The 57671-nt window shown below is 37.5% G+C and carries 52 protein-coding genes, 2 tRNA genes and 1 rRNA gene (1 of these 55 running past the window's edge); 15 read left to right on the top strand and 40 right to left on the bottom strand.

All coding sequences use genetic code 11. From position 1 onward, the window contains the following. The 7 genes from hemL to acs all read left to right on the top strand — a co-directional run. On the top strand, positions 1-285 hold the 3' end of the coding sequence (gene hemL / locus Q360_RS0114155; RefSeq protein WP_027077672.1) for a glutamate-1-semialdehyde 2,1-aminomutase. Its footprint begins 996 nt before the window's first position; the window shows 285 of its 1281 coding nt (coding positions 997-1281); its start codon lies off the left edge, out of view; the stop codon is at positions 283-285. Between the two features lie 238 nt (positions 286-523). Continuing rightward, on the top strand, positions 524-958 hold the full coding sequence (locus Q360_RS0114150) for a nucleoside deaminase (protein ID WP_027077671.1): 435 nt from the start codon (positions 524-526) through the stop codon (positions 956-958). Positions 959-1009: 51 nt separating this feature from the next. Continuing rightward, positions 1010-1201, top strand: a complete 192-nt coding sequence (locus Q360_RS26725; protein WP_316931532.1) for a DUF6500 family protein — start codon at positions 1010-1012, stop codon at positions 1199-1201. A gap of 82 nt (positions 1202-1283) precedes the next feature. Then, a complete protein-coding gene (locus Q360_RS23400; protein WP_051554739.1) occupies positions 1284-1715 on the top strand; it encodes a BLUF domain-containing protein in 432 nt (143 codons plus the stop codon). A gap of 247 nt (positions 1716-1962) precedes the next feature. Next, complete coding sequence (locus tag Q360_RS0114135; RefSeq protein WP_027077670.1) at positions 1963-2223, top strand: DUF4212 domain-containing protein; 261 nt, start codon at positions 1963-1965, stop codon at positions 2221-2223. A gap of 24 nt (positions 2224-2247) precedes the next feature. Continuing rightward, positions 2248-3963, top strand: a complete 1716-nt coding sequence (locus tag Q360_RS0114130) for a sodium:solute symporter family protein (protein ID WP_027077669.1) — start codon at positions 2248-2250, stop codon at positions 3961-3963. A gap of 150 nt (positions 3964-4113) precedes the next feature. After that, positions 4114-6021: an acetate--CoA ligase gene (gene acs / locus Q360_RS0114125; protein ID WP_027077668.1), complete on the top strand. Its 1908-nt coding sequence runs from the start codon at positions 4114-4116 to the stop codon at positions 6019-6021. 4 nt (positions 6022-6025) lie between these two features. On the opposite strand, the gene Q360_RS0114120 is transcribed toward acs, so the two are convergent. The 18 genes from Q360_RS0114120 to Q360_RS27215 form a co-directional block, all read right to left on the bottom strand. Continuing rightward, the gene (locus Q360_RS0114120; RefSeq protein ID WP_027077667.1) at positions 6026-6685 is read right to left on the bottom strand and encodes a 3'-5' exonuclease; all 660 of its coding nucleotides are present in this window, start codon (positions 6683-6685) and stop codon (positions 6026-6028) included. A 1-nt stretch (position 6686) separates the two neighbouring features. Further along, positions 6687-8606, bottom strand: coding sequence for a DUF294 nucleotidyltransferase-like domain-containing protein (locus Q360_RS0114115; RefSeq protein WP_027077666.1), 1920 nt, complete (start codon positions 8604-8606; stop codon positions 6687-6689). A gap of 330 nt (positions 8607-8936) precedes the next feature. Next, positions 8937-9077 carry a hypothetical protein gene (locus Q360_RS26355; RefSeq protein ID WP_211251596.1) on the bottom strand — a complete coding sequence of 47 codons (141 nt, stop codon included), beginning with the start codon at positions 9075-9077 and terminating at the stop codon, positions 8937-8939. A 768-nt stretch (positions 9078-9845) separates the two neighbouring features. After that, positions 9846-10022: a hypothetical protein gene (locus Q360_RS25890; protein ID WP_156950126.1), complete on the bottom strand. Its 177-nt coding sequence runs from the start codon at positions 10020-10022 to the stop codon at positions 9846-9848. A 388-nt stretch (positions 10023-10410) separates the two neighbouring features. After that, on the bottom strand, positions 10411-10719 hold the full coding sequence (locus Q360_RS27245) for a zinc-dependent metalloprotease (RefSeq protein ID WP_316931530.1): 309 nt from the start codon (positions 10717-10719) through the stop codon (positions 10411-10413). A 74-nt stretch (positions 10720-10793) separates the two neighbouring features. Then, positions 10794-11099 (bottom strand): zinc-dependent metalloprotease, encoded by a 306-nt coding sequence (locus Q360_RS27240; RefSeq protein ID WP_027077664.1) that lies wholly within the window; start codon positions 11097-11099, stop codon positions 10794-10796. Between the two features lie 43 nt (positions 11100-11142). Continuing rightward, the gene (locus Q360_RS27235; RefSeq protein ID WP_027077663.1) at positions 11143-11442 is read right to left on the bottom strand and encodes a zinc-dependent metalloprotease; all 300 of its coding nucleotides are present in this window, start codon (positions 11440-11442) and stop codon (positions 11143-11145) included. Between the two features lie 36 nt (positions 11443-11478). Beyond that, on the bottom strand, positions 11479-11646 hold the full coding sequence (locus tag Q360_RS27230) for a hypothetical protein (RefSeq protein ID WP_316931528.1): 168 nt from the start codon (positions 11644-11646) through the stop codon (positions 11479-11481). Between the two features lie 138 nt (positions 11647-11784). Continuing rightward, positions 11785-12162 (bottom strand): DUF5117 domain-containing protein, encoded by a 378-nt coding sequence (locus tag Q360_RS27225; protein ID WP_027077662.1) that lies wholly within the window; start codon positions 12160-12162, stop codon positions 11785-11787. Between the two features lie 38 nt (positions 12163-12200). Continuing rightward, positions 12201-12542, bottom strand: a complete 342-nt coding sequence (locus Q360_RS27220; protein ID WP_316931527.1) for a DUF5118 domain-containing protein — start codon at positions 12540-12542, stop codon at positions 12201-12203. Positions 12543-12838: 296 nt separating this feature from the next. Further along, positions 12839-14269, bottom strand: coding sequence for an SLC13 family permease (locus Q360_RS0114050; RefSeq protein ID WP_027077660.1), 1431 nt, complete (start codon positions 14267-14269; stop codon positions 12839-12841). A 91-nt stretch (positions 14270-14360) separates the two neighbouring features. After that, positions 14361-15755 (bottom strand): c-type cytochrome domain-containing protein, encoded by a 1395-nt coding sequence (locus Q360_RS0114045; RefSeq protein ID WP_027077659.1) that lies wholly within the window; start codon positions 15753-15755, stop codon positions 14361-14363. Continuing rightward, on the bottom strand, positions 15756-16727 hold the full coding sequence (locus Q360_RS23390) for a sugar phosphate isomerase/epimerase family protein (RefSeq protein ID WP_084273453.1): 972 nt from the start codon (positions 16725-16727) through the stop codon (positions 15756-15758). It lies immediately after the preceding gene. Positions 16728-16754: 27 nt separating this feature from the next. Further along, positions 16755-18266 carry a DUF1501 domain-containing protein gene (locus tag Q360_RS0114035; protein WP_027077658.1) on the bottom strand — a complete coding sequence of 504 codons (1512 nt, stop codon included), beginning with the start codon at positions 18264-18266 and terminating at the stop codon, positions 16755-16757. Further along, positions 18263-20998 carry a PSD1 and planctomycete cytochrome C domain-containing protein gene (locus tag Q360_RS0114030; protein ID WP_027077657.1) on the bottom strand — a complete coding sequence of 912 codons (2736 nt, stop codon included), beginning with the start codon at positions 20996-20998 and terminating at the stop codon, positions 18263-18265. Before Q360_RS0114030 ends, Q360_RS0114035 begins: the two co-directional genes overlap by 4 nt. Positions 20999-21277: 279 nt before the next feature. After that, positions 21278-22969: a lysine--tRNA ligase gene (lysS, locus tag Q360_RS0114025; protein WP_027077656.1), complete on the bottom strand. Its 1692-nt coding sequence runs from the start codon at positions 22967-22969 to the stop codon at positions 21278-21280. An 87-nt stretch (positions 22970-23056) separates the two neighbouring features. Then, positions 23057-23617: a thiol reductase thioredoxin gene (locus tag Q360_RS23385; RefSeq protein ID WP_036196044.1), complete on the bottom strand. Its 561-nt coding sequence runs from the start codon at positions 23615-23617 to the stop codon at positions 23057-23059. Positions 23618-23725: 108 nt separating this feature from the next. Continuing rightward, positions 23726-24661, bottom strand: coding sequence for a helix-turn-helix domain-containing protein (locus Q360_RS27215; protein WP_051554738.1), 936 nt, complete (start codon positions 24659-24661; stop codon positions 23726-23728). 207 nt (positions 24662-24868) lie between these two features. Between Q360_RS27215 and Q360_RS25325 the strand changes: the two genes are divergently transcribed. Both Q360_RS25325 and lipB read left to right on the top strand, forming a co-directional pair. Then, entirely contained in the window at positions 24869-25024 is a 156-nt protein-coding gene (locus tag Q360_RS25325; RefSeq protein WP_084273452.1) for a YqaE/Pmp3 family membrane protein, read from the top strand. A gap of 95 nt (positions 25025-25119) precedes the next feature. Beyond that, on the top strand, positions 25120-25836 hold the full coding sequence (gene lipB / locus Q360_RS0114010) for a lipoyl(octanoyl) transferase LipB (RefSeq protein ID WP_027077654.1): 717 nt from the start codon (positions 25120-25122) through the stop codon (positions 25834-25836). Positions 25837-26012: 176 nt separating this feature from the next. Here the strand turns inward: lipB and Q360_RS24780 are convergent, their stop codons facing one another. From Q360_RS24780 to Q360_RS0113975, 6 genes are all read right to left on the bottom strand, one after another. Then, the gene (locus Q360_RS24780; protein ID WP_084273451.1) at positions 26013-26888 is read right to left on the bottom strand and encodes an ICP22 family protein; all 876 of its coding nucleotides are present in this window, start codon (positions 26886-26888) and stop codon (positions 26013-26015) included. A gap of 120 nt (positions 26889-27008) precedes the next feature. Beyond that, positions 27009-27728 (bottom strand): collagen-like protein, encoded by a 720-nt coding sequence (locus tag Q360_RS0113995; protein ID WP_027077651.1) that lies wholly within the window; start codon positions 27726-27728, stop codon positions 27009-27011. A gap of 87 nt (positions 27729-27815) precedes the next feature. Beyond that, complete coding sequence (locus Q360_RS0113990) at positions 27816-28652, bottom strand: hypothetical protein (RefSeq protein WP_027077650.1); 837 nt, start codon at positions 28650-28652, stop codon at positions 27816-27818. 118 nt (positions 28653-28770) lie between these two features. Continuing rightward, complete coding sequence (locus Q360_RS0113985) at positions 28771-29349, bottom strand: hypothetical protein (protein WP_027077649.1); 579 nt, start codon at positions 29347-29349, stop codon at positions 28771-28773. 27 nt (positions 29350-29376) lie between these two features. Further along, on the bottom strand, positions 29377-30024 hold the full coding sequence (locus tag Q360_RS0113980) for a hypothetical protein (RefSeq protein ID WP_027077648.1): 648 nt from the start codon (positions 30022-30024) through the stop codon (positions 29377-29379). Positions 30025-30054: 30 nt separating this feature from the next. After that, complete coding sequence (locus Q360_RS0113975) at positions 30055-30651, bottom strand: hypothetical protein (RefSeq protein ID WP_156950125.1); 597 nt, start codon at positions 30649-30651, stop codon at positions 30055-30057. Between the two features lie 110 nt (positions 30652-30761). Here Q360_RS0113975 and Q360_RS0113970 point away from each other — a divergent pair, with 110 nt between their 5' ends. Further along, positions 30762-31334: an RNA polymerase sigma factor gene (locus Q360_RS0113970; protein WP_027077646.1), complete on the top strand. Its 573-nt coding sequence runs from the start codon at positions 30762-30764 to the stop codon at positions 31332-31334. Beyond that, the gene (locus tag Q360_RS0113965) at positions 31334-32065 is read left to right on the top strand and encodes a tetratricopeptide repeat protein (RefSeq protein WP_027077645.1); all 732 of its coding nucleotides are present in this window, start codon (positions 31334-31336) and stop codon (positions 32063-32065) included. Before Q360_RS0113970 ends, Q360_RS0113965 begins: the two co-directional genes overlap by 1 nt. Here the strand turns inward: Q360_RS0113965 and Q360_RS23370 are convergent. The 16 genes from Q360_RS23370 to Q360_RS0113895 form a co-directional block, all read right to left on the bottom strand. Further along, entirely contained in the window at positions 32045-34846 is a 2802-nt protein-coding gene (locus tag Q360_RS23370) for a CHAT domain-containing protein (RefSeq protein WP_051554737.1), read from the bottom strand. The two genes, Q360_RS0113965 and Q360_RS23370, sit on opposite strands and share 21 nt — an antisense overlap. A gap of 183 nt (positions 34847-35029) precedes the next feature. Then, complete coding sequence (locus Q360_RS0113955; protein WP_156950123.1) at positions 35030-35623, bottom strand: hypothetical protein; 594 nt, start codon at positions 35621-35623, stop codon at positions 35030-35032. Positions 35624-36030: 407 nt separating this feature from the next. Continuing rightward, positions 36031-36597, bottom strand: a complete 567-nt coding sequence (locus tag Q360_RS0113950) for a hypothetical protein (RefSeq protein ID WP_027077643.1) — start codon at positions 36595-36597, stop codon at positions 36031-36033. Positions 36598-36843: 246 nt separating this feature from the next. Beyond that, positions 36844-37560, bottom strand: a complete 717-nt coding sequence (locus Q360_RS0113945; protein ID WP_027077642.1) for a hypothetical protein — start codon at positions 37558-37560, stop codon at positions 36844-36846. A 27-nt stretch (positions 37561-37587) separates the two neighbouring features. After that, positions 37588-38028 carry a hypothetical protein gene (locus tag Q360_RS0113940; protein WP_036196021.1) on the bottom strand — a complete coding sequence of 147 codons (441 nt, stop codon included), beginning with the start codon at positions 38026-38028 and terminating at the stop codon, positions 37588-37590. Positions 38029-38040: 12 nt separating this feature from the next. Further along, the gene (locus Q360_RS24770) at positions 38041-39831 is read right to left on the bottom strand and encodes an OmpA family protein (RefSeq protein WP_051554736.1); all 1791 of its coding nucleotides are present in this window, start codon (positions 39829-39831) and stop codon (positions 38041-38043) included. A gap of 2 nt (positions 39832-39833) precedes the next feature. Next, the gene (locus Q360_RS0113930) at positions 39834-41873 is read right to left on the bottom strand and encodes a hypothetical protein (protein WP_027077640.1); all 2040 of its coding nucleotides are present in this window, start codon (positions 41871-41873) and stop codon (positions 39834-39836) included. Between the two features lie 38 nt (positions 41874-41911). Beyond that, positions 41912-42520 (bottom strand): hypothetical protein, encoded by a 609-nt coding sequence (locus tag Q360_RS0113925; protein WP_156950122.1) that lies wholly within the window; start codon positions 42518-42520, stop codon positions 41912-41914. Between the two features lie 10 nt (positions 42521-42530). Next, positions 42531-43346: a DUF4412 domain-containing protein gene (locus Q360_RS0113920; RefSeq protein WP_084273450.1), complete on the bottom strand. Its 816-nt coding sequence runs from the start codon at positions 43344-43346 to the stop codon at positions 42531-42533. A 296-nt stretch (positions 43347-43642) separates the two neighbouring features. Then, entirely contained in the window at positions 43643-46594 is a 2952-nt protein-coding gene (locus Q360_RS24765; RefSeq protein ID WP_027077637.1) for an ATP-binding protein, read from the bottom strand. Positions 46595-46851: 257 nt separating this feature from the next. Beyond that, a complete protein-coding gene (locus Q360_RS27485) occupies positions 46852-47001 on the bottom strand; it encodes a TapB family protein (RefSeq protein WP_394331956.1) in 150 nt (49 codons plus the stop codon). A 176-nt stretch (positions 47002-47177) separates the two neighbouring features. Continuing rightward, complete coding sequence (locus tag Q360_RS24760) at positions 47178-47420, bottom strand: TapB family protein (RefSeq protein ID WP_027077636.1); 243 nt, start codon at positions 47418-47420, stop codon at positions 47178-47180. Between the two features lie 225 nt (positions 47421-47645). Further along, positions 47646-47831, bottom strand: coding sequence for an OmpA family protein (locus tag Q360_RS24755; protein WP_051554735.1), 186 nt, complete (start codon positions 47829-47831; stop codon positions 47646-47648). 44 nt (positions 47832-47875) lie between these two features. After that, a complete protein-coding gene (locus tag Q360_RS23350) occupies positions 47876-48634 on the bottom strand; it encodes a hypothetical protein (RefSeq protein ID WP_051554734.1) in 759 nt (252 codons plus the stop codon). A 761-nt stretch (positions 48635-49395) separates the two neighbouring features. Continuing rightward, positions 49396-51858 carry an NHL repeat-containing protein gene (locus Q360_RS0113900; protein WP_027077635.1) on the bottom strand — a complete coding sequence of 821 codons (2463 nt, stop codon included), beginning with the start codon at positions 51856-51858 and terminating at the stop codon, positions 49396-49398. A gap of 155 nt (positions 51859-52013) precedes the next feature. Then, positions 52014-52610 (bottom strand): ribonuclease HII, encoded by a 597-nt coding sequence (locus Q360_RS0113895; RefSeq protein WP_027077634.1) that lies wholly within the window; start codon positions 52608-52610, stop codon positions 52014-52016. A 321-nt stretch (positions 52611-52931) separates the two neighbouring features. Here Q360_RS0113895 and Q360_RS0113890 point away from each other — a divergent pair, with 321 nt between their 5' ends. The 4 genes from Q360_RS0113890 (at position 52932) to Q360_RS0113875 (ending at position 57404) form a co-directional block, all read left to right on the top strand. Beyond that, positions 52932-54923, top strand: a complete 1992-nt coding sequence (locus tag Q360_RS0113890) for a putative porin (protein ID WP_027077633.1) — start codon at positions 52932-52934, stop codon at positions 54921-54923. 510 nt (positions 54924-55433) lie between these two features. Further along, a 16S ribosomal RNA gene (locus Q360_RS0113885) occupies positions 55434-56960 on the top strand. A 164-nt stretch (positions 56961-57124) separates the two neighbouring features. Then, a tRNA-Ile gene (locus tag Q360_RS0113880) sits at positions 57125-57198 on the top strand. Between the two features lie 132 nt (positions 57199-57330). Continuing rightward, positions 57331-57404, top strand: a tRNA-Ala gene (locus Q360_RS0113875). Positions 57405-57671 lie beyond the last annotated feature (267 nt).

Raw genomic sequence — 57671 nt, 5'->3', positions numbered from 1 at the left:
TTTTTACACGAAGGTATTGGTAAAGCCTTGGAGAAAAAAGGAGTCCCGCATCAAATTAATCGTTTTGGTAGTATGATTTCAGTGCACTTTACGGACGAACCTGTAGTAGATTTTGCATCTTCCGTAAAGGGAAATAACGAACGTTTCAATACCTATTTCCACGGGATGCTAAATCAAGGAATATACCTGCCTCCATCTGCTTTTGAAAGCTATTTTCTTAATGATGCATTAAGCTATGCTGATTTAGAAGAGACCATTGCCGCTGTTGAGAAGGTGACGTTCTAGAATATAGTATCATTTGTAACTCTCAGTAAGGCTTTATATCATAAAATTAAAAGTGAAGATTACATAGTGTAATGGTTATATTTTAAATAGCTACGATTACACTTTGTCATGAGACTAACCACTATATCAGCCGTTCAAATACTCGAAATAGTGTTGATTTTAGTCCATGTATTAGCCGGTTATAGCAGGAACATAGGTTGTATTTTGGAAAGCTAAAATTTCATTAAAGAATAAATAAATGCATGAAAGTTATTTAAGAAGAGCTATTAATAAAGCCAAGGAAGGAAGAGTTTCAAAAGAGGGAGGTTCATTTGGCGCATTAATAGTTAGGGACAACGAAGTTATCTGCGAGGTACATAACTTAGTTAGGGGAAGAGATGACTTAACCCAACATGCGGAGCTGCTCGCCATTCAGGTAGCATGCAGTCAAATAGGTAGGGATAACCTTAAAGATTGTATCTTGTATACAAGTTGTGAACCTTGTATGATGTGCCTTGGAGCATGTCATTGGGCAAAATTCAAAGAAATCTTCTATGGTGCATCCGCTGAGGACGCTCAAAAATTTGGCTTCACTTATTCCAAATCATTTTTTAATATAGATTCCAAATTGCGTCATACCGAGTTTAGAATGACCCAATTGCTCCGAGACGAGGCTTTGGATGTCTGGAAATAGGTGAAGGGGGTACCTTAAAATACAAGGATGAATAAAGAGATATGAGAAAGAATTATCGAAGTTTGTGACCGTAAAATTTCATCAAAAGGCGAAAATGTATGGCTGTCATGCTACGCTTTTTTTAAGAATAAAAATGATAATCCTGAACTTTTAATGGAGGTTGCCAACTGGTGGATTATGGAAAATAAGCTAGACCATTTTGAGAAAGCGATTAAGATTAAAGAACTGATAAAGTTCAAATAAAGATTATTTTAGAATTTGAGAATTAATGATTTACTAAATTTATCATGAAGGCATCTTTATATTGTTATATTTACTTACGTATATGTTTAACCTTGTCTACAGGTCTTTAGCGAGCCCAACTACAGAGCAACCAGACGTAGAAGACATATTAAAACGCGCAAGGCGGTTTAATATTGATAACGAGATTACAGGGTGTTTGGTGTATCATAAAGGCTTATTTATACAGTATTTAGAAGGAAATAAAAACATCGTATTAGAATTGTACAGTCGGATTGAGAAGGACGTTCGCCATACAGAGGTGACACTTCTATCTAGTGGCTATATTTATTCACGGGAGTTTGATAATTGGAGCATGGGATATCAGAATATCATTATAGCTAAGAATCAATTTAAATATCTTGACTTCATGGTACATCCGTTAATAGATATTCCAGATATACCCGTTGTTCCTAATCTTACATCCAAAAGATTTTGGGTAGCTGTAAAAAAAATAATTAATGGTAATGATTCTTAATCTCTAAGTTTAAATAAAAAAATTAGTCTTTAGCCTAAGGAAAGGTATGACCACTTCTTGTTTGTAAAGCCTCAGTTGACAAGAACTTATTTTCTCATCTTAATGTAAATATTGGAATAGCTTTTACAATCGTAATTTTAAGAGTATTTTTAAATAATTTACAAACCAATAACCAATAACCAATAACCAATAACCAATAACCAATAACCAATAACCAATAACCAATATCCAATAACCAATAACCAATATGTCAGAAAAACAAAAAAAGGCTTCGGCCTACTGGAAAGAGAATGTTAGGTATCTCTTTATTCTTCTAGCTATTTGGTTCGGGGTCTCCTATGGTGCGGGAATCATGTTTAAGGATGCGTTGAATACGATTAGTTTAGGAGGTTTTAAACTTGGTTTTTGGTTCGCACAACAGGGAAGCATTTATGTATTTGTCATCTTAATTTTTGTCTACGTTCGATTAATGAACAAATTGGATAAAAAATACGGCTACGACGAATAACAACCAACCATTAAAACCAATACTATGAATGATGTTCAGATTTGGACCTACGTCCTTGTCGCTTTAACATTTAGTCTTTATATCGGAATCGCAATTTGGTCCCGTGCGGGTTCTACCAAAGAATTCTATGTTGCCGGTGGCGGCGTTTCCCCTTTAGCGAATGCCATGGCTACGGCAGCAGATTGGATGTCGGCCGCCTCCTTTATTTCCATGGCAGGTATCATTTCCTTTGCAGGATATGACGGTTCTGTTTATTTAATGGGATGGACCGGTGGGTATGTGCTGCTTGCTTTGTTGCTCGCCCCTTACCTACGAAAGTTTGGAAAATTTACGGTACCCGATTTTATAGGGGATCGTTATTATTCCAATTCTGCTAGGATGGTGGCTGTTTTTTGTGCGCTTTTAGTCTCCTTTACTTATGTGGCGGGACAAATGCGTGGTGTGGGTGTGGTTTTCTCTAGGTTCTTGGAAGTTGATATTAATACCGGCGTTATTATAGGGATGGTTATTGTTTTGTTTTATGCAGTTTTAGGAGGGATGAAAGGCATTACCTATACCCAAGTTGCCCAATATTGTGTATTGATATTTGCTTTTATGGTGCCTGCGATTTTTATATCGATACAAATGACGGGTAATCCTATACCACAATTAGGAATGGGTGGTACCGTGAATGATGGTTCTGGAATGTATTTGTTGGAAAAACTTAACGGACTTTCAACAGAACTTGGTTTTTCAGAATATACATCAGGCTCTAAAAGTTTGGTAGATGTGTTTGCCATTACCTTGGCCCTTATGGTGGGTACCGCTGGTTTGCCCCATGTGATTGTCCGTTTTTTTACGGTTAAGAAGGTAAAAGATGCGCGTAAATCTGCAGGGATGGCCTTGCTGTTAATAGCTGTGTTATACACTACGGCACCAGCGGTGGCAGTATTTGCTAGAACCAACATGATTGAGACGGTTAGCAATAAAGAATATGATACCATGCCTGATTGGTTTAAAAACTGGGAAGGAACCGGGTTATTAGCTTTTGATGATAAAAACAAAGACGGTAAGATTCAGTATGTTGCTGACGTCAGCAAGAACGAACTTACGGTTGATCCTGATATTATGGTATTGGCAAATCCTGAAATAGCAAATTTGCCGGCATGGGTGATAGCACTAGTGGCTGCTGGTAGTTTGGCCGCTGCTTTGTCTACGGCAGCAGGATTGTTATTAGTGATATCGGCATCCGTGTCGCATGATTTAGTGAAGAAAATCTTTGTTCCAAATATCTCCGAAAAAGGAGAGTTATGGGCTGCCCGTGGTGCGGCTACCGTAGGAGTTGTTATCGCAGGCTATTTTGGTATAAACCCTCCCGGTTTCGTAGCTGCCGTGGTGGCGCTTGCCTTTGGTTTGGCGGCCGCATCATTTTTCCCAGCTATTGTTTTGGGAATTTTCTATAAAAAAATGAATAAAGAGGGTGCTGTTTCTGGCATGGTGGTGGGTATTCTATTGATGCTTTTTTATATGTTGAAATTCAAATTTGGTATTTTTGACGGAGGAAAAGAAGCGGTTTCTGGCCTGCAAGAATATTGGTGGTTTGGTATTTCGCCAGAAGGATTTGGTTCTATAGCCATGGTAGTCAATTTTATAGTTGCCTTGGTTGTAAACAAGTTTACTCCAGAACCACCTTTAGAAGTGCAAGAGATTGTAGAAAATATTAGAATACCTAGTGGCGCTGGCGATGCTTCGTCTCATTAGTGATTCCTGATGGGTAACTGGTCGAAAAGAAAGGTTTTTCGTTTAGAAATTCGATTCTTTTGTAATTATATTTGAAATAATCATTTGACTTTTGATAGCAATCTAAAAATCAGTGTGTCGTATTGAACGTTAATTAAAAACCGGACTTACATGAGCAATTACCATATCAAACATTTTGAGGAGTACTATCAAGTATATCGTAAATCAGTTAGAAACCCTGAAAGTTTTTGGGATGAGATAGCTGAAGAACATTTTGTATGGCGCAAGAAATGGGACAAGGTATTGGATTGGGATTTTTCTAAGCCCGAAATAAAATGGTTCGAGGGTGCTAAATTAAATATTACGGAAAACTGTATAGACAGGCATTTAAATATACGAGGAGATAAAACGGCCATCCTTTTCGAGCCAAATAACCCAGATGAAGACGCTCAACATATTACATACAATGAGCTAAAGGAGCGCGTTTGTAAAATGGCGAATGTACTTAGTGATAAGGGGATTAAGAAGGGAGACCGAGTTGTGATTTATTTACCCATGATACCAGAATTGGCTATCTCGCTTTTGGCCTGTGCAAGAATCGGTGCCGTGCATTCTGTAGTTTTTGCTGGCTTTTCTTCTACTGCGGTTGCTACTAGAGTCAACGATTGTGGTGCGAAAATGGTTATTACCTCCGATGGTTCTTACCGAGGTAAGAAAATAATAGATTTAAAAGGTATTGTAGACGATGCTATGGATGCTTGTCCGGATGTCGAAAACGTGCTCGTAGTTAAGCGGACAAATTCGGATCTCTATATGAAAGAAGGTAGGGACGAATGGATGGCGCCTTTAATGGAAGAAGCTTATGCTGATTACCCTCCGGAGGTTATGGATGCCGAAGACCCACTTTTTATCTTATATACGTCCGGTTCTACGGGTAAACCTAAGGGAATGGTGCATACCACAGCAGGGTATATGGTGTATACTGCTTATACCTTCAAAAATGTTTTTCAGTATCATGAAAATGATATTTACTGGTGTACTGCAGATATAGGATGGATAACGGGTCATTCCTATATTGTTTACGGACCCCTAGCAAATGGAGCAACTACCGTCATGTTCGAGGGTGTTCCTTCTTATCCCGATTTTGGTCGTTTTTGGGATGTAGTTCAAAAGCATAAGGTCACCCAGTTTTATACCGCTCCAACTGCTATTAGAGCCTTGGCTAAGGAAAATCTTGATTTTGTAACAAACCATGACCTTTCTAGCCTAAAAGTATTAGGTACTGTAGGGGAGCCCATAAACGAAGAGGCCTGGCATTGGTATAATGACCATGTAGGTGACAAAAAATGTCCAATCGTAGATACGTGGTGGCAGACGGAGACAGGCGGAATCTTAATTTCTCCTATACCCTTTTCAACCCCAACAAAACCAACCTATGCTACATTGCCTTTACCCGGAATACAACCTGCGTTAATGGACGAGAATGGTAAAGAAATCACAGGGAATCAGGTAGATGGCAGGTTATGTATCAAATTCCCATGGCCCGCTATGGCTCGCACTATTTGGGGAAACCATCAGCGCTATAAAGAAACGTATTTCTCAGCTTTTAAGGATATGTATTTTACTGGTGATGGTGCTCTTAGGGATGAGGTGGGTTATTACCGTATTACGGGTCGCGTAGATGATGTTATCATCGTTTCCGGTCATAATTTGGGTACAGCACCTATTGAGGATGCCATTAATGAACACCCTGCGGTGGCAGAATCTGCTATTGTAGGTTTTCCTCATGATATCAAAGGGAATGCGCTATATGGTTATGTGATTTTAAAGGAAACAGGCGAGTCCCGTGACCGAGACAACTTAAAGAAAGAAATTAACCAAGTAATTACAGAGCATATTGGGCCTATTGCCAAGTTGGATAAAATTCAATTTGTTCCTGGACTTCCTAAAACAAGAAGTGGAAAAATTATGCGACGGATTTTAAGAAAAATAGCGTCAAAGGATACCAGTAATCTTGGGGATACTTCTACATTATTGAATCCAGAAGTAGTACAGCAGATTATAGATGAAGCTTTGTAATGAATTAGTAAAAATTAAAAAGCCCGTCACGCTTCAACAAATCGTTGAGTGTGGTGGGCTTTAGTTTTTCTAAAATATGTAGAAATGCTATTGCAGTTATATAGGCATCGCCTAGGGCTGTGTGGCGGTCTTTTTTAGAAATGTCATAGATTTTAGCCAAATCGTCTAAGGTGATATGGGATTCTAACTCCTCTTTTTTTAGTTTAGTTACCGTTTTAAAGTATAAGCTAGCCGTATCGAGGGATTTGTTTTTAAGCTTGGGTAGGCCGTTTCGTTTGAGTGCATTATTAATCATAGCAACATCATAAACCGTATGGTGCGCCACTAAAACACTATTTTTAAGGGTTTCAAGAATTCTTTTTAAGGCTTGTAGTTCGGTGATTCTTTTCGTTGAACCTCGCTTTAATATTCCATGAATCTTAACCGTTTCGGCGTTGTAGTGTTCTTGTTCAACAAAAAGCTCAAAAGCCTGTTTAGGTGGTATTGTTTGCTGTTGAAGGACCAAGGCGCCGATACTTAAAATTCGGTCTTCTTTTACATTAAACCCTGTCGTTTCTGTATCCAAGACCACAAATTTGTTGTCTTGAACCAAATTGGGTAATCCGTTGTCAAACGAATCTGCGTATTTGTTCCAAAAGTCGGGATAGGTCTTTTTTTTAAACATATCAGCGTACAATAGCGGTCATAAAACGTACGGATAGTACTTCCTGAATATCCTTGACAGATGAAAAGGTTCGCTTTAGTTTCATACGTTCTTCCTTATTTAGTTGTTCTAAGGAAATAAAACGACCAGAATCGTTGTGTAATAAACCTTGGCGCGTTCTGAATTTCAATAGTGCTTTACTTGAGTAGGAGCAAGCAAGGTATAATTCAGCATTGTTAGGTTCCAAAAGGGCTAGTTTTTCGTAGCGTTGCCACGTGTTGTTTATTCCTTTTATGTGATGGGATAGAATTAGTACTCTAGCAGCGTCTATCAAGGGCATTAAGGCCCGACGTTTCAAATCAAAAAAGTCTTTATGAAGGCCGTCTTGTTCCACTAAAAATTTTCTAAAGAAGCCAGATGGTGAAGGATTCTGTAAGGCTCCACTGGCCAAATGGGTCAAGAAAATGGGATAGCTTTCTACGGTTTTAAATATATGGGATGCTAATTCATCAGTAAGTTCTTTGCTGCCATAGGCTAGGTTGTAATCAAAGAAAATGGAGGATAAAAGCACCTCGTCTGGCCCAGGATTAGTAATCCATTTAGTGGTAGTCTCTTTAAATTCATCAACACTCAAACACCATTTAGGATTGGAGGCCATCATATCCGCAGGGCAATAAGCATATCCTATTTCGTGGAGGCCATTTGTAATTAATTTTGCTAACCGTAAAAAGTACGTACGCGTTTCTTCTAAGTTATTTTCTGTAACCGTTGCAAATACCAAGGCATTGTCTTGATCGGTATGCAGTAGCTGCTCACTTCTTCCTTGGCTTCCCATGGCCAACCAGGCGAATTCAACAGGAGGAGGGGTGTCCATCTGTTTTAAGGAGAGTCGAATCACCTGTTTGGCGCACGCATCGTTGAGTTCGGAAATTATTTTCGAAGTAAGGCTCATGGGGATGTTTTGTTCCAGATATCCTTTCAATAAGTTCATAACACCTTTTCTAATGGCCTTTAGCTCATCTACCTGCGTACAGCGTTTTGTTGCTTTGACCAAAACTGCTGGGTTATTACCCAAGGAAAGCATGACATCGTGTTTGGAAAGGATTCCGATGGCATTTGTGTTGGGTGTGCCATCCTCGGTGAGTACCAAGTGACTGATGCCGCTTTTCATCATAGCCATTTGTGCTTGGGTAATCGTCAAATTACTGGGATAGGTAATTACAGGGCTGGACATAATCGCTTTAGCTTTAGCCGTTATAGGAACGATACCCGTGACCACTTTATTTCGAAAATCCTTATCGGTTATTATGCCGAAGGGAAGGCCTTCCTTTTCTATCAGTATGGCGCCAATATTCTTTTTAGACATTTTTTTGGCAAGGGTCTGTATTCTTGTGCTAGGTTTACAACTTATTATCTTTGAGCTGTATTCCACCTGCTGTACGTCTAATAATCTAGAACCTGAGTTGTTCGGATTAAATTGCGCGGTATCTCCTAATAGTTGGCCTTTATGTGTATTGGAGTATGGGTTTCTGGTGTTAGATGCAAAACTTTCCACTAAAAAATTCCCGATCTCAACGTACTCTTTAACAATAGGTTTAAAAAGTGTTATGGGGATGGCATAGAGAATACTTTCTTCTTGAGCCTTGGCTTCGAGTCTGTAATTCTCGTTCGCCATTAGCGGTCGTAACCCAAAAATATCACCTTCATCACAAATATCTAAAACAATACCATCCTCTTGGCGAATAAGCCCGATAGCTCCTTTATGTACCACATAAAAAAAGAGATGTGGGGCAGAATTTCGTTTAAAAACAATAGTATTTTTTTCCTTGTAAACTATGGTTATTTCTGGTGTAAAAGTTTGAAGTTCCTCCATTGGTAGATAGGAAAATGGGGGGTATTTCTTAAGGAAATCGGCAATTCTATCCGAAATGGTATTTTGCATACCTCAAAATAATCAATTAAGGGTTAGTACTAAAATTTTCCCGCTGCTATATGCATGAGCTATTAGGTTTGGCTGCATATTGAACGCGATAAAGGTTGATGAGGTTTTACCTTCTATTACTCTTGCTATTTAGAACAAATATTGCGTGTTAAACTGCTGCACTATGCGAAAAAGAAAGCCACGTTCATATGAACGTGGCTCTACTTATTCTGTTTTGTTCTTCGAAGGTTTAGCGTTTCGATTTTCTATGTCCACGACCTTTTTTTCCTTCCTGTCTTTTGTCTTGTGTTTTTTCCCATTTACTAAACTGTTCGTCCGTTACTAGTTTTTTCATCTCTGCTTTTGAGCTATCATATGATCAAGCTGCTCGTTTTGTATGGTAAATCGTTCTTCCTTTGTTGGTCTGGTGTCTTCGTCTCTTTTTGCTTTCCGTTGCCCCAGTATAGTTTTCCTTAGTTTTGTATTGGCCAACAGTATCGGTTCAACTTCTTTTTGTTGGTTTTGATTTACTCTAAAACCAAAGTCATTAGTTTTGTTTGTAGAGTAACTATTTGTTTCGGATTTAAATCTTTCATTCCGTTTCGTTCGCCTTCATGTCTTTGAGCTGTTAACTAAACGCCTGATAACAATACTAAGATAAGTGCTAATTTTTTCATGTCTTTATATTTTAATGATTTGCTCCTAGGACTTTTAATTTCCCTAAAGGTTTAAAGCACGTTTCCTATTTTAGGGAAGCTTTAACGAAGGAGCAACAGACATAAAACAAAAAAGCCTGGCTATTAGCCACGCTTCAAATAAGGGATGCAAGTAGGTTATTAATTAATAGTCTGATGTTGTAAGTCTTCTGAGTGTGTTTCTGCAACTTGATTCGCTTGAGTTAATTCTATTTTTTTAGATAACTCTCGGGTATTTTCTTCTACGGTTGTGTTATATAATACCGATGCAAAAACGAAACAACTTAGGTAGATTAAACTTTTGATTTTATTAGTCATGGCTTGGGTTTTTTAATTACATTACAAAGATAAATCACACCTAAACGCAAAAAAGCGTGTTGTTGTGAACTAGTGGTTTTTTGATGTGAAGATAGGCGGTTTTGTAGTTAGGTACTTACAGTTATCGGATTAATGTACCATTGGTCGATACCGTATAAAAACAGGTAGGTTATGCTGCTACCGGAAACTATATAAAAAAAAAGCATGGCTATTAGCCACGCTCCAGTTTCGGGGAAATAGTAGGTTATTAATTAATAGTATGCTGTTGTAAGTCCTCAGAATGAGTGTTTGCAACTTGATTCGTTTGAGTCAATTCCATTTTGTCAGATAGCTCTGGTATATTTTCTTCATTGGTTGCGTTATATAGTACAGATGCAAAAATGAAACAACTTAGGTAAATTAAACTTTTGATTTTATTATTCATGATTCGGGGTTTTTATTTACATGATAAAGGTAAAGCACACCTAAACGCAAAAAAGCCCATTGTTGTCAAATGGGTTTTTTATGATGTCAAATGTTAGTAAACTGTGGTTTATGCAATTCCCTTATCGGTGATATTTGCATTTGACCGATATACCCTAAAAAATCACTTTTTTAAGGGACCTATTTAGGATCTAAAATCATGTCTATACATTCTGAATTGTCTTGTAAATGATACTTGCTCAGTCTATCTGTTATTCTTAGGACTGTATTTCTAATGTTTCTTTTTAGATTATTTAATTCGGCGCGCGCCAAAGAACGAATATCAGACTGACTCGTATTCACCACGGTCGATTTTTGATATCCTCCAAAAGCTGGTTTTTACCTTGGTTTTACGTAGTCATTATATATGCTAATCGGTCTATATATACTTTTTGAATATTTCTCCTATACCTATCTATTTTTCTACCTGCAGGGAGTTCGGACCAAATACCTTTTCGTAATTCGCTAGTCATATTAATTAAGGTATACGATTCTGAACCATTAGCTGTTTTATTTTCTTTCAATCTGGGCATTTTTCCTAAACGTAACGTATTGTTCAGTGTTCTGACCTGCATGGGAAGTATACGTTCTGCAAAACCCGAGTATTGTGTTTTGCTGAAAATATCTTGGTCCAATAAGTATTCGGGGGTTTTGCACAACTCATCCTGATTGCATAGCATACATTGTGCTGATGCGCTTTTGAAACGTGCGTGTATACGGCACCTTCTTGTTCCTACGTTTTGTAGTTTTCATATACGGCCCCGATATTATTGGAAACATGTCTCATGTACCTCTTGCACTGAGATACCACTTGTTCGTAAAGTGTTCCCAATTCATCGTAGTTTTCCTCATCTTGTTTGGTCCATTCTATCAATTTTGGAATAATACGTTTCAAGTTTGCAATACCATAGCTACCAGTTTTTACGGCGTCGTCTCCCAAATCTTCGGTTCGTGAACTTGGGTCAACAATATCTCCCACGTGTTGGTGACCAAATCGATATAAGGGGTCTCCTAGATGTTTTAAAATCCAACCGTTCAAAGTACTTTTTCCTTCCTAAGCAGTCATACTATCCACGATAGGCTTATAAACCCATTGGGTAGCATATACCAATATCTGGCGTTAAGGCTTCCTCTTCGTCCCTTGGTTGCACAATGTGGTTAAAACGAGCATAGTCCATAATTGATGGCGTTGTGTGATATTTCTTGGTAAAACTTGCAGAACGTAAAGAACCTACTGGGTAAGCAATACTACTTCCCATGTTACATGGAAGCGCTAAAGTATGACCTACTTCGTGGGAGGAAACAAAACGGATAAGTCTGCCTTTAACAGCGTCGCTAAAGGCAACACCTTGCGCATCTGGAGTAATAGCTGCTGTTTGCATAAAGTACCAATTTCTGGATAAGTACATTAGATTATATTAAGCGTTAATATCGGACTCCAATATTTTACCAGTTCTTGGGTCGCTCACATGAGAACTACTCGCGTGGGGAATTGGAGAGGCTAAATAACGAACTACCGAATATCGTACATCTTCTGGAGACCATTCCTGATTTTCTTTTGCTGTTGGGGGGTCTTTGGCTATCATGGTATCTTTGAAGCCTGGAGCTTCAAAGGCGACCTGCTAATCTTCAACACCTTATTTGATAAAAGGTACGTATTGTTTTGGTGTGGCTCTATCTGCATAATAAACAATCTGTTTTTTAAGCTCCACCAATTCCATTTTTTATTTTTCAACATCCTTGTCTTTTACGGCTAAATGCCAGCGGTCCAAAAAGGGAACTGTTTTACTTTCCTGCGCATCCAAGCCATAATCTACTTGCCCTCTCGCAAACCAACCTACATGACGATTAAAATAACGTCTTTTCATAGGTTCTCTTGGTAATAAAATCATAGAGTTGTTGATTTCTAAAAGGATAGAACCTAGGCTGGCGTTACTTGGTGGTGTACTGGATACGTAGGTTTTCACATGTCTGGCCCCAACGTTTAAGGGGAAGCTTTTTATACGCTCACTAAAACTTCTGCTATCATCGAGACGGGAAACCTTATATCTCTTTCTGTATAATTCTGGCATTCCCAACCCCTCCGTATCTTTATTGAGCATGGCATCCAATTCAATAACAGTAGTAGCAGTATTTGGATTTAGGGAACCCTTTTGAATGCTTTAATATCAAAAGCAAAAAACACAGGCTTAAAGTTAGAATTAACGACTACTTCATTAATAGGTAAGGAATCTGCAGCCACAACACCATGGGAAACCACACGGAGCAGTACTTTTTTGTTTCGTTTCTCCCAACGTAGAACTTGTGTATTTATCTTACCACCACCTGAACCGATTTTAGAGGCTGTTTTGGAGGTACGGCTTACCATTAACATTTCCCTATTTAAGAGCGAGTCGGGAATCTCATAGTAATGTTTGTCTTCTACTACATACACATCAAATGACTGGTATCTGTTTTTGCCTCTTTGGTAACAGACCGACAAGAAGGTTTTATGGTGTCATTTTTGGGCTTCTCAGCAGCTTTCTCGGTCTTATTTTTTTCTTTTTAAAAAGTTGTGCTTCTGTACTTTGCTAATTAAGCATAAAAAGAAGCGTTAGCAACAGGGGGAATAATTTATAAGACATTTTTGATTTTAGTTTCGAATTTTTCAAGGAATAGGAAAAACAAATCAAACGGTAGTTAACGATATCATAAGCCTAAGCGAGGCGTATATTCCTTTAACACAATAGAATCGTCTGAGGGTTTTTGTATTACGTAAACGTTAAACGGCTTGGTCGCTCAAAATAGCACTGGAATGACAAACTGGAATAGTAGAATCAATAAACCCACGGAAATGAGGTTTAAAATAATGCCAGCACGAGCCATTTCATGTACCTTAATATAGCCACTTGCGAAAACAATGGCATTAGGTGGTGTAGCCATAGGTAGCATAAACGCGCAGCTACTCGCCATGGTTACAGGAATTAATAGATATAATATGGGGATTTCCAAACCTATAGCAATACCCGCCACTACAGGGGCAAGAACTGCTACAAGGGCTACATTGCTCATTAGTTCTGTCATAAAGAGCATTAGGGTAATCAATAGCACTGCTGTGATAAATATTGAAATTTCACTTGCTGCAATTGTATTGGCTACTACGTCTACGATACCACTCACAGACATACCTTTGGCCAGTGCTAGACCGCCTCCGAATAGGATAAGAATTCCCCATGCCAGTTTGGAAGTATCTTTCCATTTAATAATAAAGTCTCCTTTTTTTAGGTTGTAAGGAATAGCGAATAAGGATACGGCGGCAATCATACTGATGATTGTATCTGAAAGCGCTAACTCAGGAAATAATTTATTGATTAAGGTTCTAAATACCCATAAAAAGATAGTGATACCGAAAATTACTAGCACCATTTTTTCCTTTCCGGTCATAGGCCCTAATTTCGTTAATTCGGACTTTATGATATCCCTGCTGGCATTAAATTTAAGTTGCTTGTTTGGAAACATCAACTTCACCAATACTAGATAACTGATTGTAATCATGATTATTGAAAAAGGCACTCCGATGACCATCCATTTTAAAAAAGAAATCTGAATGTTATATTCACTTTCTAAAAGGCCGATCATTACAGAGTTAGGGGGTGTGCCAATAACGGTTGCTATGCCTCCTGCATTTGCTGAAAAAGCAATACCGAGCATAACACACAGTGCGAAATTTTGGTCACTTTTAGTAAATCCGTCTGCATCATTAATCAATAAACCGATTACCGACATCGCTATCGGAAGCATTACCACTGTGCTAGCCGTATTACTGATCCACATACTTAATGTTGCCGTGGCAATCATAAAACCTAAAACTACTTTATTGGGTGTGGTACCGGTAATTTTAATGATGTTTAAGGCAATCCTTTTGTGCAGATTCACTTTCTCTAGGGCCAATGCCATTACAAACCCCCCAAAAAATAGAAAAATAATAGGACTCCCATAGTTTGCACCAACATCTGCAACGGGCATTATTTTAAGTAAGGGAAAAAGAATTAATGGTAAAAGTGCGGTAACAGAAATAGATACGGCATCTGTAATCCACCAAATCACCATCCAAAGTGCTACGGCAATAACCGCATCACCTTGCACTGAAAGTAGTTCAACCGGCAGATTAATACCAATTAAAAATAAAATAGGACCTAAAAAAAGTCCCAATTTGCTGCTTATGTGCATTCAGTTTTATTGTTGGGTCTAAGCTATGTTTTTTCTTCTAGTCTAGGAAATTTTTAGGCTTAGTATTTTCTATGTTTGAGTGCTAAAGGAGTTAATAAATAATAGAGTCTGAAGGAATGGGTGGTAATTCGTAATTACCATAATCGATTTTAATTCGCCCTTCTTTTAGCGAATTCACTCCCTTGGTATTTACATTTGTGCTGTATAGAAAGACCCGTTGAAGTTTTGGAAAACTGGCTAGCTTTTCTAAATGAATCGTTTCGAAGTGTGAACCAGTTAGATTGATGGATTTTAAATATGTCAAGGATGTTAAGGCTTTAATCGTGTTTCCGGTAATTACCGTGTTATCCAATTTTAGAACGGTTAAATTAGGAAGCTGAACTAATTTTTCAACAAGAGCATCCGTCACTTGTGTACCACCTAGGTCTAGTCTGGAAATATTGTTTTTGAGCGAAAGCAAGCCCTCAAAATCACTATCTTTAAAAGAAGGTTTATTAATAGCAGAAACACTCAAGAAGTTTGTAGCCTTACTAATAGCATCTACATGAATACCGATTTCTTTTATAGCTAGAATACTATCTTTTGATACTTTGGCTATTTCTATATCTGGATAATCATAATCGTGTTTTGTTAGAAAAAAAGAAAGAAAGAGTTGTTTTTTTAGACCAGCCTCCTTGATGCTACCCTCAAATGGATGTCCAGCATCTATCCAAGCTGCTATTAATTTTATTTCTTCTTTTGTAGGTTGTGTTTTTCCATTTGGAGGCATGTGTTCATCCTCGGCCATTGGGAGTGTTATTCTATGGTATAACGCGCTTATATTGGAATTTTCAGCTAGCAGTAGTTCCTCGTTATCGCCTCCTTTTAAAATTCCTTCTTTCGTATGTAAAAGCAATCCACCCTTAGTTTTTTTAGGATTATGGCAACTCACACAGGTGTTATTTAGGATGGGATTGATAAGGTCTTCGTAGATAAGTGCCTCCTCCCAAGTAGCCTCGTTCAGTACAATCTCCCTTTTCTCAAAAGTTTCGAAACCTAAGGCTGATTTGATGTTGTTGGGCAAGGGTTCTATGAGATAATCCTCGCCATGGGTAATGTTACCACCTTGATGGCCAGTATAGGAAAGCAATATGAAAAATACGATTGAAAACGCGATTACGGGAATCTTTTTGAAGATTTCCGTAGCCTTCAATCCGGCAACCTTACTGTACATTAAAAAAGAAAAAAGTGCCGTAGAAATGCCTGCCCATAAATGCCATTTTATGGTGTCAAAAGCATAACCTTCGCCTACATATTGTAGATAACCTGTAATACAAGCAAATACGGCGCTGATGCCGCCCCATTTATAGATTAAGGAACTTACCTTATTGAATTTTTTTTGTTTGCGGTCGTACCATTGCAGTAACAGACCAAGGATGATAAATCCAATAGGCAAGTGAACGATGAGCGGGTGTAGCCTGCCCAAAAGTTGTTTCAGTACCTCCATCTAAATATGGGAGTTTAAACCGGTCAATTCAAAAACAAATCTTGATGTCATAAATCTAATTAATTCTGTATTTATAATTGGTAGCGTACTACGCAACTGTATTAAATTGTTCAAACGTACATTTAAGATTTTCATCATATACATATTTGCTTTCCATTGGTCTGCCACTGGAACATGCGCGTAGGGTAAGGTTGGCATATGGTCCGCTGAGCCAAATTCGGTAGTAATTGTAAACACATTTTGAGTTTGCCATTTCTGCCGGATAACTATTTCCCAAATATCCAAATACCGGTTAACCGCTTTTTTCCATTCGGGTGCTTCCGGACTGTTAACCTGTGGTCCTTCTGCATGGCCAATGCGGGCGATAATGTGATGGGAGTGATTTAAGACTTCGGACAACTCGGTAACTTCATTTTCTAACAAAGATTCGTGAACAACCATCCAATGGCTGATATCCAAGGTTAACTTTAGATCAGGTATAACCTGAATATATCTTTTGGTATCGGGAAGGTTGTAGCTAAAACGACCTCTGTGCGTTTCGTGGTAAATGGGAATGTTGTGTTCCTTGGCTAGTTTGTTCGCTGCATCTATAAAGGAATTGTTTTGTTCAAAAGGATAAAAGTCATTTCCTGTAAGGCAATTTACGGCAATGGGGTTAAATGCTACCAAGCTCATTAAATTCTCGGTATATCGGATGAAAGCCTCTTCAAATGGGAGCGTTTTATTGGTGCCGGTCAAAAAAATGACTTTTAGGCCATATTGGTCAAGTGCTCTTTTTAAATCTAATTCACTTTGTAGCTCGGTTGGGAACCATACTTCAATCCCATCATAACCTGCAGCTTTTGTTTTTTCGCAAAAAGCATCCCAAGAGATTTGTCGTCCCCAATCGGTTTGATAGCATTCTAGTTTTTTTTCTTGGGAATAGAAGGGGAGGGTGAAAAGCAAACAGGTTAGGAGGAAGCGTATTCTCATTTTAGTTTTGTTACGTCTATTACATGTCTATGCCAATATTTCTTTTATAATTTCGCCTTCCACATCCGTTAGCCTAAAAGGTCTTCCCTGGAATTCGTGTGTGAATTTTTCATGGTCGAAACCGAGTAGGTGTAAGATGGTGGCATGCACATCATGTACGGATACACGGCCTTCTATTCCTGAAAATCCAATATCGTCTGTTTTTCCGTGTGAAGTCCCATTTTTTATGCCTCCACCGGCCATCCACATGGTAAAGGCATCTCCATGATGATCACGTCCTTTATATGCCATTTTGGTATTACCACGGTTCTCCTGCATGGGTGTTCTTCCGAATTCCCCACCCCAAACAATAAGGGTGTCGTCCAATAATCCACGCTGTTTCAAGTCCATGATAAGTGCGGTTATGGGTCTATCGATTTCTCTACACTTATTTCGAAGTCCCATATCAATAGAGCCTGACCTTACGTTTCCATGAGTATCCCATCCCCAATCGAAAAGCTGCACGAAGCGCACACCGTCCTCTACTAATTTTCGAGCTAAAAGACAGTTATTGGCGAAAGATTCCTTCCCAGGCTCAACCCCGTACATTTGCTGTATATGTTCAGGTTCGCTGTTGATGTTCATAACCTCGGGTACTGCAATTTGCATGCGGTACGCCATTTCATATTGATTAATGCGAGCCAATATTTCCGGATCAGCATATTTAGCGTATTCTTCTTTATTAATTTTGTTGATTGCGTCAATGGTACTTTTCTTCAGGTCGCGTGTAATACCATCTGCGTCTTTAATATATAACACAGGATCCCCTTTAGAGCGACATTGCACACCTTGATATACAGAAGGTAGAAATCCACTTCCCCAAACACTTTTGCCGGCATCTGGGGCATTTCCGCCAGAGGTCAAGACCATAAACCCAGGTAAGTTCTGGTTTTCCGATCCCAGTCCATATGTGGCCCAAGAACCTATACTTGGTCTGCCCAAACGGGCACTTCCCGTGTGCATAAACAATTGTGCGGGACCATGGTTAAATTGATCGGTGTGCACGGCTTTTAAAAAAGCAACATCATCCACTACCTTTTTAAAATGAGGCATAAAATTGGAAACCCAATTCCCCGATTCGCCCTCTTGTTTAAATTGCGCCTGTGGACCCATTAATTTGGGTGTACCTTTTATAAAGGCGAATTTCTTGCCTTCTAATAGCGATTGGGGACAATCCTGACCATCGTATTTCTGCAATTCGGGTTTGTAATCGAACATTTCCAATTGGGAGGGTGCACCTGCCATGTGTAAATAAATAACGGATTTTACTTTTGGTGCAAAAGGCGGTGCCAAGGTCGATAAGGGATTCAAATCACGGGCCGATAAAGTAATAGGTCCTTTTTTGGTCGAGCTAGTCAAGGGGTCACATCCCATAAAAATGGAACTCAGAGCCAAACCGCCCATGCCCTGGGCGCAACTTTTTATAAAGTGTCTTCGGGTTTTTTCCTGCGTTTCAAGGGCTAGTTTTTCCTGTATCAGTCTTTTTACGATGTCTTTCATGTTTTTGTTAAAAATTCATCTAAGTTCATAATGGCATTCGCTACCATGGTCAGCGCCGCAAGTTCTGCCGTGGGTTGCTCCTCAAAATCAAGGAACAGTTGTGATGCTTCTTTGTTTTTGGTAAACTCGGTAATGGAGTTTTCGTATAGTTCTGTTAGTGCTTCTAAGCGGTTAGATGTAATTTTTTTGAACGTAGCCTGCTCATAACTGTTAATAATGCTTTTCTCTATATCATTGGCAACTCTATTGTTTTTTGCTAAATGGTAGGAAGCTTCTAAGTATACGGGGTCGTTTAAAGTGACTAGGGCTTGCAAGGGCGTGTTGGTAACGGTTCTGCGAATCATGCAAACTTCTCGACTTCCGGCATCAAAGGTTAGGAAGGAAGGATAGGGACTCGTACGCTTTAAATAGGTATAAATCCCACGGCGGTAACGGTCCTCTCCTTTACTTTCTACCCAGTCGGCGCCGTTGTAGACGGTTTGCCAAACACCATCTGGTTGTGGTGGCATTACGCCGGGACCATACATTTTATCACTTAACAATCCTGCTACGGCCAAAGCCTGATCTCGAATTTGTTCTGCCCCCAATCGTATTCTAGGGCCTCTGGCATACAATTCGTTTTCAGGGTCTAGCTGGTACATTTCGGGTGTGCTTTCCGACTTTTGTCGATAGGTGCCAGATAGCACAATATCTTTGATTAAAGCCTTCATACTCCAGTCGTGTTTGTTCATAAACCGCAGGGCCAGCCAATCTAATAAAGCTGGGTGAGTAGGCGCATCGGACTGTGAACCCATGTCCTCAATGGTAGAAACCAGTCCATGACCATAAATCTGATGCCAAACCCTATTGACCAAGGTTCGGGCCGTTAATGGGTTTTCTTTGCTGACAACCCAACGCGAGAGGCCCAAGCGGTCTTTGGTCCAACCATTGTTCCACGCATTTAAACTTTTTGGTGTGGCAGGTGCTACGGTATCGGTTTTGGTAAGCCAACTTCCGCGGTTAAATACCTGTGTGGTGCGCTTCATATATGCTGGGTTTTCTACCAAAATGGGCACCGTTTCCGTGTTCGTGTTTAGTAATTCTAAAAGAGTCGTATTTATTTCCGCCCATCCTTGTTTTTCTTGCGCTGGGATATCAGGAATAAAACCTACCCAATACATATTTAAAATATTCTTCTCTGGCGCAACAGCATCGTTTTGTGTCTCAATATAGAGGTCTGTTTTCTTGTCTATATTCTTTAAGGCGAATTGCGAAGTCCTATTATTTTGAGTCTTATTGATGGTGAATTGGCCCAGTATAGGTCCATTGACATCGGTTTCTCGAATGGTCATTTTGGTGCCATTATAATGGGAGCGATAATTCAGGTAAACATAACTCGCGTTGTTGGTATAGGCATCGGGAATGATAAGGTTGCCATCATCCCAAAACACGACTGAAGCATGATCGTCATACACACTATTCTTAAATTCTTTAAAGAAATGTGATTTATAAACAGGCTCAGTGAATTGCAGAAAATTCCGATACGTTTTTAAGGCTTTTTTGTTGCCATGTTTACTTACCCAGTCCAGTACTTTATCCACTTGTTTTTGTTGTGCTGTATCATAAAACTTTAGCACAGGCGATTCATTGGGCGTATCCTCATCACGGGAATTGTTAAAAAAGGCCATTAGATTATAATACTCCTTATGCTTAAACGGGTCATAGGTGTGACTATGACATTGAACACAGCCAATAGTGGTGCTTTGAAACACCTCAAACGTAGTATTTACTCTGTCAATAACCGTTGCCACCCGATATTCCTCATCATCGGTGCCGCCTTCGTCATTGTTCATGGTGTTTCTGTGAAAGGCCGTAGCAATCAATTGATCTGTAGAAGGTTCTGGCAGGAGGTCGCCTGCCAGCTGCTCTATGATGAATTGGTCATAGGAGAGGTCTTTGTTAAAAGCGTTGATGACCCAATCACGGTATCTCCAAATGGAGCGACCCATATCTTTTTCATAGCCTTTGGAATCCGCGTAGCGTGCAACATCTAACCACCATGTTGCCCACTTTTCCCCAAAAGTTTCTTGGTCTAACAGGCTATCTACCATGGTTTCGTAGGTAATTCCGTTATCGTTGAATTTTTGTACTAGTGCTGCGGATGGAGGCAATCCTATTAAGTCTAGCGCCACACGCCTGGCAATACTGTTCTTTTCGGCAGGTGTATTAGGTTCTAGTTGCTCGACCCCCAAACGGGCTAAAATAAAATTATCGATATCATTTTTTATGAAGTCGGACGCTATTTCCGGCGTAAAACTGGCTTTAGAAAGTTTTGTGGGTACATCCACTTTTTCCGGCAGGGAATAGGCCCAATGTTCTCCCCATTCTGCACCTTGGTCCACCCAACGAGTCAATAAATTGATTTCTTCATCAGAAAGTTTTGATTTTTCGTAGGGCATGCGAAGTTCCAGATTGTCTTCGTGCAATCGCTTGATGAATTCGCTATTGGCGGCATCGCCTCGAATTATGGCTGGTTTGCCCGATTCGGTATCGGCAAAGGCTTCTGCCTCGAACAACAGGCTAAAACCTGCGTTTTTCTTTACGCCACCGTGACAGGTAATGCAATTCTTGTTAAGAATAGGCTTTATTTGAGTGCTAAAATCAACACGTTCCTTTGTTTGACACGATTGTAATGCAACAAGCACCAATGCAAGGAACAGCAGCTTAGTTCCATTAAAAATTTTCTTTTCCATTTTCATTGGTTCGCTCCGCTAGCAACCTATTTAGACCTCATTACTAAGGGTAGGGGAAATGGGTCATTTCTAGCTAGTTCAATACTAAGAACTTATAAACGATATCAAAATAGACAATTCTTTTGAAAATACAGACAAATTTAGCTCGTAGGCTGTTTTTTAGCTACGGAAAGTAGTGCTTTGTGGTTTTAATCAGTGCTTCTCTCCTTTCTAAGTAATTATATCAACTATAGGAAAGAGGAAGCTTACTCCTTTTGTGTTCGAAATTAAATGGAATATTTACGAAGTCGCTTCTACAAACAGTCCGTCATCGTTTTTAGTGACTTTGGTAAGCCCATGTTTTGTGAGTGCCTTAATGGATTTATCCCATTTTTTACCACTCAGCTCGGACTGGGTTTTTAGCGCTCCCAATAACATAGAACCATTGGGTTTTAAAATAGCCATGATGGCTTTTTCTTCATCCGTCAACTCCACAGCTTTCTTTTCCGGTCGCATTTGAGGGAAGAACAACACTTCTTGTATAGAAGAATTATTGGTCATTAACATCACCAAACGGTCAATACCAATGCCGATTCCCGAAGTTGGGGGCATCCCATACTCTAGAGCTCTTAAGAAATCCTGGTCTATGAACATAGCCTCATCATCCCCGTTTTCGGAGAGTCGTAATTGTTCCTCAAAACGTTCTCTCTGATCAATTGGGTCATTTAGCTCAGAGTAGCAATTCGCTAGTTCCTTACCATTTACCATGAGTTCAAAACGCTCGGTTAAAGCGGGATTGTCCCGGTGTTCTTTCGTTAACGGACTCATCTCCTTTGGGTAATCTGTTATGAAGGTAGGCTGAACGTAGAAGTGCTCACATTTTTCACCAAATATTTCATCTATAAGTTTCCCTACACCCATGGTTTTATCAACCTCTAGGCCTAATTTTTTAGCTGTTTCGCGTAGTTCAATTTCTCCCATACCAGCAACATCTGCTCCGGTATGTATTTTTATAGCCTCTAAAATAGGAATACGCGGATAAGGTGCTTTGAACTCTATTTGATGTTCCCCGACGGTTACTTTAGAACTTCCCGTGGCATCGATGGCTACTTTTTCCAGTAGTTCCTCCGTAGTGTCCATCATCCAATTGTAATCTTTGTAGGCTACATAGAGTTCCATAACGGTAAACTCTGGATTATGGGTACGGTCCATGCCTTCGTTTCTAAAATCCTTTGAGAATTCGTAAACGCCATCAAAGCCGCCAACAATCAATCTTTTTAGATATAATTCATTGGCAATACGCAGGTACAAGGGTATATTTAGCGCATTGTGATGTGTTAAAAAAGGACGTGCCGCTGCGCCTCCTGGAATGGGTTGAAGTATAGGTGTCTCTACTTCTAAATAGCCTTTGTCATTATAAAATTTACGTATGCTATTGGTAATCTTGGTGCGCTTAACAAAGGTTTCTTTCACATGCGGATTAACTACCAAGTCAACATAGCGCTGGCGGTAACGTAATTCTGGGTCGTTGAATTCATCATAAGTATTACCCTCTGCGTCCTGCTTAGGTAAGGGCAGTGGTCTTAAAGCTTTGCATAAAATAGTATAGTCTTTTACTAGCACCGTAATCTCTCCAACTTGCGTGGTAAATAGTTCTCCTTCAACACCTATAATATCTCCTAAATCTAAAAGTTTTTTAAAGATTTCATTGTATTTGATATGGTCATCTGGTGGACAAATTTCATCCCTGTTAAAGTACACCTGAATACGACCTTCGCTATCCTGCAATTCTCCGAACGATGCTTTTCCCTGTATTTTTTTACGCATCAATCTACCTGAAATCACAACTTTCTTTCCTTCTTCGTAGTGCTCCTTTATACTCTTTGAAGTGGCATCCACAGGATACAAAGCGGCGGGATACGGGTCAATCCCCATTTCCCGTAATTTTGTTAATTTCTCTCTTCGTACAACCTCTTGTTCGGTTAATTGCATAGCGCTTATTTTAAAGCCGCAAATATACTTAAGAATGGCCTAATCTCTTAACGGGACGACATAAAAATAGGAGACTGTTGTTTTACTTCAATCAAAGTGCATGGATTTTGCCTTATGGGCTATATACCCCTCTGTTTTTAGTATTTTTCGCAAGTCTTCTTCTAACGTGGTGTTTGGGGATTCTATGATTCTATTTACTTCCCTTCCGTTTTTATAAAGAATAAATGTGGGTACTCGTAAAATTTGTAATCCCCACTCTTCGCCTGTTGGGCTTTGTTTGTACTTTCCTTTCCTTCTGTCTAAGGCTACTATTTTCAAATGGTCATCAGGAAAGTTCGCAGTCTCTAAAATTTTAAGAAATTTAGGAACTTCCCTTCTGCTATCCCCACACCATGTGCCAAGAAATGCTAAAATCTGATAGCCCTGCAACTCCTCTTTTATGTTTGAAATAATAATTTTGTTGGGAGTATAGTTGTTGAAATTTGAGGAATACCACGGTGCATAAACTGGTAGTGACAACCCTTCTTTGGTTATTTCTCCTACTAGAAATTTCTGACCGTTATCCAGACTGATTTCTTGGTTGGTATTTTGAGATTTAAGAGTTGTGCAAAGGATGATGCTCATTAAAAGCAGAAACATGGTTTTCATAATCTTAATTTTTAGAATTGAAAACCGAAGTTGCATTAATACTACGCCTTGTTAGTAGCATTGGAGGTGTAAATAGGGACTAGACCGGGGGTGGATTTTGTTTCTTTATTAGTAAAACATATTTTTCACATCGGCTCTAGAGTCCACCTTCAACTTTTTGTAGATATTGTTGATGTGTGTTTTTACAGTGCTAAGACTGATAAACAATTCAGTAGCGATTTCTTTATTGGTTTTATCTTTTCTGATGGCGCTTAGAATGGTTAATTCTTGAGGGGTCAAATGTTGCAGTGCTTTTTTTTCAACCTTTCGTTTCTTCAATTGTAACCCGTAATAGCCTGTAAGACAAAAAAGAAACAAACCTCCTCCGTACCAAAAGTAGCTTAATTGAGACGCTTTTGACACTGTTAAAACAGGGGTTTGTATGGATGTTTCGGCGTTGCGTTCTTGTATATATTGTAGGGTAAAATTTCTATTTGGGTAGGTAGCTATTAATCTGTTTTCTAAGGCCAGATAATACTTATTTTTTTTTAAGTCTTTTAGAAAGTAGGAGTAGGTTTCGTTCTTTCTGTCGGATAAGAAGTCATACACATAGAGCTCCACCAAAGGTTCATGTACCTCCTCGCCGTACTCTTGTAGTTTTTGAAACCATTTTTTTAAATTTAAAGATATACTAGCGTCACTGTTATGCCCTATGAAATCCAAAATCATGTCTTCTTTTAATCCGTCAATTTCTAATAAAAGACCAGAAGCAGCGTTATTAGAAACGATATCACAGAAGGATTGCTTGTTTTGCAACAAAGGAAACAAAATCGTATCCCCTTTTTTTGCAATAAACAAAACGCTTCTGCTGTTGCTACAATCTCTAAAGAAATGGCTACCCCCTGTAGTGTTATCGTTACAACCATCAGTATGAATTCGGTACATGTTGTTTTGTTCCAATAGGTTATCACCCTCGAAAATAAAATATCCGCTAACATCTGCTTGGGTTTCCATCAAGATTTGGTCAGCATACACACGAGACGATTTTCTGTAGTTTTCTATCATCGAAAGGTATACTGTTTTATTTTGAGTATTTGGCTGTATTTGACCACTAAAGGAATACTGTCCGAAACAGCTGATGGTGCCAATTAGAAAGAAGATGAAGACGCGTAAGGAGACCACTTAATTTGATTTACTTATAAATTTAAACGATTTTGTAACAATACCGCTACTTTTGCGACATATAAGTACATCAATCAAAATCACAAATCAATGAGTTTTTTAAGAGTTTTATTGGCTATTATCTTTCCACCACTTTCCGTTATCGGTAAAGGCTGTGGGTCTATAGTTATCGTTTTTCTTTTAACCTTGTGTGGCTGGGTACCGGGAGTTATAGCTGCTTTGGTTATATTAAATAATCCTAACTAAAGTTATCGCCAAAGGAGGGAATAAATCAACCTAGCTGCAGCTGTCAGGTTTTCAAAACTTAAAAGTTGTAAATAGACTTTGGTATCTTTGCACAGATGAACAAGAATATCAATCTACAAGATTTAGGACTAAAGGACTATAAAGAAACTTGGGACTACCAAGAGCTACTTTTTAAACAGACCGTAGACATAAAGATTAAAAACCGTAGGGAGGAAGCTGGATTGGAAACCCCAAACCACTTTTTGTTTGTGGAGCACCCCCACGTATTTACTTTAGGTAAAAGTGGTGAATTGTCTAATCTGCTTGTGGACGAAAAGCAACTTGCCGCAAAAGGAGCCAAATTTTATAAGATAAATAGGGGAGGTGATATCACCTATCATGGTCCAGGCCAAATTGTTGGTTATCCGATATTAGATTTAGACAATTTCTTTACGGACATTCATAAATATTTACGTCTTTTAGAAGAAATGGTAATCTTGACCTTGGGAGAATACGGTTTAAAAGCCGAACGCTCTGAAGGTCAGACAGGTGTTTGGTTAGATGTAGGCACTCCCTTTGCCCGTAAAATTTGCGCTCTGGGCGTACGTGCTTCCCGTTGGGTAACGATGCACGGTTTCGCGCTAAATATAAACTCCGATTTAGGCTATTTTGATTTAATGGTGCCCTGTGGTATTAAAGATAAGGCTGTAACTTCCTTGAATGTGGAACTCGGAAAAGTAGAAGTGAATATGGATGAGGTCAAACAAAAGCTTTTAAGTCATTTTGAGACCTTATTCAAAGCGACTGTTATAAATGTTAAAACCTCGGTTTGAGACGAGGTTTTTACTAAATTTTTCGAATCGTATTTGGTGCTAAATCTAAAAGCTATATGTGAGACCCATATATTAGATAAATTTCAGTGACATTTTTAGAAATAGCTATTATCGTTTTAAGGTATTTTAGAAGTATAATATGTTGATTAGAAAAATCCTCTATTTGGCATCATAGCTTAGTGTGCTAGCTCAAAATGATTCATTACGTCTTCATAAGACATTTTCTTGAAGTCAGGACTATTGTTTTTTGAATTTGTTACACTTGGGATAATTACATATCTAAATCGGATGCCCCTATTATATGCAGGTCCACTAGGGTTCCACAGATATTCACCTGCTATTAAATCTGAATTAAATTTTCTTATCGAAACGTAGAGTCTGCGCGACGCATGGTTAATACTAGTTTCCACAGTCTTACTAATAACACCGGTAGCTAAATAATTTTTAGGGAGCAATGTTATCTCTACATCATTGTCATAATAAACTAAGAATACCCCTTCCATCATTATGTTTTGGCTTATACGGTCTGCAAGTACTAAAGACTTATACCGTGCATTGTTCACACTATAAGAATCCTCTGTAGGCTCCAACCAGTCTGACGCTATTACATTAGTATTGCCATCTTCCCCATCCGTTCCGTCCTCGCCATCCGTTCCGTCCACGCCATCACTTCCGTTTGTGCCATTTGTTCCATCCTCGCCGTTTGCCCCATCTACACCATCACTTCCGTTTGTACCATTTGTTCCATCCTCGCCGTTTGCCCCATCTACACCATCACTTCCGTTTGTCCCATTTGTTCCATCCTCGCCGTTTGCCCCATCTACACCATCACTTCCGTTTGTGCCATTTGTTCCATCCTCGCCGTTTGCCCCATCTACACCATCACTTCCGGTTGTTCCGTTTTCACCATCCGTACCTGGCAACCCTTGTTCGCTTTGCATGCCAGCATCACCTATGACCCTATCTATACTGTCATCTGCCGAACATGACACTGCTAATACTGTCGCAAAGATCACAAAAATTAGTTTTGATTTTAGAATTATATTTTTCATTTTTTTTATTTTAGTAGAAGCTCTTGCTTTCTCTTTTATGATTTTTTACAAAAAGGTTAACATCGGTACTAACAATAATCAAGGGTAGCGCCTGGATTATTGTTAGTACCTATTTAACCATTAATAATCCAACCCCAAATAATCCATTACATCCTTATAGCTACTAATGTATATATTGTCTCTTTGCACTTGCTCTAATGACGGACTATCATTTTTACCAGCAAGGCTCGAAGGAGCTATAAGTACATATCTTACCTCAAGGTTAGTTGGTGGAGTGGGGCGAGCTATCTTATCGTTCACTATGGCGAAAGCCACGTATTCGCCAAGCATCATGGAATCATGAACTTCATATTGCTTACCCAAACTTATAAACGGAACCGATGAAGCAGCTACCGTAACGCTGCTAAATCTCACATAACTCAACAAAGCATAAGAGTCGATTACTGTTTGTGTGATATTTGCATCTGAAAGCTCAAAACGAGCTTCATCGTTACCATCCCAAGTACTTGAAAAGTTTAGGCTTGTCCAATCGGAAGCAATAACATTGGCATTACCATCAGCACCGTTTGTTCCATTAGCACCGGCAACGCCATCAATTCCGTTTGTACCCACTGTGCCAGTTTCACCAGTTGCCCCTGTTTCTCCTTGATTTCCTTGTGGACCCGGAACACCCAAAGCTTCACCGTCTTCACCCGTGGGCCCCTCTGGTCCTGTAGTGCCTTGTTCACCTGTTGCTCCAGCGGGTCCAATTGGCCCCTGTATTCCTTCTTTTTCGCATGAGCAAAATGTGATCAGTAAGGCGAATAATACGTGTGATAAAAATGTAAGTCTTATTTTCATAATTATAGTTTTTTAAAGAATATGTGTTGTTCTCCTTTATATTAAAGGTTTGAAACGTTTTAATTTGCTTTTAGGAACTCAGAATTTTTAGCTTTTTGTTGGTGGAAACGCTACTGTCTCGTTAATTTCATTAGCTTCCGTAACGGTAATGTTAGTATTTAAAGTTGTAGTGTTCGCATCTTCAGAAAACTCAATGTTAAAAGTTACATCCTTGTTATACCCTAGACCAGTTGCGCCCGATAAAGGTATATTTAGCCTTATTATTTCTCCTGAATTTTCTGTTGCTGTAATTGATAATTCTGCAGCTCGCACTGGTAAACGTATGTTCCAATAAGCACCTTCAAAAGAAAAAAGTTGAGTATAATATTTACTAATAAGAGAATTAGGCGAAAAAGTGTAGTGTATGGCAGAATACGAAATTGTGATTTCTGCGCTAATATCTGGGTATTTTGTAACTACTTTAGGGCTAAAGTTAACAGCGTAGAATATACCATCAAGCTGTAGCGCTACAGCTAGTGTTTCATTTTCATTCTCTTCTACTTCAAAAAATGCATCGGCTACATAATTACCGGAGCGAATTACAATATTGTAAGAATTTGGAGATATCCTCATTGGCCATGTTAAATCCGAATAAGGAGTAGCATCAAATAAAACAATGTTAGCACCGCTGTTTCGTGTTCGGATAGTTACTGTAGCATTTTCTAATAATGTTTCTATTGCAGGTGCAGGTTGTTTTCCTGTAATCTTTATTACATCTTTAATTGTGGGATTGATAGTAATACTACCTAAAAACTCTTGTTCAACTGATATAGTTTCTTCAAAAACCATTACATCATCTAGTTGATCATCGCAGCTAATACATAGCAGTATGCCAAAAAGAAGCTTTAGTGTGGTTTTAAAAAATGTAATTTTTAAGTTTTTCATAATTTGTATTATTATGAGTATTCCTTTTATGTTTAAACCAAGAAAAGGTTAACATCGAGAAATGAAAAGACCAAGTTTTTATACTCGGTCTTTGGTATTACTTAATTAAATAGTGCAGCTAAAGAATACAGCTGTTTGGAATGAGTGCTATGCTTACGCCAAAGACAATCCCGTCTACTTCATAATCTCCTGTTATTAAGATTCCATGTGGTTTATACTGCACTGACACGTTTTTTAAGTTAAAAGTTCTAAGCTGCGATTCAGGAATCTTCCAGGTTAACTTCACTTGGTTTTTGTCAACCTTTTTTTTGTCGTTTCGTTGAGGGTATATCAATACCTCAAAATTATTTCCAAAATTCCTATTGAACCTTTTATCACTTCTGAGCAACAAGCCATTAGATCGCAAATATTCTCGTTCTACCTTTACATATTTTGTAGAAGCATAATGTGTATCTATTGCCTTTACAGGCGTAGCTTTTTTAGGTGGCATTATGGCTGTTAAACTGAGGTTTATGGTGTAGCATAGTTTGCCAGATGTAATATGCTTTTTGATGGTCTCTAAATTAAGATTCCCGTCATAGTTGGCTAGATTAACTGTTCCTTTTGGGGGGATTTTCACGTTTTCATTTCGTATTTGTGCGAAAGAAATTGTTGTGGCTGTCAATATTAAAGCGAGTGCTGAAGTTAATTTTTTCATGTTTTCTGTTTTAAATTAGTAAAGAATTTAGTCGAACCAGATCTTGTTGACGATAAAGTTTAATCCTTGCTTGCCTTGTGATAGAAATTGAACTTTCATATAATCTACATCTTTGATGGTAAATTTATTATCAACCTCTGAGTTGTCCTGAATTTTGATAAATTCGTTTAATGGTATTTTTAGAACAAAAGGCCTACTGCTGCCGTTTGGTGCAACGCTACCTTGAAATAGTTCTGTAGTTCTATTTCTTCCCCTCCACAAACCTCTGTTAGGCCCATTTGAGAATAAACTAACATACACCCGGCCAAAGTTACTTTTTACATCATATTGGATATTAAGGTTCTTGTATTTACTAAGGTCAAGATTCATTTTTTCAGTGGAATCGTATCCATAACGCAGTTCTACTACCCCTGTAATACCGCACCCTATACTAGACACCAGTTTTCCTTTTGCTATTTGTGCAAGGAATAGTTGGTTCTCTGGATTATCCTTTATTTTAATTACTACCGTACGTTTTTTGTTAAGTACCCTGTTTCCCGTTTGTTTAAATTCTTTTTCACCTGGGGTTTTAACATTGACCTGTCGCATTGCTGCTGTTGAGAAATCGTCTACTACCAATTGGGCATTTAAGGCCAAGGTTGCAAAAACTAGGAGTGTTGTTAAAATTGTTTTCATGTTTTCTATATTTAAAAATTTATAATTTATTTATTCGAACCAGATTTTATTGATGGCCATATTACAGCCGGTCTTGCTTCTAGAATCGAATTGTAATCTGATATAGTCGATATCGGAATAGGTGAATTTATCTCCGGTAGGTTTTATTTCAGAAAAGGGAATGGTGAACACGAAGGTTCCTTCCCGTGCGGGCACATGCTTACCATACGCAGCATACGTTGTGCCAGTGAAAAGATTTAGGTTTATTCCATTGATTGTGCTCTTGGCCTCAAATTCTACCTTCAAAGATTTGTACTTACTTAGATCAAGATTCAAAGGAGCGTTTCCCTTTTTACCCACACCGTAGTTTACATAAGTAGTACCTCTAATGTCATAGGCATAGCTCAGCACAAGCAGCCCTTTCTTAATGCTTAATTGCATATTTTGCTTGTAGAGGTTTTGGTTTACTTTGGAATAAATTTGACGGTACTTGCCAACAATGGCACTGCCAGACAAAAGGGTTCTATCCCCCGTCATACCTACGTAGGTTAATTTGTCTACCGGGCCTGTCGTAAAATCGTCTACGACTAATTGGGCATTCATGCTACATGCCAGTATACATAGTAGCGAAGTGATAATGATTTTCATCAGATTTATATGTTTTAGTTACACTTTTTAATGAACTTATTTTGAAAAGGTTAACATGGCTAATAATGTTTTACCTTTAGATGTTAACTTTTAGGTACCAACTACATTAAATGGAAAGGCAAACAGACCAATCACTTTTTGAGGCATTGAAAGAAGGTTCCGAGATTGCCTTTAAAAAAGTATATGAGGATAACAGGGATTTATTCTTAAATTTCGCTAAGCGCTATGATCTTGGTGATGATGAAATATTGGATGTATATCAAGATACTTATGTAGCACTTTATGAGAATATTGAAAACGGAAAGTGTACTGAACTAAAAAGCTCCTTGAGTACTTATCTCATCAGTATTGGCAAATACAAGATTATGGAGCGATTGCGAAAGAACAACAAGAAAATCAATAATGAATTTATATTGAGTAGTGTAGTTGATGTAGATATTGAAATAGAAGATTTTGATATTGTTTACGAAGTACTATCCCCAGAGCAAAAATTATTAAAACAGTATTTTGAAAGACTGGGTGATAAATGTAAGCGTATATTAACTTTGTTCTATTACAAACAATACAATATTAATCAGATAATGGTGGCAGGTGGTTATAATAGTGAAAATGTGGTGAAAAGTCAAAAATCGAGATGTCTTAAAACATTAAAGGAAGCCATTAAAAATGACCCCAGTACGTGATGGAAAAAGAAAACTTAATAGATAAATACTTTGCAGGTTCGCTGTCACTTGAAGAGCAGGTTCTCTTTGAAAATTTTTTAAAAGTAGATTCTGATTTTAAGATTCAATTTGAATTGGAAAAGAATGTTAAGGCGGCTGTTAAAGGTAGTGAGCGCGAAATATTAAAGAGAAAACTGCAAGGCTTTGAAGAAGGGCGTTCGGTAAGTTCCAAAACAAAAAATACTTTTTGGATACCCTTGCGCATTGCGGCAAGTATTGTAATTCTGCTTAGCGCCAGTTGGTTCCTCTTTAATTTCGGTTTTTTAGCTACCACGGATACGTTGTATGACGCAAATTACGAGCAATATCCGAACACCGTATATACGATTACCCGAGGAGAAAGCAATGATACTTCTATAGAACGTAAGGCTTTTGAAGCTTATGAAAGTGGTGAGTATCAAATAGCAATCGATTATTTGAAAAAATTGAAAACTGAAACAGGTCTCGATTATGTCGATTTTTATCTAGGGCAATCCTATTTAGCTAATGGCGACACTCAAGAAGCCATTGATACATTTGAAAAAATTGGTTTGATAAATAGTGATTATCGTGCTGAAGCTTTGTGGTACCAGGCGCTCGCTTACTTAAAATTAGAGCAAAATGAAAAATCGATAACATTGCTCAACATCCTTTTAAAGGAAGGAACTTATAAGATGAATGCGGCTACCAACTTACTTGACAAGCTGGAGTAGGCGTTTTCTGCCAAGAAAAATAAAAAGTACTATAATGCTTGCAAAAATATACCACTGCCAATTTTTAGATGTAACCAGTGCTTTCGTATTTCCTTGAATAAGATATCCAGACCAATAGTAGGGATGAGAAAGACCGTTCTCTCTATTTTTTTCTAAAAACCAACGTTTTGCTTCTCTAAGCGCCTCATCTTTTGTTTTGCCGTCGGCGAGGTTCTTATAAAAACGTCCCATAATCACAGATGAAGAATTATCATTCACTTTCCAAAGCGTACTTGCAATGCTAGACGCTCCGCTATAAAAGAATCCTCGGGCCAAACTTAAAAAACCCTCACCTCTTTTTAATTCTCCAATACCACTTTCGCAAGCGCTTAAGGCTACTAAGCTTGCATTTAGCGTAAGATTGTACAGGTCCTTTACAAAAAGTTGATTTTCCAAATTGGATTTAGGTGTAAATGCCAAATAGGAGTTCTCTGGATTTTCATCATCGAAAACTGCATGCGTAGCTAAATGGAGTACCGAATAATCCGAAATTGATGCTTTGAAATTTTGTAGTGTGGCTTCATTACCAATAAAGGAATCACCCTTAAAAGAAGCTAAAATTTGCGCTACTTCTTCTCTGTTATGCGGTAATTTACCCAAGGTTACAGCCCTCTTGTCATCTGACTGGGCGTTTGGACTAAAACTTGGTGCAAAGGCTAGAAGTTTAGTTTCCAATTGTTCGGTACTGTTCAATCGCGACCAAAGTGTTGCCGAGTTGACATAACTGATTGCTCTGTCTTCAACAAAGTAGCGGTTCTTATTTAGATTGGTGACCAAACTCCCAAAAGGAATATAATTTAGAAGTCCGTCAGGAACAATAATCACTTTTTCCTGCGGAAACACATCTAGCACAGGCGCCAATAGTTCTAGGTATAGGGAATGACTTACACTGGAAAGGGAATCCTGATTTGATTTTGAATCGGAAAGCATACGGTGAAGGCTTTTGATTTTAGCTTCCAATTCTGTTGAAATCGGGATTTTTTCAAAATACTGCTGATGTCTGCTTGCTGCAAGAGTATAGCTATTTTCATTCCCATAGAAATAAGAAATCAATAGTTCATTGTCGGTTAGTTTTTCTTGTATTTCAGGCAGGGATAAAACATGACTGCCATATTTAAGATTAAAATAAGCGGGATAGTTGGTTTCAATATCCACCATCAGATTGCGATGTTCCTGTCTTAAGTCAAAAAGCTCGTCTTTCAGAAATACATCTGGAGTATCGGAGGATGTCAATTTTCTTTCGGTACGGGTTATCGCTGATTTTAGCTCATTTTCTCGTTCTAGTATATCCTTGGGAATATTTGCGAATTTTGTTGCCTGTGAGGACAATAGAGCTTCTAATAATAATACGGATTTGCTCTTTTCTGCATAACGGAACGCTTCATTTATATAGTGCTCGTTCTCAGATGATCGATATAAGTTATACGTTGTTTCCAAACCTGATTCAAAGATTGGATAGGCATTATCGATTAGAAAAACTTTATCCTTATCGTTTTTAAAAGACGGTTTCAACAGATCTATTGTAGTGATAGCCGTTTCAATAACATTTAGATTTCTATGATAATTTTCAAGGGTTGGCTTAGCGTTCAAGGCCAAGGATTTTTGTTTAAGTATTCTAATAAACTCTTGTTTTTTAATAACATACTTTGGCACGGGATTGTCCTCAAGATTATTTGAAGTAAACACCTTGGATATATTTTTTAGACCATCTTGGTAATAGGATAACGCGCTGTCATTTTTTTTTTGTTTGGCCAACAAATTTCCAAGCTTCAAACTTATAAGTGGTTTATTGACTTGGTCGGCAAGACCTAAAGCCTCTAAAAATAAATACTGCGCATCATCAAATTTCTCTTCCATCCCTTTAATGTCACCAGAGGTCGTAAGATATCTATGCACGAAATGTTTTGGAATTTGGTACGAATGTGTTTTTGCAATAAAATAGTTTGCGCTATCCAATTGGTTAAGTTCACCATATACTTTTGACAAAAGAAGACCTGTAGAGACTATACTGTTTTTATTATCTGGAGTATAGTTGGCGACATTATGTAAAAAACTGCGTCGCCAAAGCTCTTTCGCCTCTTGGTATTTTTTCTGCCGGTATAGGGAATTAGCGTATAGATTAAAAACCTTGTAAAGGTTATCTTTATCCTCTGGTATATACTTTTCCAACAAGCGTATGTTTTTCTGATAGTAGTCGTCCGAAGTCTTAAATCGGTGTTGTACGGAATTCATTTTAGCGATATAACTGTAGGCCGTAGATAGAAAACCAACATCATCTGGGTTTTCTGAAAAATCTGTCTTTTGTGTAATGTTCTTTTCTATTTTTTGAAAAGATTCCTGTGCAAGAGTATAATTTTCTAGCTTATTGTGATAATTACCTGTGTTGTAATAAAGGTAGTTTTTTTGAAAATCACCCTTGTCTGGAAGAGTATCGAGTACACCCTTATGCTCTTTAATGAGTCTGTCTATGGTTTCTATTGTTTCATTTAAGGTATTCATATCATAATGATAGCCCGCGGATTCACACAGGTAGTTTAGATTGTCAATAGCGGTTATGAAGTCTCCCTGTGCCGTAGAAAGGGCATAAATTCTATTATAGTAGTAATAAGTGGAATCTTGATCGGTATAGAAATGGGTGTCCGCTTTGTTCTCTAAGTGTCGTATTACCTCTTTATAATCTTGTGCGTAGGTAAAGCTAACTAAGAGCATACCTATGCAGAAAATAACTTTATGTAATACCATACCCTAAAAGTATAAGTTTAAAATTACACTTGCCCAATTAAAGGCAGATGAATTAATTTTAACTGCTTGAAAATCAAATTTTTGCAATAAATTTATTAATGATGTTTTATTGAATCTAAAGAAAGCAAAGTATCATAAGAAAACCTCCGAGTGGGAGGTTTTCTTATGATATAAAAAAATAAGTTACTTTATTTCTGAAGCTACTGAGAAAGCTGTTTCAACCTTACCCATAGTTTCAATAACCTTTATTTGAATAGCACCTCTGTATTCCGGGTTCTTAAAAATAAGAACTACATAATCCAAGGGTACTTCCAAACCTGTTAATTGCTCAAGATTACCCTCGGTTTGTGCTATTATATTTTGATTTTCGTCGTAAATAATCATTTGAAGTTTAGCTAAACCTGCACGTTGGGTTAGGTATTGTACGCCTAGCCATTTTATGCAGCTTTGAGGATTGGGGCATGGAGGGAGCGGTGGTCTTCTTTTAAATACCGATTTCCGAAATTCGGCTAGATCGCTTAATGTACTTTGTGTTTCCTCTAATTCATCATTCAATAAGTCAAACTTTTCTTTTTCCTTATCAGGGTCGGTCTGCTTAAGCTCAATGTTTAATTGTGTCACGATAGTTTGCAGATGCGCGCTCTTTAAATCATCTGTATACACATAGTTGCTTTCAGTTAAAATCCTGTCTTTATCATTCGGGTGTCCATAAAAATCTTTGATACAGGAAGATAAAATCATAACTGTAAAAAGAGATTGTATTATTTTTATTCTCATAATTAATAGTTTAAGGGTTCAGTTATTATATCGTATTTCAATGTTCCTTAGATCAGTTAAAATTTATATAGTGCTGTCTATTATAAAAGTAAATTGTTACCTACGTCCTCCAAGTAAATTATGTGTCAAAGACTATAAAGTATGTGTCATTGCATCAAAGCAGCTTTCGGTATGCTCAAATAGAACTATGAATACGTGTAAAATCTTAAAAAAATGCCTTATTGCTTAACCACTTATAGTTTAATTTCTCCCGATGCTTGTAGCGTATTTTTTCTTTCTTGTCCCAAGTAGTGGGGAGGATCCCCCCTTTTATTCTATAAATACTGGGAAATATCTCGTTTGCTTACATCGATTTAATTCAGTAAGAAGGCACACAAATAAAATTTCGTTAAATGCTTCTTACGTTTTTAAATAAGCTTGCCTCTGTGTGAAATGACGATAGTATAATACACCGTTTTTGTTCCATTGGATTGCGAACCTGTAAGAAAATATCCGAATCGTTCCTTTGTTATTTTGGCATTGGATAGCTCCACTACGGATTGAGCCCACGTATGAAATTGCATTCTTATTTTAATACTTTTCCCAGCCGAGGAAAGAGTTATACTTTCTACTGTCTTTTTACTTTGAAAATTATTTCGGTCGTTAAAAGCTGTTTTTACGTTCTTAATACTAACGCTTCCATTTTTTATCATATTTAAGGGCCCCGAGCCAAATGTGGTAAACGCTTTTTCTATACTTCTATCTTTCTTTACAGTGGTAGAGCTAATATGAGCGTTAAAAATATACCCATCATTAATTTTTGAGACTAAGCGATCTAATTCAGCGTTTCCATAGTCTATTTCTTTATTTGGTTCTGGTGTGTTTAGATGTACAATTTTCTCTGCGGCCTGGCCAAAATTAAATGTGAATAATGCCAAAGCCATTAATGTGAATAGTTTCTTTGCAATTGTGTTTGTTTTGTTGTAGAGTTTCATAATTTTTGTTTTAATTATTTATCGTTTTCAATTGATGTTTTAAAACATAAAAGGTTAACATAATTCAGGAATTAATAATCAACTAAATCCTATTTTGTAATGGTTCATAAATTATTTTGCGAGCAATTGCAAGGACAATTATTGGAAGGTGTTAATTGATTGCTTTGAATTGACAATTATTCGTAGCTAATATAGCTTCGTAGATTTATTTTAGCGTTAGGGCAATACTTTACACGCCAATATTTACTAATTACCCACGGATGAAACGCCAATAGCATCTTCTGAACTGTTTAAAGTCAAGAGTATGTCATCAAAGAAAACTTGAAATTCCCGTCTAAGAATGACACGTAAGTTTTTGGTATAATTTTTATGAATCAAGTGCTGGTCCCTTCTTTCAAATTTACCGCTAATAGTGATTCCCCGTACTTTAAATTGAATGGTATTGGTTACCTTCTCTGGCTGAAGAAGTATACTTATATAGTTCTCACCTGACCATATTACGCTATGCATTCTAGAATCCAGAACCCTATGGTGACTGGTATACTCATTTAGATTGGTTCTTATCAAAATCGTGTCCATTACTGGGAATGCCAGGGTGAAGAATATTTTTCCAGATTGGTTTGCTTTAAAGCTTGTTTTTAAACTTGAAACAGGATCAAAATCATATTGCCAGAAGATATTCCCTATATACCTGCCAGCAGTATATAGTCTTGTATCTATCTCCTCTTTGGACAGACTATCCTTTGCTATTGCAGCCTTGTCACGTAAATCAAAATTTTTATTTATGCTATCCCACTGAAGTATAGCTTTATTTTTTTCAATATTTAATTGAATGCGTTCAGACATCGTAAGGTTCAAAATATCAACTAATTTTTGTACTTCTAATTGTGATTGCTTTTGTCCATAGGCCGTGCTGCAAATAAATATGCAAATAATACATAGTAATTGGATGCTCTTTTTCATGATCTTAAATTTTAAAATAATTTGACACTAACTATCTGTGTGCTGCTTTTCAAAAAACCTGTCAATTTCTTCCTCGGTATATTTTTTGATGTAAACAGCGGTAAAGCCATTATGAACTTCATCCTTAATAAATAAGCTGTTTTGACTAACCGTAAAACATCTTCCGTCTATAAAATCATTATCAACACTAATATGGCACAAGCTATTTCCACGAATTGATTTGGATTTCCATAAATTATAGTTTGATGAAAGCTTTAAGGGATTGCTGAAGTAACTATTGAATTTACAATCAGATGAAAATAAAATAAAGTCGTGGTCTACCCTAGAAAACATGTTTCTGGTTATACCTCCGGTTTTTGTTTGAAGTTCCCAACCTCCAATTTGACTATCTGGTGATGATTGAGAAAACAAGTTGCTAGAGGAGCTAAAGCTTATGAGAAGGCATAAGGTGGATATTGTTTTTTTCATTGTGCTTTTTATTCAATTTGGCAGCACTAAAACCTCTACCCTTCTATTTTTGGCTCTGTTTTCTTCGGTATCGTTCTCAACTAATGGTTCTGATTCCCCCAATCCTATTTCTTTCCATCTAAAACCGCTTCCGGGAATTAATTTTTTAAGTTCGGCAGAGACACTTTTTGCCCTTGCCAAGGATAAATTTTGATTGGTTTGGTCACTTCCCATATCGTCCGTATGACCTTCCACGATTACATTTCCTTTTTTAAGGATAGAGATACTTTTTGCTAGGGTTTTTAAGGCGGTTATGCCTTCCGGTTTCAATACGGATTTTCCAGTTTCAAAAAGCACTTTACTATCTAAATTCAGTCGCATGGCGGCACCTATTGCTGCAATGGCATCTACATCTGCCCCGGGAAGAGCACTGCTTTTTTTAAGGTCTTTCAATCTTACGAAGTAGAATAGTTCACCTCTTTTAACGAATGGTGCGATATCAACTTCGGCCACACCGCCGTCTATTTTACCTACCAGAATCCATTTTTTTCCATCTTTAGAAATTTCTAGGTTGGTGGGTTCAATTTGTCCAATTTCAAAGATGTATAAATCCGGTCCGTTAACATCCGTCAGGGCATTGTCTGTGAACTGTATGCTGAGACTTCCCCCTAGACCTAGACTGTGAATTCCTGTAATATCTTCCGCAAGAAAACCCTTGATTACATCTGGTTCGCCCAACACGTTTTTTACTTGTTGGGTCAACAATAGTGGATGGTTGGCTTTTACGACTTTGTCAGCAAATGAGAGTTTACCTAAGGGTAGATAGACAGCTTTTCGCATATGACCTACATAGGTTTCCCCTACCTCCCCTCCAAAATAGAGGTCGGGATTAAGTTCTTGAAATTTCTTCTTAGCGGCAGCTGCTTTTCTGGCAAAGTTCTTTTTGAAAATTTTGATGATTTTTTTCTGATGTGCAATGGTCCTTTGGTATTTTGGGCTCGCCTTCAAGCTACCTGAGGCAATCTCTTTTTCTGTTTTTTCAAGTTCTATTAGTAGTTGTTCAGCTTCTTTTGCGCTATGCATTTGCCCTGACACTTTACGTAGCATCTTCATTTTCTGATTTTCTTCTGCACTTGCTGGTAGTTCATTTTTTCGTTCTATATCGGTCATTATGTATCTTGCTTCTCTAAGGTCTAGCTGTTCCATTATATTGGTGCCCGCTAAAGAATCTATTTTCTTTAATTTAGCCATAGTAGCGTCTGGCCCTGATTCTGCCTGAACCAATAAAATCGCTTCCTCTAACGAAACGCCGGTAGGCGTACTTTTTGATGCCAGTTGTTCTTTGGATAGTTTGCCTTTATTTTTATAGGCTTCTTCTTCTCGTTGCTTATTTTTTCTATTTTTTATTGCTTCTTGGGCAAGAATGCGAAGACTATCGGGATTGTTGATGAGTTCTTCCATTTCTCCTCTGGAAACTCCACTGGCTTCCAATAAATCTAGAATCATTGTAGATTTCAACATGTTTCCAAGCGAACTGCCGCTACCATCTTCTTTAGAGCCAGCTTCACTTATTTCGAGGAGTTTTTCAAGAGCGCTCTCCTCTTGGGATAAACTGTCCTCACTTTTATTTTCATTGTGCGTATTTAAGAAACCACCTAATAACTCCAAGGATTCTTTGATATCCTTGGAAGACAAATCCGAATTATCGTCTTTTGAGGTACTTTCCGTCTCAGAATCTTTGTCAGTTGACACCTCTTTTTTTAGTTCCTCCGAGCACGAAATGACCATCAGTCCACAAAATAGTATTACAATATAATTTTTCATGATTAGTTTCTTTTGTATTTATCGGCCATAAATTGATAGTAGATGAAACCAGCATGGTTATACCAGTTATCATAACCTAACATGGCTTCACAATTTTCAATAGCTCTTAAGTTTTCTTCAAGGGCATGGATCATTTCTGCATATTTATCATCATATGCTTTGTTTAAGGTGGGTATCGATTTTGTTAGGATAATCATTTTTTGACTTTGCCATACTAATCCAGAAACTCCATGCACACCAGAAACATTATCACCGAAGGCCATACCAGCATTTATTTTTTTCATGGCATGGGCAAAGATTACGCGAAGCCTCTCTAAATTTAAACGTCTGTTGTTGAGGTTGTCATACTCTTTCTCTAAACAAGCACAACCAGCTTCATTTTCATTTTCATAGGTGATTAATGATGATATTGTGCCAAAAATATTGGCCTCTGCATACTTTACTTTAAAATCTTTGTTCTTAAATTCTTTAGTATTAATGTTGACGTCAATACTGTTAATGTGTTTAGTTATTTTTAAAACTGCCATTAGTGTTCCATTGGGTGAATTATCATTATTCTTTATTTTTTCAAGGCTTTGCTTTTCTTCAACAGGAAAACCATTCTCCTTATTTCTTTTTGGAGGATTTTTAAAATCATCTTTATGGTAGTTTATAGGATTACCCTTATTGTCATATTTAGGATGATTATTATTATCATATTCAATAGGTTTCTTATTGGTATCTAATCTTGGTCTTGGTTCTGTGTCGCCTTCTGCATATTCAATGGCTTGTCCATTGATGTCATATTTTGGACGCTTATCATCTCCAAATACAGGATAGTCTATGGGTCTGTTATCTCTATCATATACAGGTCTTTCAAAAGAATCTAGTGCGTCATTATGCGATTGTTCGCCATATTCAATAGGGTCGCCGTTGAGATCATATTCTGGGCGCTCATCATCTCCAAATACAGGGTAGTCTATGCGGTGGTTATTACTATCATATATAGGTCTTCCAAAAGAATCTAGTTCTTCATAATTTTCATTTTCGGTATTGTTGTTAGCGTCTGAATTTGATGTTGAAGTAGAAATAGGTTCAAAAATTGTATTTGTACTGGAAGAATTACCAGAACCCTGACTTGTTGAATTAGCATTACTATTTCTACTGGTTCCAAACTGTGGTGGTATGCACGAAGAAGGTAATCTTGGGCCTCCACTAGCATCTACTTGTGCTTGTGCATCGTCATCATCAGGACCTAACCGTCTTCTAATTTCATTCGCTACGTTATTTGCCCCTTCAAAGAAATCTTGAATACCATCATGATTTTCGATAACAAAACTAAGGGCTCCAGTAAAAACCTCTGAAAGCGATGGACGAGCTTGAGCGGTACTAGTTTCTTGACTTAGAATGAAGCAAAAGAAAATCATTAACGTTTTGGTAGCTCTCTTTTTTATTAACAATAGCACCAATAATAAAGTAATTATACAGAAAAAGCCTATTGTGATGTACATCAAAGTATTTGAATCATTGAATATTGCAACATCTTGCTGTTCAGATATTACACTAGCGACCATTTGCCCACCTCTTGAAGTAGCTTCATCAGATGCCGAATAGTATAAATTACCCATATATGGGATATTTTCACCAGTGGTCCAAACCGCAAGTTGGAATGAAATATTGGGTTTTGTACTGTTAATTACAATTCCAAATTTACCAGCGGTCTCAAAAGACTCCTGAAATAAACCATTTTTAGTACGACCATTAATCTTACTGTCTTTCCAATTAGCTTTAACAATGTCTACTTTAATCTCAGAAGTATTATCCGTAATAACTGTTACCATTACTTTTTGAAGAAGGGTTGTACCCTCTGCCCAAAATCGCAGGGAATCTTTCTCTGTAGTACCTTGCATATAGGCCGAAATCACTTCTTCATTTTGTGGGTCGGGATTAAATTCAAGTGTGTAAACCTCATTGCCAATGTCTAGTTCGGGTATTTTTATTTCTTCCTGACCTAAAGAAAGACTTGTGATAAATAGAATGAGGACGAATACTAAGTTTTTCATAATCGTATTATTTTCTATGTTTTTTCGAAGTAGTTGATTTATTTTTTGAAAGCGTTTGAAAGTTTATCAATATCAGAATACCCAATAGCTGTAAACTCTAAGTCGGTTAGGGTTACTACCCCTTCTTCAGGGTTGAGTAGCGCTTCTTTTTCATACTTAATATTAATGTTTGATACAACTGCTGTGCCAGAGGCTGCAGTTAGATTTGATAAATCAACTGTGCCCGACATAATGCTTTTTGGACTATGTTTTTGTGTGTCAGGACTGAGATAGTAATAACAGGTAAATAGTTTACCATCTTTATTCTTGAATTTCAGTTGTAAGGATGCGATTATTAGTTCAAAAGAATCGGCATCATAATATAGCTGTATGGTTTCACTGCCTTTTTCGAGTTTCTTTGTAAATGTAATTATAGCAGTACGTTTTCTGGGTTTCCCCTCCATAGATACAATACCTGATGCTTTGGTATATGCCCAATCCCGTCCATTTATTTGGCAAAGAATATTGTTGTTTTTAGTTTCTTTCTTTACAATTGGTGCGGTAGATGCTTCTTGAGAAAGAATCGATGTAGTTGTAGCTTCTTTTTTGGTAGAGTCATTACACCCTATCAGCATGGTGAAAACAAGTAATAGTGTAAGCTGTCTCATAGTATATTGGTTAAAAAGGTTTTTCATATTCTAAAGTGTTAATACTAAATGCGCTTTCGCGAAGATCTGTACAAATCATTTTTATTAGTTTTGGATTTTTCTGAGAATAATCTATCATATTCATTTCAAGAGCCAAGCCATCAACCATACTTACCCAGGATTGATCCATACCCTTGCTTCTTTTTATTTTTTTGGATTTTAATTGTGAAAAGGCTTTTTGAATTGATATTCCCGCTTCTTGGGTTACCCAAACAGTACCGGATAGTTGAGACCCTGTAATTTGAAATTCTTGACACTCATATCCCAAAATCACCTTGGTTTGTCCTGTTGGTATAATAGAAATTTCTGGCGTCTCAAATTCTGTGTCTGAAACTTCCTCTAAATCAATTTTCATAGAGTTCATGGTTTTTTGTCCGCCCATATTCATAAAGGTGTGCACGGCAGAATTTGGCAAATCCATTACGGTAATGAACTGTTGATCTTTTCCTGCGGTAAATGAACTGCCCATGTATTCATGGTCATTGGTTAAATAATACGTAATGTCAGTAGTGTCATTATCGCTTACGAGTTCCATGATATATTGATGACTAAATGTGTAGCTTTCAAGCTTTTCTGCCGTTTCCTTTTTAAAAAGCTTACCTTTATTGTTAAATACTGTATCAAAAGTTTTCTCTGTTTCCCTTTCTGTTTTCTGAGCAACTTTACGTTCTATAGTTTCCTCGGCGGCTTCTTGTGCTTTTTTTGTTAATTTTTTAAAGAATTGAGCATTTGTTTGTGTAGTCATTCCCATTACGACTAGTACCAAGATTATTTTAATTTTTTTCATTGTCGTTCTATTTATTCGTTTGGTGTTTTATGTTTTTTTTTTGAAAGGTTAACATCAATGTTACTTCTTAAAGATTATTTCTTTAATTATTCTATCCCTATATATTATTTTCAGTATATAAATACCATCTTTAAGATGGTTAACATTCAGAAATATTTTGTTTTCAGGACAATTTTCAACAGTACCTTCCAAGAAGTATTATCTCAGTAACCCTGTTGTAGGACCAAGGTAGAAGGCAATTTTAAAAAAGGTTATGAATTATGTAACAAAGGCTATGACAGATGTAACATCTATAATTAAGCTGGGCTTCCAAAGTCTGTAGGGGTGCAGTTGTATGCCTCTTTAAAGCATTTACTAAAGTAGGCGTGATTATTGAAACCAACTGAATAGCCTACTTCAGATACGTTAATATCTGACTGTTTTAGAATTTGGATGGCTAATTTTAGACGTTGTGATCTAATGAATTCTGAAGCGGAAAGTCCAGTAAGGGCTTTTAACTTTCGGTGCAATTGCATGCGACTCATATGTATGGCCTTACTGAATTGTTCAGAGGAGAAGCTTGGCTCCACCAATTTTTCGTCTAGAATGTGTTGAACCCGTTCCAAAAATTTTTCGTCAACAGATGTGATAGCGATATCCTTAGGTTTTAAAATTACCTCTTGGCTATATCTAGATTGTAATTTTCTTCTTAGTGCAATTAATGAGGCGGTTTTGGATTTTAGTATTTTTTGATTAAAAGGTTTCGTAATATAATCATCTGCTCCTATTTCTATGCCAGCTATCTTGTTTTTGTCGCCTGCTTTAGCAGTTAAAAGGATGATAGGAATATGACTAGTGAGTTCATTATTCTTGAGCGTGTTTGTTAGGGTAATACCGTCTTTTACGGGCATCATTATATCAGAAATTATAATATCAGGTATAATGTTTAAAGCCTTTAAGCAGCCTTCTTCGCCATTTACTGCCTCTATAACCTTGTATTCTAATTTAAAGGTATCTGTTAATAATCTCCTTACATCAGCATTATCTTCTACAATAAGCAGTATTGGAAGTTCTTTGTTTTCTGGACTTTTTCCTATTTCAGGTTCGTTTAGTTCTAAATTAACAGTTGAGCCAGTAGGCAAAGAATCAGTAGTCACTTTGATTTCTATATTTTTCAATAATGATTTTTCTATAGCTAAAGAAACTTCAAATAATGTCCATTTATTTACTTCGCTTAGAACATTAATTTTTCCGTTATGCAACTCTGTAAGCTCTTTTACTAGAGACAATCCAACTCCGGCACCCTCATTCTGACCATCTGTTTGGTAAAAACGATTAAATATGGTTTTGATTTGCGAATTTGTAAGTCCTTGACCGGTATTTTTTACTTTAATCTTCAGGTAATCATTTTCAATAGAAACGTTTATATGTATTTCTCCTTGTTTAGGGGTGTATTTTACTGCGTTGCCAAGCAGATTTACAATAATATTTTCGAGGGCTTCCCGATCGAACCAAGCTTCTATTTCTTTATCTGAAATCTCTATCTTAAAATCAATGTTCTTTTGTTGTGCCAAGTATAAGAATGACTCACTCCAAGCAGCTATCATTTGGGTTGGTGTATTTTGCTCAAGTAGTAGTCTTCGATTACCGCTATCAATTTTTGAAAGTTCTAGTAATTGGTCTACTAAAGAAGATAATCTCATAACACTTCTTTCTGCCATTTTAAAATGGGCTCTTTTTTCTTTGGATAAGGTTGCGTCTTCTAATAATTCTTGAATAGGGGTGGACACTAAAGTCAAGGGTGTTCTAAATTCGTGAGAAATATTTGTAAAAAAAGTAGTTTTTAAACTATCAATTTCGCGTAGTTTATTAGTAGTCTTTTGACGGTTTCGATATAATGTGAAAAGGAAAATTAAGGCAAGTGACGTTATTCCAATACCACCTAAAAGAAGGTTACGTTGGTTTTTGGTTTGTTGTTCTGCCAGCGCTCTTTCTGATTTCAGTAATTGTATTTCTTGTTCTTTTTTTTGAGTTTGATATTTGCTCTCCAAATCATTGGTAATGTCAATGCTGTTTTTTTTGTAAATACTGTCACTAATGCTTAATTGTTTTTGCTTGTGGGAATAGGCAGATTTGAAATCTTTTATTCCAAAATACGATTGAGCCAGCCCGTAATTAATATTTTTTATCCAAGAAAGTTCAAATTCGCTACTTATTTCACTAATTAATGTACTGGCCTTTTCGAAATATAATATGGCCTTTTTGTATTTTTTTTTATCCAGATAAAGTTGACCTGCATTTAGATTGAATTCTAATAAAATCTCATTGGTTGCATCTTCAAGGTTTAGGAGTTCAGATTTTTTCAAAAAAATCTCAGCTTGTTCAAAATTTCCGATGGCTGAGTAGCTTTTAATCAGTCTTGTATAAATTTCATTTTTTCGATAAATATTACCATACTCTTCATAAAATTTTTGGGATTTCCCGAAATTATCAATTGCTTTTTGGTGTTCACCAATCCTTTGATAATAAATAGCTTTTAAAGTATGGTTGTAATTTAAACCTTCGTTATCATTTAGTCTACGATATATTTTTTCGCTTTTCTGTATGTAACCTAAGGCTTTGGAATCTTTGAGCTCTGAATAAATGTTGCCAATATTATCAGATACCAAGGCAAGAAATCTTCCATTCTCGTTATTTGCAGAATATATTGAATCGGCACTAAGGTAATATTCCAACGCTGTTGCGTAATTATTTTTTTTGAAAGATTGATTTCCTAGCATAGTGAATGCTGAAGCTATAAGATTCCAATTTTTAGATGACTGGGCACTCTTTAAAGCCAATACCCCATATTTTTTTGCATTTGCGTAATCTGATTTGCGGCTATACAGAATAGCTATTTTTCTATAACTGTCAGCTTCCAGATTATAATCATTAGATTTTAACGATAATTCGAGTGCTTTTTGTGCATAGAAAAGCGCACTATCTATCTCATATTTGTAATAGTGATATTTGGATGCAAGACTATAAGAAGTTATTACGAATTCAGGATTTTTTTCTCCTAAAAACAGAATTTTTCCTTTGTAAATATTCGCAGAGTCTAAATTTGTAAATAAGTAGGATTCGTAAACCTTAGTTAAAATATCAAATTTTAAACTTGATTGACTAATATTTTTTAATACTAATTTTAGAGAATCAATAGTTCTATTATTTTGACCTAAAAGAGTAAAGGTTTGTATGAAAAAGTATAGGAAAAGAATATAACTTTTCATTTAGTTTTTGGTTAGTAACTTTAAAGACATGGAATTATCCAATGATTATAAGATAGACAATTTTCTAGTTTCTTGTGTTATATAAAAAGTACCTCCTTAAAGATATTAGGCTTTTATCTTGTGAAATCTGTTTCAATATTTTCAAAAAAACAAGTATATATACTATGATGTTTAAAAACCCATTTGTTGTTTCAGCAGTGAAATAGCGAAAAAAATCCAATTCTTTTAATTTAGTAAGCTCCATTCGGGTCATCAGATTACCTTTTTTTTGTACGATTCTTGTTGAGCATACCTATACCTTCTGCCAGCCAAAGCTTGTTGGTTGTTGTATGTGTAGCACCCATGATTTTTGATATACTAGTCTTGGTAATTAAAAAACAGTCAAAAGTACCAGCCAGCTTGGCAATACTTTCCTTTTTTCAACCTTTCTCTCGGTCTGATTTATAGTAATGTTCATTTTTATACCGCTCATTTTCATAGCTATCGATACGTAGGCATCTTTCAATTCCTTTCCTACACTCAAGTCGTTTGGCAATTAGATGTCTGTTCCAGATATTTCCATATCTAGACCCATTTCTTCATATTACTGCATCATTTGAGTGGGGAAAAGGCAGTCGTAGTCTATTTTGATGCTGTTATCTGAACAGCTGATTTTAAAATCGGAATTGTATATTTCCACCCCTTTATTATCGGTAAATTTTAGGTCAAAAGTGGCGGATATATTGCTGCTATCGTAGCTAACCTCAGAGATGATGTAATCGGTGACACCTTCGGCTTTCTCTTTTTTGTTGTACATCGTGTATCGAAAGGTAACTCCTTCTTCCATCGGATAATACTTGCTGTAGTTTTTTTACGCAAACAAAGAGTTCATTCCCAAGGATAGTACTAGTAGAAATTGAAATTTTTTCTTCATATTAATAGTGTTATTGTTTAATAAATTCTACTCTTCTTTTTTGGGCTTTACCATCCGAGATACTATTATCGCTCATAGAATTTGATTCGCCTTTTCCTCCGGTAATTAATCGATTTTCGTCAATGGAATAGACATTGGTTAAGGCATTTTAATTGCTTCAGCACGCTCTTTGGATAATTTTAGATTTGTTTCGGTATCACCATCGTCGTCGGTATGATCTATGATTTTCAGGCTCGTCCCTTTTTCTTGTTGCAACACTGAGGAAATTTGGAAAATAACTCCCGTAGATTCTGGTCTTATCTTATCAGAACCGGAAACGAACAAAATACTATTTGTAGAGACTTTGCCTACTGAAATAAGCGTTCGCCTTAGGTCGAGCCCCCTTGGATAACTTTTACATTGGTTATGAAAAGACGTTCCTTTCTATCTTTAAAACCTACTGGTTCAAACTTTAGGCTGTTAATTTTATTAGATGGAACCAACCTTGGTACATCCATATATTTAGATTCATTGATCCATAGACGAAATCGTGTGTTGTTTACAGTGACGGATATGTGGGTCGAACTTAATATAGTTTTCCTAACACCTACAGCAATAGTATTATCTGCAAGTTCCTTTCCGTCACTTTGGCTCGACATCCTTAATCTAATGGCAGCGTATTGGCAAAACTGAAGATATGTGTAAACAGCATTGTTTCCGTAGCCAAAAGCATTACTTTCATCTAAATTAATATCAAGTTTGGCTTGAGAAGAGGTTTGTCTATTTAGCCCTGTTGTGAGAACATCAAATTCGATTGTGTATTTTTTTGGGGGACTAGGTACATCGGGTATAAAATAAGATGACATTTTTAGCTCGAACCATTTCTGATTTGACCCCGACAATTGTACTATTTCACCACCAGCATAGGTATTCCATTTAGCTGGAAAATCTCCACTATAGTCATTAGAAAAATCATCAAAAAATAACTGCGTATCACCAGGAACAAAAATAAATTTACTATAAACTACTAGGCTTTTTAGTTCAGACGTAGATGCATTTTCATTATCCGTATTTGGACCGTCTTGCTCTTGGTTTCTTGTGTTTATAGACCCATTCTCTTGGGGTAGCGTGGTTGGCTTTTCTTTCATTTCGCCAGGCTCTTAGATACTGTCCAGGTCTGCATCTATTTGTTTTTGGGTCTCTTGCTCTACTCGATTCTCTTCCGTGTTTTGGCGGCACGTTCGGCAGCTTTTCCTTATTTCTTTAAAAATTGACTTTGTGCCAGAGCTGTACATACTAATAGTGCAGCAATCAAAATCGTTGATCTTAACAACTTTTTGAACGCAGTCATTTTCCTGTATTTAGTGTTCTTTTTAATATACTATTTTAGACTGTACCCATAATGCAAATAACAATGAAAACAATATACGGGGAGTTTTCATATCCTTAAATGTATTAACCAAACAAGCTGTCTATTCTCCAAATCTTGCATTTGGGGTTTATGATTGTATGTTAGGTGTCTATAGATGTATGATTAGTAAAACACTTGAAATCGTGTATTATCTATTTCGCTTAAACCTAGGGCTTATGAGAATTTAATTTTAATAAAAAGGGAAGGGGTTTGTGTTTGGAACAGTTTGAGAAGTAGTAGTAATGTGCTAAATACTTTCGTTATTTGAGGGAAGGAATACCCTTATTTGGTGCTAAGCGGACGATAAAAGATAAGCTAAAAGGGATACCAAATTTTAAGGCTTTTGTTCTGTTTGTATTGGCTTAGAAAACAGCTTATTTCTACTTTAGGAATAACACATAAAAGTAGTCATGACCAGTGTAAAATTTCAAAGGCCAAAGACGCAGGGTAGCGGAATGTGTTTGGGCTAGTTGTTAGATATACTTTTAATTCTGGCTATCAATTTATTCCATAGACCGTAAATGAGTTCTCTTGGTCTTTGATGACCATTTCTGGTTTTCTGTCCTTATTTATATCTGCCATATCTATAGTAGAGGAGCCATAAATAGGGAAATTTGGAATAGCCACTGCTTGACTGTCGAACAAATAACATTTTTGGTTTTGGATATCCGTCACCGAGACGTAAATCTTATCGTTTATATAAAAAATTCTAGGTTTGGAGTATACGCCAAGATCTAAGGTTACTTTTTTGCCCCTTATATGTAATACATTATCGTTCATGATTGCCAACGTTTTGGAAGTCGCATCGAAACCATGGTCTAAGTTTAGTCCAAGGTCCGTTTTAGTAAGCTTGCCTTTGGTATCTATTTGATACAAGAGCCCTTCGCTAGAGGTAAGGCTAATCTTATTTTGGTACAGTCTTATCGTATTGTCTGATAATGGAATTTCTTCTTTTATCTTAATCCTAACGTTACCTACTCTATTCAATACTTTAAGGGTGTTGTTGGCAAGCTTAAAAACGAGATAGTCCTTTCTGTTAATTTTAAAATGCTGTGGCGCTTCAATAATACGGTCGGATGCAGAGGTATATTTAAATCCGGTTACAATCTTACCTTGGTTGTTATACATGAAAACCTTTTTGTTTTGGGTAACCAAAAAACGGTAATCCTTCTTTCCTTCATAGTCAAAAACGGCCAAAGGATTTAAATTTCCACCGGGAAATTCCAAGGAAAATGGGGCTACAGTTTTACCGTTACGATCAAGGATTATGAACTCATTATTGGTTGTGAATGCAAATTGTAGTTTTCCGTTTTTGTAGAGGTCTACTTGATATACCTTCCCTTGTAAAGCCCCATCTAGCTGCTTTTTCCATAGTACGTTGCCATTATTGGAAATTAGATAAAGCACGTTATCCAAATCTTGTACAATGAGTTCTCCCATTTTTGTACGATGGTTGATGGTAAATTGCGGAACAGAACGTAGATCTGTATCTAATTGAGAAGTGAATACTGAGGTGATACTGTTTTTAACTTTTTGTTCCCCAATCTTTTTTATGAAATAACTGCTATGAAAAAATTCGGTTTCAGAAATGATTTCTGAACCAAAAACATAATCAGATAAATTAGCTGCTTTCAGCTGTTTCGCCGTTTCTGCTAAATTGTAGTTCACTAAGCTGTTTTCAAAACCATTGGCGTTTGCAACGGCTAAAATGGAGGAAGCTTCCGTGGTAAGTTCTTCTAAGTTTTGAAAAAGGCTAGTTTTTGGTATGGTGTTAGCGTTTTTGTGGGCTATAATTACTTTTTCTAAGGATTCCTTCTCTTGGGCAAAAACTAAGGTGTTCTCTATGACACAACTATACTTAGATTCAAAATTAGCTACAAGCGGTTTTAAAGCACTCTCAAGAAGTGTGGTTTCTCCGAGTTCCCATATTTCACTACCTTGAAACTCAACACTACTTTTACGTATACTTTTTAAATAATCGGTTATTTCATCTGTCCCAAAGGTTTTTAAAAGTACTATTGGTTGCTCTTCTAGTTGTGCAGTTCCTATTTCCTCAATGGCACTAAAAAGCGAATCTATAGCTGTGTTTTGATTCAAATAAAGCCTTTGATTTGAAGAAAACGATTTATAGTTGCTAAAGGTGTATGATGCAAAGGAAGATGTATTTGCTGGGAGCATTTCGTACGTAACATTCGCTAACGGTTTGGCTCCTGAAAATAACTCAAGATAGTTCTTGTTAGCATCTTTAGCGGTACTTATTCCGTTTAAAAAAAGCCCGTCACTCCCTAAGGATACATCCAAAAATAACCAATCTGCAAAATGGGATGGGAGTAGAGCAACTTTTGTGTCAGTAAGATGTTCTAAGAGTGCGTCGCTATTATTTAAGTCAACCCACAAATGACCTAATTTTGTGGCGTTCGAAACATTATGAAATTTTACTAATTGTTGATTTATTACTCGTGTGTCAAAGATAGAGATAAGATGCTCCAGTAGTTTAATAGAAGAACTTAGGATTTCTTTTTTTTCAATACGAGTGGTGTAAAATTCATGATTTTCAACGGTGTATTTTTTAATATTGAAGTTTTGATATTGTAATGTTTCTATGGTTTTATCGGTTATTTCGGAAAGTTGTAAATATGGTATTGTGTCCGAAGCTACAAAAGTGAAATCAAGTGTTTGTAGCGAGTCAATTGTAAAACTGATCAGTGCTTCTTGGGAAGGCTGTACATAATTTAATGGAACAAGAACTTTAGATATTTTTTTACTTATATCTAATGTAAGCAGCTTTTGAATAAGGTCATTTTCATCCAGTTCGGCGGTAAAGGCATTAAAGTCGTTTATTTTAACAATTGCACTGGTATTTTCTGGTATGAATTGTAACAAGCTGGACTGGAATTCCTTTTCCGGGGAACATTGAATTCCTAATACGATACCTAAAATCAGAAGAATTTTAATTTTCATCCGTTCATGTTTATTTGTTTTCACTTGGCTCTATTTGCTTGCTCCATTACATTACTCTTTCCTACGGGGATAAACGTTCTCCAAATGATATTTTAATCTGTATATAGAAGTGTTGTATTTGACTTTTTAAAAAGCTTTTGACAAATCTATACTTTTTATAGTTCTATTGTAAGCGGTCGGGGAAGTAGTTGGAAGCTTTTTCTGTGATAGGGTGTTACTCCATATTTTTTTATTGCCGCCCTATGTTCCTTAGTGGGATAGCCTTTGTTTTGTTTCCAATTATACATAGGATATTCTTCGTGTATACGAACCATATATGAGTCTCTGCAGGTTTTAGCTAAAACAGATGCCGCCGCAATGCTTAAGTATTTAGAGTCCCCTTTAATGATGCAGGTATGCAGTATGTCTTTAAAAGGATTAAACCGGTTACCGTCAACAATTATATGTTTGGGTACTATTTTTAATTGCTCCAGAGATCTGTGCATAGCCAAGAAAGAAGCATTTAAAATATTTATTTTATCTATTTCGAATGGATACACATGAGCCACCGCAAAAGATGTACTGGCTGCTTCTATAATCGGTTTTAATTCATTTCGTATGCGTTCCGATAATTGTTTGGAGTCGTTAAGGACCCCGTTCTTAAATTTTTTTGGAAGTATAACTGCTGCCGCAGTAACAGGGCCGGCAAGGCATCCTCTGCCTGCTTCGTCCGTTCCTGCTTCCCCCTGTTCTTTGTAAAAGTTTAAAAGCATACTAGTGTTCTAATGGCCTTTGACGGTAAGTCTTTCTAAAAGATATGCTAATATAATTATTAAAAATAGAGTAGTGCTTTGCGTGTCATTATAATAACTAAGACACGCAGTTGCATAGAAAGTCCCAAAGCATAATCAGTAGGGTCGTTCAAGCAGTTGTATAAAGCGCTTTATCTTTTCTCTAAGCTAAGAATGAACCCTTACATAGCTTTTTGTTGGAGTGCAGCTAAGATTAGAAATATAGGTTTTATATTCTAAGGTAAACTTTCACATTTAGTTAGCAACAAAAAAAGTAACTTTGGCAACGAAGATATAAGAGGTATGAAATGTTTTTTGACCGGACTCTTTTTGTTCGTTGCTTTTACAGTTGTTGCACAAGAAACGCAACAAGAACCTGCCGGAAACCTTCTTTCGGATTCAATAGCAGACACAACTAGAGCTACCAAAAAGAAGGCTCCAATAGTTAAAGTAGTTGACACGGTTAGTATTCGTAACTACAAGATAATTTCTCATCAAAGGGATACCACATATTTGGATACCACGCTAACCATTCAAAAGGAATATAAGTACAACTACCTGCGTAGCGATGATTTTGAGCTCCTGCCTTTTGCTAATATAGGACAGACCTACAATAAACTCGGTGTTGATTTTGAACGACCTAACCTTTATCCAAGTTTAGGAGCTAAGGCTAAACATAACAGATATAGGGAGATAGAGCAGATGCAGTATTACGATGTAATAACGCCGATGACGGACCTAATGTTTAAAACCACTTTAGAGGAAGGTCAATTATTGGATGCACTACTCACCTTTAATACCTCAACACGTTTCAACTTTTCTATTGCCTATACTGGGTTTAGGTCTTTAGGCAAGTACAATTCAGAACAGATACAATCGGGCAACTTTATAACTACGGCCAATTATTTAAGCAGAAATAATAGGTATCTTTTGAGAACGCATGTTGCAGCCCAAGATATTACATCTCAGGAAAACGGAGGTTTAACGGAAAAGGAATTGCAATTCGAGAGTGGTGATGATGATTTTATTGACAGGCCTAAGGTAGATGTTCGTTTCACTGATGTTGATAATAAAGTGTTGGGCAAACGATATTATTTGGATCATCAATATAAACTGATAAGAAGCCAGCAGGACTCTAGTCTAGTTGAGAATACTTCTTTAGCAATTACGCATTCATTTAATTACGAGACTAAATTCTATCAATACAAGCAAGGAGCTAGCGACGATTATTTCGGAGAATCTATTCTCAGTACTATTAACGACAAGGCTTCCTTAAAGGTATTTAATAATGATATTGGTGCTTCTTTTTATAATAAGACTTTAGGTGAGCTTAAAGGGGTAGTAAATATCTACAATTATAATTACTTCTTTAATAGTATTCTAACCACATCGGAAGGGGAAACTATAACGAACCAACTAAAGGGAACTGAACTTGCTGTCGGGGGTGATTATAAAAAACAAATAGGAGCCTTTGCTATTGATGGTTCTGTTCGATATAACTTATCAGGTGAGCTAACTGGTAATATTCTCGATGGGGCTGTATCTTATATGTATAATGAGAAACACAGATTTGAATTCGCTGTGCACTCTTCCAGCAGAATGCCAGATTTTAATTTTTTGTTGTATCAAAGTGATTATTTAAACTATAATTGGCAGAATACTACAAATTTTGAGAAGGAGCGTGTGAATACCTTGCAATTGGGATTAGATTCCCCACTCTTGGGAAACCTTTCGGTGAAGTATAGTATTTTGGATAACTATACGTATTTCGCTGCAGACCCAAGTGCTGCGTTTGAGGAGGGTTTTGAAAATGCAAATATCAAACCGCTTCAAGAGAGCGAAAGTGTCACGCATTTAAAAATCAAATATGCTAAGGAGTTTAGGCTAGGTAAATTTGCATTGAACAACACCGTAATGTATCAATCCATAGCGCAAGATCAAAATGTGCTAAATGTACCGCAATTGGTTACTAGAAATACCCTGTACTTTTCATCCGATGTATTTAAAAAGGCAATGTACCTGCAGACGGGGGTAACCTTAAAATATTTTACAAGCTATAACATGGATGCTTATAACCCGGTGTTGGGTGAGTTTTTTATCCAGAATAGGGAAGAGCTGGGGGGATTTCCCCTACTAGATTTTTTTATCAACGCAAAGGTGAAGCAAACCAGGATATATTTAAAAGCTGAACATTTTAATTCTTCCTTTACGGGCTATAACTTCTATTCAGCTCCCAATTATCCATACCGCGATTTCGTTGTGCGCTTTGGTTTGGTTTGGAATTTCTTCTCTTAATCGTCATTTTTAATCCAGAAGTAGTTTTTTTTCATATCATTTTTGTTTCCAAGAGGCTATAATATAGGGGTTTGGCGCGATGTATAAAAAAACCTTCAAAAAAGTTTGTTTTTTATTGTTGTTGGTATGAAAAAGGATGTTACATTTGCACCCCGCAAACGAGCTATGTTTATAGTGAGTGAGGGGTAAGTTCTTTAAAAGTTGTGTTGTACGGTTAATTTTCTCGACCGTTTGAAAAGAAGTTTTATTTTTTTTCAAAAAAGCTTGTCGGGATAAAAAACAGTTGTATATTTGCAGCCGCTTAGGGAAATACCTTAAGCAAAAAGAAGCGTTCTGAGGGAGTTTACTTGGGACAATTAGGAGTTCATTGAAATATTGTGGAGAATCGAAGTGAGTAGAAAAGGATTGGTCCTTTTTGAAAATTTCGGACAAGAATTATAAAGAATTAGATCGAGAGAATCGGGGCCGGGGACGGACATTGGAATTGTTGGGACGAATATTTACAAAACAACGATGAAGAGTTTGATCCTGGCTCAGGATGAACGCTAGCGGCAGGCCTAACACATGCAAGTCGAGGGGTAACATAGTAGCTTGCTACTGATGACGACCGGCGCACGGGTGCGCACCGCGTATGGAACCTACCTTTTACAGGGGAATAGCCTTTGGAAACGAAGATTAATGCCCCATAGTATCTTAATACAGCATTGTATTTTGATTAAAGCCTTCGGGCGGTAGAAGATGGCCATGCGTCCCATTAGTTTGTTGGTAAGGTAATGGCTTACCAAGACTACGATGGGTAGGGGCCCTGAGAGGGGGATCCCCCACACTGGTACTGAGACACGGACCAGACTCCTACGGGAGGCAGCAGTGAGGAATATTGGACAATGGAGGAGACTCTGATCCAGCCATGCCGCGTGCAGGAAGAATGCCCTATGGGTAGTAAACTGCTTTTATACAGGAAGAAAAAGAGCTACGTGTAGCTTATTGACGGTACTGTAAGAATAAGGACCGGCTAACTCCGTGCCAGCAGCCGCGGTAATACGGAGGGTCCGAGCGTTATCCGGAATTATTGGGTTTAAAGGGTCCGTAGGCGGGCGATTAAGTCAGTGGTGAAAGTCTGCAGCTCAACTGTAGAATTGCCTTTGATACTGGTCGTCTTGAGTTATAGTGAAGTTGCCGGAATATGTAGTGTAGCGGTGAAATGCATAGATATTACATAGAACACCGATTGCGAAGGCAGGTGACTAACTATATACTGACGCTGATGGACGAAAGCGTGGGGAGCGAACAGGATTAGATACCCTGGTAGTCCACGCCGTAAACGATGGATACTAGCTGTCCGGAACCTTGAGTTCTGGGCGGCCAAGCGAAAGTGATAAGTATCCCACCTGGGGAGTACGTTCGCAAGAATGAAACTCAAAGGAATTGACGGGGGCCCGCACAAGCGGTGGAGCATGTGGTTTAATTCGATGATACGCGAGGAACCTTACCAGGGCTTAAATGCATTTTGACAGGGGTAGAGATACCTTTTCCTTCGGGCAATTTGCAAGGTGCTGCATGGTTGTCGTCAGCTCGTGCCGTGAGGTGTCAGGTTAAGTCCTATAACGAGCGCAACCCCTACTGTTAGTTGCCAGCATGTCATGATGGGGACTCTAACGGGACTGCCGGTGCAAACCGTGAGGAAGGTGGGGATGACGTCAAATCATCACGGCCCTTACGTCCTGGGCCACACACGTGCTACAATGGCAGGTACAGAGAGCAGCCATGTCGCAAGGCAGAGCGAATCTACAAAACCTGTCACAGTTCGGATCGGGGTCTGCAACTCGACCCCGTGAAGCTGGAATCGCTAGTAATCGGATATCAGCCATGATCCGGTGAATACGTTCCCGGGCCTTGTACACACCGCCCGTCAAGCCATGGAAGCCGGGAGTGCCTGAAGTCCGTCACCGTAAGGAGCGGCCTAGGGCAAGATTGGTAACTAGGGCTAAGTCGTAACAAGGTAGCCGTACCGGAAGGTGCGGCTGGAACACCTCCTTTCTAGAGATTGTCCTTTTAAGGACAGTCCCTGACGGTTTTGAGATAAGTTCTCGGTCCCGTTTTTTCGATTTATTATTTTATATTCTTTGTCTAATTATTCTTCCACAATTATGATATATAGTAAATGCTGTATGGTTTCCTTCGGGAGGCTTTAGAGTAGGGACAGTCCCATAGCTCAGCTGGTTAGAGCGCTACACTGATAATGTAGAGGTCGGCAGTTCGAGTCTGCCTGGGACTACAGAAGCCCAAGGGTTTGTAGAAGAATCTGGGCAACGTTCATTGAGATTAAAGTATTGGAAATTTTAGAAGTTGGGAGAAGAGGGTTTGATAACTCATAACTCATCACTAATAACTCATCACTAAAAGAAATGGGGGATTAGCTCAGCTGGCTAGAGCGCCTGCCTTGCACGCAGGAGGTCATCGGTTCGACTCCGATATTCTCCACTAGGTAATACTGGGTGATAATTTAATTATCTCCGAGTTTTGTATGGGAAGTCATTAATTTAATTGTTGTTGGCAACCCACCAAACGTTCATTGACATATTGGAACAGGATATATAACATTAGTGTTGTATATACCTAAAAAGAAAGAAACACGAATCTTAATTACGTACGCAAGTACGTAATGATAGTAAAGAGTACGAATATATAATAAGTAAGCAATAAGAAGGTTTGGCGACAAGCTGGAAAAGGGCGTATGGGGAATGCCTA

The organism is Maribacter antarcticus DSM 21422, assembly GCF_000621125.1.
GTDB classification, from domain to species: Bacteria; Bacteroidota; Bacteroidia; order Flavobacteriales; family Flavobacteriaceae; genus Maribacter; species Maribacter antarcticus.
This window is presented reverse-complemented; position numbering and strand designations above follow the sequence as displayed.

What these genes read in the sequence shown, in the direction of transcription:
- Q360_RS0113920 (WP_084273450.1), bottom strand. Translation starts at nt 43,346, where the DNA reads ATGAAAAAAATTAAAATAATCTTGGTACTAGTCGTAATGGGAATGACT.
- Q360_RS25325 (WP_084273452.1), top strand. Translation starts at nt 24,869, where the DNA reads ATGAGTTTTTTAAGAGTTTTATTGGCTATTATCTTTCCACCACTTTCC.
- Q360_RS27230 (WP_316931528.1), bottom strand. Translation starts at nt 11,646, where the DNA reads ATGATAGCCAAAGACCCCCCAACAGCAAAAGAAAATCAGGAATGGTCT.
- Q360_RS0113930 (WP_027077640.1), bottom strand. Translation starts at nt 41,873, where the DNA reads ATGAAAAACTTAGTATTCGTCCTCATTCTATTTATCACAAGTCTTTCT.
- lysS (WP_027077656.1), bottom strand. Translation starts at nt 22,969, where the DNA reads ATGCAATTAACCGAACAAGAGGTTGTACGAAGAGAGAAATTAACAAAA.
- Q360_RS27235 (WP_027077663.1), bottom strand. Translation starts at nt 11,442, where the DNA reads ATGCAAACAGCAGCTATTACTCCAGATGCGCAAGGTGTTGCCTTTAGC.
- Q360_RS0114130 (WP_027077669.1), top strand. Translation starts at nt 2,248, where the DNA reads ATGAATGATGTTCAGATTTGGACCTACGTCCTTGTCGCTTTAACATTT.
- lipB (WP_027077654.1), top strand. Translation starts at nt 25,120, where the DNA reads ATGAACAAGAATATCAATCTACAAGATTTAGGACTAAAGGACTATAAA.
- Q360_RS0113895 (WP_027077634.1), bottom strand. Translation starts at nt 52,610, where the DNA reads ATGCTTTTAAACTTTTACAAAGAACAGGGGGAAGCAGGAACGGACGAA.
- Q360_RS0113985 (WP_027077649.1), bottom strand. Translation starts at nt 29,349, where the DNA reads ATGAAAAAATTAACTTCAGCACTCGCTTTAATATTGACAGCCACAACA.
- Q360_RS0113890 (WP_027077633.1), top strand. Translation starts at nt 52,932, where the DNA reads ATGAAATGTTTTTTGACCGGACTCTTTTTGTTCGTTGCTTTTACAGTT.
- Q360_RS23390 (WP_084273453.1), bottom strand. Translation starts at nt 16,727, where the DNA reads ATGAGAATACGCTTCCTCCTAACCTGTTTGCTTTTCACCCTCCCCTTC.
- acs (WP_027077668.1), top strand. Translation starts at nt 4,114, where the DNA reads ATGAGCAATTACCATATCAAACATTTTGAGGAGTACTATCAAGTATAT.
- Q360_RS0113925 (WP_156950122.1), bottom strand. Translation starts at nt 42,520, where the DNA reads ATGAGACAGCTTACACTATTACTTGTTTTCACCATGCTGATAGGGTGT.
- Q360_RS24770 (WP_051554736.1), bottom strand. Translation starts at nt 39,831, where the DNA reads ATGAAAAATTATATTGTAATACTATTTTGTGGACTGATGGTCATTTCG.
- Q360_RS0113900 (WP_027077635.1), bottom strand. Translation starts at nt 51,858, where the DNA reads ATGAAAATTAAAATTCTTCTGATTTTAGGTATCGTATTAGGAATTCAA.
- Q360_RS23350 (WP_051554734.1), bottom strand. Translation starts at nt 48,634, where the DNA reads ATGAAAGAAAAGCCAACCACGCTACCCCAAGAGAATGGGTCTATAAAC.
- Q360_RS0114035 (WP_027077658.1), bottom strand. Translation starts at nt 18,266, where the DNA reads ATGAAAGACATCGTAAAAAGACTGATACAGGAAAAACTAGCCCTTGAA.
- Q360_RS23385 (WP_036196044.1), bottom strand. Translation starts at nt 23,617, where the DNA reads ATGAAAACCATGTTTCTGCTTTTAATGAGCATCATCCTTTGCACAACT.
- Q360_RS0113970 (WP_027077646.1), top strand. Translation starts at nt 30,762, where the DNA reads ATGGAAAGGCAAACAGACCAATCACTTTTTGAGGCATTGAAAGAAGGT.
- Q360_RS0114050 (WP_027077660.1), bottom strand. Translation starts at nt 14,269, where the DNA reads ATGCACATAAGCAGCAAATTGGGACTTTTTTTAGGTCCTATTTTATTT.
- Q360_RS0114030 (WP_027077657.1), bottom strand. Translation starts at nt 20,998, where the DNA reads ATGGAAAAGAAAATTTTTAATGGAACTAAGCTGCTGTTCCTTGCATTG.
- Q360_RS0113980 (WP_027077648.1), bottom strand. Translation starts at nt 30,024, where the DNA reads ATGAAAACAATTTTAACAACACTCCTAGTTTTTGCAACCTTGGCCTTA.
- Q360_RS0113990 (WP_027077650.1), bottom strand. Translation starts at nt 28,652, where the DNA reads ATGAAAAACTTAAAAATTACATTTTTTAAAACCACACTAAAGCTTCTT.
- Q360_RS0114120 (WP_027077667.1), bottom strand. Translation starts at nt 6,685, where the DNA reads ATGTTTAAAAAAAAGACCTATCCCGACTTTTGGAACAAATACGCAGAT.
- Q360_RS0113945 (WP_027077642.1), bottom strand. Translation starts at nt 37,560, where the DNA reads ATGAAAAAGAGCATCCAATTACTATGTATTATTTGCATATTTATTTGC.
- Q360_RS0114150 (WP_027077671.1), top strand. Translation starts at nt 524, where the DNA reads ATGCATGAAAGTTATTTAAGAAGAGCTATTAATAAAGCCAAGGAAGGA.
- Q360_RS0114045 (WP_027077659.1), bottom strand. Translation starts at nt 15,755, where the DNA reads ATGGAGGTACTGAAACAACTTTTGGGCAGGCTACACCCGCTCATCGTT.
- Q360_RS0113965 (WP_027077645.1), top strand. Translation starts at nt 31,334, where the DNA reads ATGGAAAAAGAAAACTTAATAGATAAATACTTTGCAGGTTCGCTGTCA.
- Q360_RS27215 (WP_051554738.1), bottom strand. Translation starts at nt 24,661, where the DNA reads ATGATAGAAAACTACAGAAAATCGTCTCGTGTGTATGCTGACCAAATC.
- Q360_RS24760 (WP_027077636.1), bottom strand. Translation starts at nt 47,420, where the DNA reads ATGGAAGAAGGAGTTACCTTTCGATACACGATGTACAACAAAAAAGAG.
- Q360_RS23400 (WP_051554739.1), top strand. Translation starts at nt 1,284, where the DNA reads ATGTTTAACCTTGTCTACAGGTCTTTAGCGAGCCCAACTACAGAGCAA.
- Q360_RS0113950 (WP_027077643.1), bottom strand. Translation starts at nt 36,597, where the DNA reads ATGAAACTCTACAACAAAACAAACACAATTGCAAAGAAACTATTCACA.
- Q360_RS25890 (WP_156950126.1), bottom strand. Translation starts at nt 10,022, where the DNA reads ATGAATAATAAAATCAAAAGTTTAATTTACCTAAGTTGTTTCATTTTT.
- Q360_RS0113975 (WP_156950125.1), bottom strand. Translation starts at nt 30,651, where the DNA reads ATGAAAATCATTATCACTTCGCTACTATGTATACTGGCATGTAGCATG.
- Q360_RS24765 (WP_027077637.1), bottom strand. Translation starts at nt 46,594, where the DNA reads ATGAAAAGTTATATTCTTTTCCTATACTTTTTCATACAAACCTTTACT.
- Q360_RS24780 (WP_084273451.1), bottom strand. Translation starts at nt 26,888, where the DNA reads ATGAAAAATATAATTCTAAAATCAAAACTAATTTTTGTGATCTTTGCG.
- Q360_RS0114115 (WP_027077666.1), bottom strand. Translation starts at nt 8,606, where the DNA reads ATGCAAAATACCATTTCGGATAGAATTGCCGATTTCCTTAAGAAATAC.
- Q360_RS0113995 (WP_027077651.1), bottom strand. Translation starts at nt 27,728, where the DNA reads ATGAAAATAAGACTTACATTTTTATCACACGTATTATTCGCCTTACTG.
- Q360_RS27225 (WP_027077662.1), bottom strand. Translation starts at nt 12,162, where the DNA reads ATGCTCAATAAAGATACGGAGGGGTTGGGAATGCCAGAATTATACAGA.
- Q360_RS0114135 (WP_027077670.1), top strand. Translation starts at nt 1,963, where the DNA reads ATGTCAGAAAAACAAAAAAAGGCTTCGGCCTACTGGAAAGAGAATGTT.
- Q360_RS0113955 (WP_156950123.1), bottom strand. Translation starts at nt 35,623, where the DNA reads ATGAGAATAAAAATAATACAATCTCTTTTTACAGTTATGATTTTATCT.
- Q360_RS0113940 (WP_036196021.1), bottom strand. Translation starts at nt 38,028, where the DNA reads ATGAAAAAAACAATATCCACCTTATGCCTTCTCATAAGCTTTAGCTCC.
- Q360_RS23370 (WP_051554737.1), bottom strand. Translation starts at nt 34,846, where the DNA reads ATGGTATTACATAAAGTTATTTTCTGCATAGGTATGCTCTTAGTTAGC.